Below are 57671 nucleotides of genomic sequence, written 5' to 3'. Positions count from 1 at the left end.
GACGACCGCAGCAGTGTTGGACTGACGCAAGCCATCGCTTCGATCGCGGATTATATCGAGAAAGAAAATCTGCGGGACATACGCCTTGTCGGACACAGCTATGGCGGCATGGTGATTTCGGGCGTCGCGGACCGTATGGCAGAACGCATCAAGCGGCTGGTCTATGTCAACGCCTTCGTTCCGCTGGACGGACAGTCGCTCAACGACATGGTGCCGCCGCATTACCTTGGCCTGTTCGATTCCATCGCTGCCGCCAACAACAACGCGGTGATGCTGCCGTTCGAAATCTGGCGCGACGCTTTCATCAACGATGCCGATTTCGGACTGGCGAAGTCAGCCTATGAGCAACTCAATCCGCATCCCTACAAGACATTCACCGACAAGATTTCGCTGAGCAAGCCTCTCGCCGAACTTGCGGTCGGGAAATCCTACGTGAATTGTCAGCAGGACATTGCGCTGCCACACAGCCTGCCATGGCATCCCCGACTATCCGAACGTCTTGGTCTGTTTCGGCTGGTCGAATGTCCGGGTAGCCATGAAATGTTCTTCAGCAATCCTGCACGCCTCGCAGAGGCGATCATTCAGGCAGGACGGGACTGAAGCAGATTTCGGTGCGGTCATCGGCGCCAAAACTGGCGAAGGACCCGGCGTTTTGCGCCGGGCCCTTCGTTGTTCAGAAAGTTATCAGCCGGCCTGTAAGCCGGGTTCTGTAGGGCATCGCCGATTTGCACCGGCGATACGTGACGGCCATTCCTCTGGGACCATAGTTGCCTATGGCCTCAAGCAACCTACCCGGACAGCGAGCAAGACATCGCCCCGCAGTGTTATCGCTCAAGGTGAGCGAACTGACTGCTTTGCCGTCCCTATTCGGTTTTGCTCCCGGTGTGGTTTGCCATGCCGTTTCCGTTGCCGGATACGCGGTGCGCTCTTACCGCACCTTTTCACCCTTACCCGCCTTCGCAGCTTGCACTGCTACGGCGTGGCGAGCCCGAAGGCCTGTCGCGCCGAAGTCCCGAAGGGACGTAGGAGGGCGGTTCGTTCTCTGTGGCACTTTCCCTGGGGTCACCCCCGCCGGACGTTATCCGGCACCGTATGTCGATGGAGCCCGGACTTTCCTCTCCCGCAGCCTTTCGACCGTAGCGGGAGCGGCCGTCCAGCCGACTGACGGCACAGGCATGGAGGCTCAGGGCCGTGGCGTCAAGCCAGGAACGCGCGCAGTCTTTGCCAAAATAAATTATCCTGAAGATGTCGTTCTGCTGCCGGTTCGTTCGACTGACCGCATGATCCCGGAAAGTGGCAACCAGTTTTCGGACCCGATCATGCCCATGTCACGGCGAATGCGCCGCTCAAGAGGAGAGAACGCAATGCAGTATCTGCTGATGATCTACCAGAACGAAGCCGAATACGCGAAAATGGACGCCGCCACAGGCAAGAAGATGCTTGAGGAATATGGCGCGTTCACCCAGTCCATCGTCCAGAGCGGCAATTTCAAGGCCGGTGACCGGCTGCAACCGACAACCACAGCGACCACGGTGCAGGTGCGTGACGGCAAGATGCTCACCACCGATGGTCCGTTCGCCGAGACGCGCGAACAGCTCGCTGGTTACTATCTGGTCGACGCCAAGGATCTCGATGCCGCACTGGCGATTGCGGCGCGGATTCCCAGTGCGCGGGTCGGTTCAATCGAGGTGCGGCCGATCTGGGTCTATAACTGACACCATGACGCTGGCCGAAATCGACAGGATCTTTCGCAACGAGGCGGGTCGCGCGCTGGCGACGCTGATCCGCCTCGTCGGCGATTTCGATTTGGCTGAAGATGCGCTGCAGGATGCCTTCGCGGTTGCGCTTGAAAAATGGCCCGCCGCCGAGCCGCCGGAAAATCCGCGTGCGTGGCTTGTCAATGTCGGGCGCAACAAGGCGATCGACCGTGTCAGGCGTCAGGTCTCGTTTCGCGGCAAGCAGGAACAGGTGACGCACGAGCTGTTGCTGAATGCGTGCGCAAATGACGATCGCTGTGATGACGCCGTTCTCGACGACGACATGTTGCGGCTGATTTTCATCTGCTGCCATCCGGCTTTCGCCGTGGAGGTGCAGGTGATGCTGACGCTGCGGACCGTCTGTGGATTGAGCACCGCTCAGGTGGCACGGGCGTTTCTGATCGGCGAAGACGCCATGGCGCAGCGTTTGGTGCGTGCCAAACAGAAGATCCGCATCGCCGGAATTCCCTATGAAGTGCCTGTGCTGGATGCGCTCGAACAGCGCCTGCGCGGCGTGTTGGCCGTGATCTATCTGGTTTTCACCGAAGGCTACGTTGCCACGTCAGGTGACGATCTGATGCGGCCGGACCTGGCGCGGGAAGCAATCCGGCTGGCTCGTTTGCTTGATGCGCTAATGCCGCAGCGACGCGAGATCAAAGGCCTGCTGGCGCTGATGCTGCTGCACGACGCGCGCCGCTCCGGTCGTGCTACGGCGGATGGCGATATCGTGCTGCTGGAAGCGCAGGATCGGTCGCTGTGGGATCACCAACAGATTGCCGAGGGATTGCGGCTGGTCGAGGACGCGTTGCACGCTCCGGGCCGACCCGATGACTATGTGGTGCAGGCCGCGATCGCGGCGCTGCATGCGCAGGCGCCAAGCTATCAAGCCACCGACTGGCCGCAGATCGCCGGGCTCTACGAAGTCCTGCTGCGGATCAGGCCATCGCCGGTGATCGAGCTCAACCATGCCGCCGCGGTGGCCATGGTCGATGGTCCGCTGCGTGCCTTGAATCTGGTCGACGCATTGCAGGCGAGGGGCGGACTCGACGGCTACGATCTGCTGCCGGCCGTGCGCGCCGACCTGTTGCGCCGTCTTGGCCGGCGCGATGCCGCCCGCGATGCGTATCATCGGGCCAGTGCGGCCACACAACTTGAGCCATTGCGTCGGCTTTACGCGCGGCGATTGGCTGAGCTGGACGAGATGACCGATCCGGAGATCTAGGCTGTCGCTTCGCTGGGCAGGCTGGCGAGCAGGGCCTGCAGCGTGGTCAGCGTCGAGTGATCCACGAGACCGTCGACGCGCTCGGGACGGAAATGGCGCTGGAAGGCGGTGACCACTTCCATGGTCGGAGCATTGTACTGGCCATCGGTCTCGATGCCGTAGCCATAGCGCGCCAATGCATGCTGCAGCGCCAGTACGTCGTCGCCTGCAGTGCCGAGTTTCATAGTTTCGCCGCGCACGATCGGCGCCGGCATCACCCAGTGTCCGACGCCCGAATTGGCCAGCGAGTGCCACGGGAATTTTTCGCCGGGATCCTTCTTGCGCGAAGGCGAGACGTCGGAATGACCGAGCACGCGATGCGGCTGCAGGTCATGACGCAGCATGATGCCGCGGCATAGCGCGGTGACGGCGGCGATCTGCCGGCTCGGAAAATCCGGATAGCCCCAGTCATGACCGCGATTGATGATCTCGATGCCGATCGAGCAGGAATTGATGTCCTCTTCGCCGGCCCAGAAACCGACGCCGGCGTGCCAGGCCCGCTTGGCTTCCGGCACCGTCTGCACGATGCGGCCGTCCTCGAGCACGATGTAATGCGCAGAGACATCGGTGCCCGCGCTGCACAGGCGCGCGATCGCGCCTTCCGGATCGGGCATGCCGGTATAGTGCAGCACGATCATATCGGGCACGAGGCCCTTGTTACGCTCACCGAAATTCGGCGACGGGATCACGTCGGAAACGACGGATGAATCCGGGGTAAAGGTCGGCATGTCCGCGGCGCCCTTGGGAATCGGGAGGGCGCGTTGACGCTTGGAGTCGGATCCAGCGGGTGCGGACGTAGGTGAAGCCATCAGAAAACTCAAATCAGTCACGAGAACAGCGACACATATCGGTTGTGCCGCAGGCGCGTACTATCCTCGACCGGCACCTTGCTATGCAACGACTGCATGACAGTTTTGCCCCATTTTTATCCACTGTGGGCTTAAAGCATCAGCACTACGATGAAACCGGCACTTGCAATTGATCGACTGCTCTCCAACCCATCAACGCTTTCTTAACGCTAAGTGCCGTTACTGAGTGGTGAAGAGCCAACCTGAAAAGGGCGGCCAAAGTTCCATTTTGACGTTCAAATCCCATGGCAATCCCGACAAATCCATGCGGACGTCCGGCCTTTCCCGCGCCAAACGCGGGTGGCGCGTCGAATGGAACCCGCAATCGCGCGGCGACCGGGCTTTTCAGGAGGAAAAGCCAGGCGGCGCGCCGACAGTTGAGGCGACATGGGCCTGTTCGTGTCCAGTTTGATTTTGCGCCTCGATGCGAAGGAACGGAACGCGCTGTCTGCACGCCTCCGGCCGGCGCGCGCATGAGCACGCCCGATACAAGACATATCTCCGTTCTCGGCGTTGAAGCCGTCGACATGCTGAGCCCGCGCGCCGGTGGAATTTATGTCGATGCCACATTCGGCGCAGGCGGCTATTCCCGCGCCATTCTCGCGACCGAGGGAACCCGCGTCATCGCCATCGATCGCGACCGGACGGCCATCGCCGGTGGTTTCGATCTGGTCGACGCGTCTGACGGTCGTCTCACGTTGGTCGAGGATCGCTTCTCCAATCTCACCGATGTGTGTGCCGCCCAGGGCGAGCCGCTCGTCGATGGCGTCGTGATGGATGTCGGCGTCTCGTCGATGCAGATCGATCAGGCCGAACGCGGCTTCTCGTTTCGTTTCGACGGCCCGCTCGACATGCGCATGAGCCAGCACGGGCCGACCGCGGCCGATGTGGTGGCGAAGGCCTCCGAGGCCGATCTCGCCAATATCATCTATATCTTCGGCGAGGAACGGCATTCCCGCTCTGTTGCGCGCGCGATCGTCGCGGCGCGCAAGGAAGCTGACATCGAAACGACGAAACAGCTCGTCGATATCGTGCAGAAGGTCGTGTGGGCCAAGCCCGGCGAAATCCATCCGGCGACGCGCACGTTCCAGGCGCTGCGCATCTTCGTCAATGCAGAGCTCGACGAACTCCACACTGCGCTCGCCGCTGCCGAGCGCGTGCTGAAGCCGGGTGGCCGGCTGTCGGTGGTCTCGTTCCATTCGCTGGAAGACCGCATCGTCAAGAATTTCATGACCGAACGCAGCAAGACCGGCGGCGGATCGCGGCATCTGCCGGAGGTCGCGCAATCCCGTCCGCGCTTCTCGCTCGTCAACAAGCGCCCGATCACTGCTGGCGATGAAGAACTCAAGGCCAATCCGCGCGCGCGCTCTGCGAAGCTGCGCGGCGCCGAGCGCACCGATGCGCCGGCACAGGATGCCGGCCCGTTGCCGGGCTGGCCGACGCTTGCCTCTGTGATGAGGGGAGGCTGACCATGCGGATCATCCACCTTCTCGTCATCGCCGTTCTCGTCTTCGCCGCCGCCTATGTCTATCGCATCAAGATGGAATCCACGGTGCGCACCGAGAAGGTGCTGCGCCTGCATGCCGATATTCGCGAACAGCGCGATGCGATCGCGTCGTTGCGTGCCGAATGGGCCAAGCTGGATGCGCCGATGCGGCTGCAGGGTCTGGCCGAACGTCATCTCAAGCTGCAGCCGGTGACGGCGCAGCAATTCGACACGATGAAGAATCTGCCGGATCGGCCGCCGAACTTTGCCAAGCCCGGTGAGCCAGATCCGATCGGCGCGATGATCCATACCATCGATCCGGATATCGTGACCGGCTCGCTGCCGGCGCCGGAGGATCCGCAGTGACAGGTCCGCAACTCGACCCGAACAAACCGATTACCCGGCCGCCGGAGCCCTGGCGCCAGCGTCTGATCCGCAGCCTGCTCTACGGGCGCAACGTCGATCGTGCGGCGAAGGCACGCGCGCGCGTCGGTCTTGCGATGATCGCGTTCGGCGGCGTGTACGGCATCATTGCCGTGCGCCTGATCATGTTCGCCGTCAACGGCGACACCCATGCGGAGCGCCGCTCCACGCGTGACGCTATCGCCACTGCACGTCCCGATATCGTCGACCGCAACGGCGCGATCCTGGCGACCGACGTCAAGTCACCATCGCTGTTCTCGGAACCTCGCCGCATCATCGACAAGGACGAAGCGGTCGAATTGCTCACTGGCGCATTGCCCGATCTCGACGGCGCCGAAGTGCGCGAGCGGATCATGAGCAAGAAGGGCTTTGCCTGGCTGAAGCGCGAGATCACGCCGCAGCAGCAGCGCGACATTCATCGCCTCGGCATTCCCGGCATCGGCTTCCTGCGCGAGAACAAGCGCGTCTATCCGAGCGGCGCGGCGGTCTCGCATCTGATTGGCCTCACCAATATCGACAACCAGGGCATTGCCGGCATCGAGAAATGGCTCGACAGCAATGGCCTCGCGGATCTGCATCGCGCGGGCTTCGCCTCCGATCGTCTGCAGAAGCCGGTCGAACTCGCCGTCGACCTGCGCGTTGAACATGCGCTGCGTGACGAACTGCTCAAGGCGAAGGCGAAGTACAGCGCCAAGGCGGCGTCGGGTCTGGTGTCGAACGTGAAGACCGGCGAGATCGTCGCGATGGTCTCGCTGCCTGACTTCGATCCGAACAATCCGAAGGAAGCGCACGATCCCGATCGCATCAATCGCCTGACCACCGGCGTCTATGAAATGGGCTCGACCTTCAAGACGCTGACGCTGGCGATGGCGCTGGACAGCGGCAAGGCCAATCTCAATACGATGTATGACGCGCGCTATCCGCTCAGCTACGGCAAGTTCAAGATCCACGACACCCATCCGGTGCCGCGTCCGATCTCGCTCACCGAAGTCTTCACTTTTTCGTCAAACGTCGGTGCTGCGAAGATCGCGCTCGGGCAGGGTGTCGAAGCGCACAAGGCGTTCCTGAAGAAAGTCGGCCAGCTCGATCGCTTGCGGACGGAATTGCCTGAGAGCGCGATGCCGATCGTGCCGAAACGCTGGGGTGAACTGAACACCATCACCATCGCATTCGGTCACGGCATGGCCGTGGCGCCGCTGCAGGCGGTGATGGGCGTCAATGCGATGATCAATGGCGGGTTGCTGATCCCGCCGACCTTCCTGAAGCGCACCGAAGAGGAAGCGCGGGAGATCGGCAAGCGCGTCATCAAGAAAGAGACCAGCGACAAGGTGCGTTACATGATGCGCCTGAATGCCGAGACCGGTTCGGCGCGGCAGGCCGAAGCCAGGGCCAAGGGTTACTATCTCGGCGGCAAGACCGGCACGGCCGAGAAGGTCGTCAACGGCCGCTATTCCAAGAAGCAGGTGCTGAATTCCTTTACCGCCGTGCTGCCGATGGACAATCCGCAATTCCAGGTTCTGGTGATGCTGGACGAGCCGAAGGCGCTGCCGGAAACCCATGGTTTCATCACCTCGGGCTGGAATGCGGTGCCGACGGGGGGCAATGTGATCGCCCGTATCGCGCCGCTTTTGGGGCTAGAGCCGCGCTTCGATCTGGCGCCGTCCGACCGCCTTATTCTTGCGACATCCAAGGTGACTCAGTAACGCCGCATCTGCGCTTTACAGCCGGTGCAAAATGCGGTTTGCGTGGCGTTGCGGAACCCGATGTGTCCCTCGATCTGGCCTGCCCGGAGCAGCATGAAACTACGCGATTTGTTCAACCCTGATGCCGTGATGGAGCAGTCCGTAAGGGACGTCACCGTCACCGGACTGGCTGTGGACAGCCGCGCAGTGAAACAGGGCGATCTGTTCTTTGCACTCGCCGGTGCCAAGACCGACGGTTCGCGTTTCATCGCACAGGCACTGGCGTCAGGTGCCGTCGCCGTCGCCGGTGCCCACAAGCCCGACGATCTGTCCGTACCCTTCGTGCGCACGCCCAATCCGCGCCTTGCGCTGGCTCTGGCCGCCGCCAAATTCTATCCGCGCCAGCCTGCGGTCATCGCCGCCGTCACGGGGACATCAGGCAAGACGTCGGTTGCGTCCTTTGCGCGCGAGATCTGGGGGCGCCTCGGATATGCCTCCGCAAGCATCGGCACCATCGGTCTCGTGTCGCCGAAGCGCACCGTCTATGGCTCGCTGACCACGCCGGATCCGATCTCGCTGCACCAGCAGATCGACGAGATCACCGGTGAGGGCGTGACCCATCTCGCGCTCGAAGCGTCGTCCCATGGCCTCGATCAGTTCAGACTTGACGGCGTGCGGGTCTCTGCCGCCGGCTTCACCAATCTGTCGCGCGATCACATGGACTACCATCCGGACGTCGCGCATTATCTCAGTGCCAAGCTGCGGTTGTTTCTGAATCTCGTCATTGAGGGCGGCGTCGCCGTGATCGCCGCCGATCACGAGCACTCGCCGCAAGTGATCCATGCCGCGCAATCGCGCCACCTGCGCCTGATGAAAGTCGGTCGCAAGGGCGATGGCACAGGCGAGGGTATTCGCCTTGTGGACGCCACGGTCGAAGGCTTCGCGCAGAAACTCACACTTGAGCATCGCGGCAAGAGCCATCAGATCAAGCTGCCACTGGTCGGTGAATTCCAGATCGAGAACGCGCTTGTTGCGGCCGGTCTCGTGATCGGTACCGGCGGTGATGTCGATCAAACCTTCGCCGCGCTCGAACATCTCCAAGGCGCGAAGGGGCGTCTCGAGCAGGTCGGTGCGCACAACGGCGCGCCGGTCTTCGTCGATTACGCGCACAAGCCTGATGCGCTCGCGAAAGCACTGCAGGCGCTGCGTCCCTATGCCAAGCGCAAGCTCGTCGTGGTGTTCGGCGCTGGCGGCGACCGCGATGCCGGCAAGCGGCCGCTGATGGGCGAGATCGCCGCCGAAAATGCCGACAGTGTGATTGTCACCGACGACAATCCGCGCAGCGAAGATCCAGCAACGATCCGCGCGGCAATCATGGCGGCTGCGAAGGGCGCCATTGAAATCAGTGATCGCGCCGAAGCCATTCGCGTGGCTGTCGAAGGTCTGCAGCCCGGCGATGCCCTGCTGATCGCCGGCAAGGGCCACGAGACCGGACAGATCGTTGGTACCCGCACGCTACCTTTCAGCGATCACGAGGCCGCCGCAGCGGCGCTTGCCAAGAGGACTGCATGAGCGAGTTTCTTTGGACATCGGCCGCGATGGTCGAGGCAATGCGCACCACGACACAAGGCGCGCTGCCGGAAGGCATCACCGGCATCTCCATCGATACCCGCACCATCAAGCGGGGCGAGGCATATTTCGCGATCAAGGGCGATGTGCATGACGGCCACGCCTTCGTCGAGGCCGCGCTGAAAGCCGGCGCAGGATTGGCCGTCGTCGAAACCGCGCAGCGCGACAAGTTTCCCGCCGATGCGCGCCTGCTGGTGGTCGACGACGTGCTCGCAGCGCTCGTCGAACTCGGCATCGCGTCGCGCGCACGTCTGAAAGCGCCGATCATCGCAATCACCGGTTCGGTCGGCAAGACCTCGACCAAGGAAGCGCTGCGCCGCGTGCTGGAAGCGCAGGGCAAGACGCATGCCTCGGTCGCGTCGTTCAACAATCACTGGGGCGTGCCGCTGACGCTGGCGCGCTGTCCGGCCGATGTACGTTTCGCGATCTTCGAGATCGGCATGAACCATGCCGGCGAAATCGAGACGCTGGTGAAGATGGTCCGACCGCATTACGCCGTCATCACCACCGTCGAGCCGGTGCATCTGGAATTCTTCGCCGGTGTCGAAGCGATCGCGGATGCGAAAGCCGAAATCTTTTTGGGGCTTGAGCCCGATGGCGTCGCGATCCTCAATCGCGACAATGCGCAATTCGCGCGGTTGCAGAAGAGCGCCAAGAAGGCAGGCGTCTCGCGCATCGTCTCGTTCGGTGCCGACCAGAAGGCTGAGGCGCGGTTGCTCGACGTCTCATTGCACCCAACCTGCTCGGCGGTGCACGCCAATATCCTCGGCCATGATGTCACCTACAAGCTCGGTATGCCCGGCCGCCACATGGCAATGAATTCGCTGGCGGTGCTGGCGGCAGCCGAATTGATGGGCGCCGATCTCGTTCATGCCGCGCTGACGCTGTCGCAGGTCGTGCCCGCTGTGGGCCGCGGCGCTCGCCATGTGCTCGAAGTGCCAAGCGGCGAGGCGACGCTGATTGATGAGAGCTACAATGCCAATCCGGCTTCGATGGCGGCCGCCATCAACGTGCTGGGTGCTGCAGCAGTCGGGCCAAAGGGCCGCCGTATCGCTGTGCTCGGCGACATGCTCGAACTCGGCGCCGATGGCGCGAAACTTCATGCCGGGCTGCTGGAGGCGGTGCAGTCCAACGGTATCGATCTGGTATTTTGCTGTGGTCCCCTGATGCGCAACCTTTGGGATGCCCTTTCCACGGGCAAGCGGGGCGGCTATGCCGGAGATGCGGCGGCGCTCGAATCGCAGGTGCTGGCCGCGATCCGCGCCGGTGACGCCATCATGGTCAAGGGCTCGCTCGGCTCGAAGATGAAACCGATTGTCTCCGCGCTCGAAAAGCGCTTTCCCGGCAACGCCGCGCTCGACGACGCCGCGGTATAGGGCGGACTGAATGTTCTACTGGCTGATCGACTTCGCGGGCACCGTGCCGGTGTTCAACGTGTTCCGCTACATCACCTTCCGCACCGGCGGCGCAGTGGTCACCGGCGCACTGTTCGTGTTCCTGTTCGGACCTTGGATCATCGACAATCTGCGTCTGCGCCAGGGCAAGGGCCAGCCGATCCGCACTGACGGCCCGCAGTCGCATCTGGTCAAGGTGGGCACGCCGACCATGGGCGGGCTGATGATCCTGTCCGGCCTCGTGGTCTCCACGCTGCTCTGGGCCAATCCGCGCAATCCCTATGTTTGGATCGTGCTGGCGGTTACCCTCGGCTTCGGCTTCGTCGGTTTCTATGACGACTATCTCAAAGTGACCAAGCAGAGCCACAAGGGCTTTGCCGGCCGCACACGCCTTATGATCGAATTCATCATCGCGGGTGCCGCCTGTTTCGCCTTCGTCAAGCTCGGCCGCGATCCGCTGTCCTCCTCGCTGGTGATCCCGTTCCTCAAGGACGTGATCGTGAATTTCGGCTGGTTCTTCGTGCTGTTCGGCGCCTTCATCGTCGTCGGCGCCGGCAATGCCGTGAACCTCACTGACGGTCTCGACGGCCTCGCCATCGTGCCGGTGATGATCGCGTCTGCCTCGTTCGGCATGATCGCCTATCTCGCCGGCAATGCGGTGTTCTCCGATTACCTGCAGATCAACTATGTCGCGGGCACCGGCGAACTCGCTGTGCTCTGCGGCGCGGTACTCGGGGCAGGGCTCGGCTTTCTCTGGTTCAACGCGCCGCCCGCGTCGATCTTCATGGGCGATACCGGCTCGCTGGCATTGGGCGGCATGCTCGGCTCTATCGCGGTGGCCGTGAAGCATGAGATCGTGCTCGCGGTGATCGGCGGCCTGTTCGTGCTCGAAGCCGTATCGGTGATCGTGCAGGTCACCTCGTTCAAGCTCACCGGCAAGCGCGTGTTCCGGATGGCGCCGATCCATCACCACTTCGAGCAGAAGGGCTGGACCGAACCGCAGATCGTCATTCGCTTCTGGATCATCTCGGTGATGCTGGCGCTGGTCGGCCTCTCCACGCTGAAGCTGCGGTGATCTCGTGATCCCCGTCACCTCATTCGCCGGCAAGACCGTCGCCGTCTTCGGCCTCGGTGGCTCCGGCCTCGCATCCTGCCACGCGCTGCAGGCGGGCGGCGCCGAAATCATCGCCTGTGACGACTCGATCGACAGAATGGTCCAGGCCACGCAGGCCGGTTTCATCACCGCCGATCTGCGCACGGTGGCATGGGGCAGTTTTGCGGCTCTGATCCTGACGCCCGGTGTGCCGCTGACGCATCCGGCGCCGCACTGGACGGTGGTTGCGGCGAAGGCAGCAGGCGTCGAGGTCATCGGCGACATCGAACTGTTCTGCCGCGAACGCAAGCTACACGCACCCGATGCGCCTTTCGTTGCCATCACCGGCACCAATGGCAAATCGACGACGACGGCGCTCGTTGCGCATCTGATGCGCGAGGCCGGTTTCGATACGCAGATGGGCGGCAATATCGGCACCGCGATCCTGTCGCTGGAGCCGCCGCGCGCCGGCCGCGTCCATGTGATCGAGATGTCGTCCTATCAGATCGATCTCACGCCCTCGCTCGATCCCTCGGTCGGCATCCTGCTGAACGTCACGCCCGATCATATCGATCGTCACGGCACATTGGCGCACTACGCTGCGGTGAAGGAGCGTCTCGTCGCCGGCGTGCAGGCGGGCGGCACCGCCATCATCGGGGTCGACGACGACTGGTGCAGCAAGGCCGCGGATCGCATCGAACAATCCGGCAAGCGCGTGGTGCGCGTCTCCGTCGAACATCCGCTGGCCGATGGCCTCACCATCCGTGGCAGCACCATCGTGCGCAATGCCGGCGGCGCGCAGAGCGATGTCGTCGATATCGCTGGTATCGGCTCGCTGCGCGGATTGCATAATGCGCAGAACGCCGCCTGTGCCTCGGCCGCAGCGCTGGCGCTCGGCGTCAGCCCGGCCGTGCTGCAGAAGGGCCTGCGCAGCTTTCCCGGTCTTGCCCATCGCATGGAGCAGGTCGGGCGTCAGGGCACGACGTTGTTTGTCAACGACTCCAAGGGCACCAATGCGGACGCTGCAGCGAAGGCGCTGTCGTCGTTCAACGACATCTTCTGGATCGCCGGTGGCAAGCAGAAGGAGGGCGGCATCACTTCGCTCGCCGAATTCTTCCCGCGCATCCGCGGCGCCTATTTGATCGGCGAGGCGGCGAGCGACTTCGCGCGTACGCTGGACGGCAAGGTGCCGTATGAGATCAGCGTCAGTCTCGACGTCGCGGTCGCCAATGCCGCGCGCGATGCCGCGGAAGCCGGGCTCGCGGAACCCGTCGTGCTGCTGTCGCCGGCTTGTGCGTCATTCGACCAGTTCCGCAATTTCGAAATCCGTGGCGACCGGTTCCGGGAACTGGTGCTGGCGCTGGATGGGGTGAGGGCGGTTTAAGGCGCGATCTTCACGAACCAGTATCAGCCGACGTGTTCTGGCTCAGTCGAGGGAATATCACGCGGCTGTTAGGAGCCAACAGTCGAGGTCATTTGATCGCACCGTGCAGGGGGCGTTGATGATTGAGCCGTCGGATGATCGCAAGGACACGTCGCCGCTGATCGCAGAGATCGCCGAATTTATTCGGCATCATGCGACGGGCTCGATCCTCCGCGTCGGGATCGATGGCGTGGATGGTGTAGGAAAGACGGTGTTCGCGGACACGCTCGCGCGTGTAATCGGCACGCTCGGACGGCCCGTTATCCGCGCCTCCGTGGACAGCTTTCATAACACGCGCGAGATCCGATACCGGCAGGGGAAAACCTCTCCACGTGGCTTTTACGCGAACTCCTACAATTATGTTGAGTTGCGGAAAGTACTGCTCGATCCTCTCGGACCCGGCGGCTCACGCGTCTATTGCCCTGCCATCTTCGATCACACCGTGAACGCCCCGGTCGCCGCTTGCTGGTCGATTGCCGATCTCGATGCTGTCCTCGTCTTCGATGGCATTTTTCTGCACCGCCCGGAACTCAGGGACGTCTGGGACCTGTCGATTTTTCTGGATGCGGCATTCGCCATCACCATCCCGCGCGGCGCCGGTCGCGGCCCCGGATACGGATCGGCTGATGTGGATGCCGCGTCCAACCGGCGTTATATCGAAGGCCAGCGCCTGTATCTGCAAGAGAACGACCCGCAAAACCGCGCGAATCTCGTCATCGACTATTCCGATTTCACGCACCCTGCAGTCACAGCCCGCCGCTGGCCGCCCTGAATGGGGCCAAATTTTCACAATCCATTAACCGTCTGGCAACCACGATGGCCCATCGATAGGAGTTCATCGACCCGCAGGACGCGCTTATGATCTCTCGCGAACAACGCACACCGCTCAGCGAATGGTGGTGGACCGTGGACCGCTTGCTGCTGGCGGCGATCATCGCGCTGATGCTGGCCGGGGTGATCCTGTCGCTGGCGGCCTCGCCGCCGGTGGCGACCCGCATCGGGCTCGATCCGTTCCACTTCTTCAATCGCCACATCCTGTTCCTGGTGCCGTCGATTATCGTGCTGATCGGCGTGTCCTTCATGACGCCGCGGCAGATCCGCCGCTCGGCTCTGGTCGTGTTCGCGATTTCCATCGTGCTGATCCTGGCGACGCTGCTGATCGGGCCGGAAGTGAAAGGCGCCAAGCGCTGGATCACCATTCTCGGCATTAACATCCAGGCGTCGGAATCCGCCAAACCGGCTTTCGTCGTCATCGCCGCCTGGCTGTTCTCGGAGTCCGCGCGCAAGCCGGAGATGCCGGCGACCTCCATGGCCATTGTCCTGCTGATGATGCTGGTGTCGCTGCTGGTGATGCAGCCTGACTTCGGCCAGACCATGCTGATCCTGATGGCCTGGGGTTCGCTGTTCTTCATCGCCGGCATGCGCATGGTCTGGGTGTTCGGCCTCGGCGCCACCGCGGCAGGTGGACTCTTGATGGCTTACTTCCTGGTGCCGCACGTGGCCGGCCGTATCAAACGCTTCATGGACCCCGCCTCGGGCGACACGTTCCAGGTCGATACCGCGATGGAAGCGTTTTCGAATGGCGGCTGGTTCGGCCTCGGGCCGGGCGAGGGCATCGCCAAGCGCAGCCTGCCGGACAGCCACACCGACTTCGTCTTCGCAGTCGGCGCCGAGGAGTTCGGCATCCTGTTGTGTCTCGCCGTGCTCTGCCTGTTCGCCTTCATCGTGATCCGTGCGATGTCGCGCGCCTATGCCACCGAAGATCTGTTCTCGCGCTTTGCGGCCTCGGGCCTCGCGATCCTGTTCGGCGTGCAGGCGGCGATCAACATGGCGGTCAATCTGCATCTGATCCCCGCCAAGGGCATGACGCTGCCCTTCATCTCCTATGGCGGCTCGTCGATGATCTCGCTGGCTTACAGCGTCGGCATGCTGCTCGCTTTGACGCGGATGCGCCCGCGCACCGAAGTCGAGGCGATCGACGCCCACGTCGCGCGCACTTACGCGTGATGAGTACCGCGCCCCTCATATTGCTGGCGGCGGGCGGCACCGGCGGACATCTGTTTCCGGCGGAAGCGCTCGGCGTCGCGCTGATGAAGCGCGGGCTGCGCGTCCGGCTCGTCACCGATGCGCGGGCGCTGAAATATAGCGGGCTGTTTTCGCGCGAGATGATCGATGTGGTGCCGAGCGAGACGGTGCGCTCCCGCAATCCCATCTCGCTGGCACGCACCGCGATCATGCTCGCTGCTGGCACCGCGATGGCGCTGAACCTGATGCGCAGCCTGAAGCCCGCAGCGGTAATCGGCTTCGGTGGCTATCCGACTGTGCCGCCACTGTTTGCCGCGCGTCTGTTCGGCATTCCCACCCTCATTCACGATTCTAACGCCGTCATGGGCCGCGCCAACCGCATGCTGTCCGGCAAGGTCAGCGCGATCGCGACGTCGTTGCCCGGTGTGCTCGACCGCGATCCCGAATTGTCGAAGAAGACCACCACCACGGGCACGCCGATGCGCCCGGCGATCCTCGCCGCTGCTGCCGTCCCCTATGCCGCGCCGGATCTCACCGGGCCATTCCGCTTGCTTGTCGTCGGCGGCAGCCAGGGCGCGCGCATCATGGCCGATATCGTGCCGCCGGCGATCGAGCGTCTCGAACCGGCGCTGTGGAATCGCCTCGTGCTGACGCAGCAGGTGCGCGACGAAGACATGAGCCGCGTGCGTGCGGTCTATGACAAGCTCAAGATCAAGGCCGAACTCGCGCCGTTCTTCAGCGATCTCCCCGCGCGTCTCGCGTCAGCCCAACTCGTCATCTCGCGTTCCGGTGCGGGCACCGTCGCCGAACTCGGGGCCATCGGTCGGCCGTCCATTCTGGTGCCGCTGCCCGGCGCGCTCGATCAGGATCAGTTCGCCAATGCTGGCGTGCTTGCGGACGCCGGCGGTGCGCTTCGTATTGCGCAGGCCGATTTCACGCCGGATCGCCTGGCGGCGGAAATCTCCGCGCTGGCTGGCGAGCCAGCGCGGCTAACTGCAATGGCATCTGGTGCGCGCAAGGTCGGCAAGCTCGATGCCGCAGAGCGGCTGGCGGATCTGGTTGCCAAGGTCGCGAAGATTTAGGTCATCGGTTCTGCTACACGTCGTCCCCACGCGGTTCGCCGGGGGGACAATGAGCGGAGAGCATCTTTCTGATATTCCGATGACGCACCGCGAGATCGCGCAGGCTGCGCTCAGGGCGACCGTCGGTTCTGCAACCATCGATTCCATCCGGCCGATTCCGGGTGGCGTCTCGGGCGCGCTCGTCTATCGAGTAGCCGCCGGCGATCGCCGCTACGTATTGCGCATGGAGGGGGCCGCAAGTCCGCTGCGTAATCCGCACCAATATACGTCGATGCGCATCGCCGCACAGGCAGGGATCGCGCCGCGGCTGCACTATGTGGATGAGACCGCACGTGTCGCGGTGATGGACTTCATCGTCGAACAGCCTCTGCAGTCCTATCCCGGCGGTCCCCACGCTTTGGCGCAGGCGCTGGGAGGAATGCTGCGGCGCCTGCAGGGCACGCCAAGGTTCGGGCGCTTCGTCGATTATCCGGATATTACCGCCCGGCTGTGGGCCCATGTCTGCCGCACAAACCTGTTTGCGCCCGGCGTGCTCGATGCCCACACGCAGCGTCTGGCAGACCTCCGTAGCGCCTATACGTGGAATAGCGACGAGGCGGTTTCCAGCCACAATGATATCCTGCCGCGCAACCTTCTGTTCGATGGCGAGCGTCTGTGGCTGGTCGATTGGGAGTCGGCCTATTGCAACGATCCCGTCGTCGACATGGCGACCATGCTCGATAATTTTGCGCCGTCACTTGAACTCGAAGAGGTGCTTTTGCAGGCATGGCTCGGTCACCCGCCCGATCGCGGCCTGCGCGATCGTCTCGAATTGACGCGCGCGCTCACCCGTCTGTTTTATGCGGGCGTCCAGTTCAGCGCCGTAGCGACCGCGTCCCGCTTGGTGCCGGACACGGATCTCTCGGCTCCTACACTTGCGGAATTCCAGCAGGCCTTGCGCGATGGGCGGCTGGCGCCCGACGCGTTGGAGACCAGGCATCTGCTTGGAAAGATGTATCTCGCTGCATTTTTCACGGGCGAGAAACCGCCGGGGCTGCCTCCGCCGATCAGTGCCTTTCAAGTGACGGGCACAGCGGAGGCATGACGACGAGATGCTGAAACGCTACAGCCTCACGGTCTCCACCAGATAATCCAGAAACGCCCGCACGCGCGCCGGCAACTGGCCGCCATGGCCGACGAACACCGCGTGGATCGGTTCGATGTCACCGGGGTTGAACGCTTCAAGCACCGGCACCAGCCGCCCGGCTTTGATATCGGCCTCGACGTGAAAGCGTGCCAGTCGCGCGAGCCCCATGCCGGCGACGGCGAGGTGCTGCATCGCTTCGCCGTCGCTGACGAGGGCATTGCCTGACGGCATCACGGCGATTGTCTCGCCGCCGATCTTGAACGGCCAGCCGTTTTCCCACTTGGCGAAGCCGAAGCGCAGCAGATTATGGTCAGCGAGATTATCCGGCGTCTTGGGTGTGCCGCGCTCTTTGAGATAGTCCGGCGCGGCAACCACCACCATCCGGCTCTCGCCGAGTTTGCGCGCCAACAGTCGTGACTCGCGCATCAAACCAACGCGAATGGCGACATCGGCGCGCTCTTCCAGGAGATCCACCACGAGATCCGTCAGAACGACCTCGACCTTGATGTCCGGATAGCGCTTAGCGAAATCCGGCAGCAGCGGCAGCAGGAGACGCAGGCCGAAGGGCACGCTGGTATTGACGCGCAGCAGGCCGCTCGGTGTGGCGCCGATGGCGGCCTCGCGTTCGGCCGCGCTGATCTCGTCGAGAATGCGTAGTGCGCGCTCGTAGAAAGCACTGCCTTCGGGGGTCAGTTGCAGCTTGCGCGTCGAGCGGTTGATCAGCCGCACGCCGAGCCGTGCTTCCAGCCGCGCCACCAGTTTGCTGACGGCAGAGGGGGTCATCCGGAAGGCCCGCGCCGCGGTCGAAAAACCGCCGAGCTCGACCACGCGGGTGAACACTTCCATCTCGCCGGAGCGGTTGACGTCCAGTCGTGACATCTGGCTTCAATCTATTGAGTGAATTCAATTCACAAATATTGTGCCTATGCCACGTCTATCTCATCAATGTCAGGAGGTCCACATCTCCCGTCATCGGGCAATTGGCCCGCTTCACCCACGGGACACGGTCATGCCTCTCGCACTCTACGCGCTCACCGCCGGCGCCTTCGGAATCGGCGTCACAGAATTCGTCATCATGGGTCTCCTGATCGAGGTCGGCGGCGACCTCGGCGTGTCGATCCCGGCTGCGGGGCTGCTGATCTCCGGCTACGCGCTGGGTGTCGTGCTCGGCGCCCCGATCATGACCATCGCCACCAGTCGCTGGCCGCGCAAGACCGTGCTGCTGGTGCTGATGGGCATCTTTACGCTCGGCAATCTCGCTTGCGCCCTGGCGCCGGATTACTGGAGCCTGATGGCGGCACGCGTGCTCACGGCTTTCGCGCATGGCACCTTCTTCGGTGTCGGCTCGGTGGTGGCGACCACGCTGGTGGCGCCGGACAAAAAGGCCTCGGCCATCGCCATCATGTTCACCGGTCTGACTGTGGCGAATATTCTCGGCGTGCCATTCGGTACCTGGCTGGGGCAGGGGTTTGGCTGGCGCGCGACCTTCTTCTCTGTGACTGCCGTTGGCGTCGCCGCCTTCGCGATCATCGCGCTGTTCGTGCCGCAAGATAAGGAAAAGCCCGCGCCGTCGAATCTGAAACAGGATCTCGCGGTGCTCGGGCGTCCGCAGGTGCTGCTTGGCCTGCTCACTACGGTGCTGAGCTGGATTGGTGTGTTCGCGCTGTTCACCTACATCGCGCCAATCCTGACCCGGCTGGCCGGCTTTTCGGAGACCGCGGTGTCGCCGATCCTGCTGGTGTTCGGTGGCGGGCTGGTGGTTGGCAATCTGGTCGGCGGACGGCTCGCCGACCGCTGGCTGCTGCCGACGGTGCTGGGCAGCCTCGCTGCGCTGGCGGTGGTGCTATTCCTGATGACCTTCGCCGTTCACAGCCAGATCGCCGTGGTGGCATTCGTGGCGCTGCTCGGCGCCGTGGGCTTCGCCACCGTGCCGCCGTTGCAGATGTGGGTGCTGGAAAAGGCCCATGGCGCTGGCCAGAGCCTCGCCTCGAGCTTCAACATCGCGGCGTTCAATCTCGGCAACGCCATCGGCGCCTGGCTCGGCGGTGCGGTGATCGATCATGGCGGGCTCGGCTCGGTGCCGTGGGTCGCTGCATTGGCGCCGCTGGCGGCGCTCGGTGTGGCGCTTTGCGCAATCCGTCTCGACAGAGCGCGGGTGCCGGTTCCCGCGCCGGCGGAGTAGGAGCGCGGGCGGGATTCGCCTGATCCGCAAGCCAAATTTCCGTCTTTTTCGTCATGGCCGGGCTTGTCCCGGCCATCCACGTCTGTTTGAAGGAGTCATCTGCTCGAACGAGCTTGGATGCCCGGACGTCCAGCGAAGCTCGCTTCGCGCTGCCCGGACATGATGGAACATAGAGACGCCCCATGAGACTGCCGCGCGAAATCGGACCCATTCACTTTGTCGGTATCGGCGGCATCGGCATGAGCGGCATCGCCGAGGTGCTGTGCAATCTCGGCTACACCGTGCAGGGCTCGGACGCTTCCGAAAGTGCCAATGTCAATCGTCTGCGCGAAAAAGGCATCACCATCCATGTCGGCCACAAGGCCGATAACGTGTCGGGCGCCGACGTGCTCGTCGTCTCCACGGCGATCAAGCGCGACAATCCGGAACTGATGGCCGCGCGCGCGCAGCGCATTCCGGTGGTGCGCCGCGCCGAGATGCTCGCCGAGCTGATGCGCTTGAAGAGCTGCGTGGCCATCGCCGGCACCCATGGCAAGACCACGACGACCTCGATGGTAGCCGCATTGCTCGATGCCGGCGAACTCGATCCCACCGTCATCAATGGTGGCATCATCAATGCCTATGGCACCAATGCGCGGCTCGGCGCCGGTGAATGGATGGTGGTGGAGGCCGACGAGAGCGACGGCACCTTTCTGAAGCTGCCGGCCGATGTCGCCATCGTCACCAATGTGGATCCCGAACATCTCGATCACTTCAAGACCTTCGATGCCGTGCAGGATGCGTTCCGCCACTTTGTCGAGAACGTGCCGTTCTACGGCTTCGCTGTCATGTGCATCGATCACCCCGTGGTGCAGAGCATCGTCGGCAAGATCGAGGATCGCCGCATCATCACTTACGGGCAGAACCCGCAGGCCGATGCGCGGCTCGTTGACCTCAAGCCCGCCAATGGCGGCTCGTCCTTCAAGGTAGCGTTCCGCGATCGCAAGGCCGGCACTGCGCATGAGATCGATAATCTGCTGCTGCCGATGCCGGGTCGTCACAACGCACTGAATGCCACGGCGGCGATTGCCGTCGCGCATGAACTCGGCATGTCCGATGAGGCGATCCGCAAGGCCATCGCCGGCTTCGGCGGTGTCAAGCGCCGCTTCACCAAGACCGGCGAGTGGAACGGCGTCACCATCATCGACGACTACGGCCATCATCCCGTGGAGATTTCCGCCGTGCTGCGTGCCGCGCGTGAAAGCACCGCGGGCAAGGTCATCGCCGTGGTGCAGCCGCATCGCTACACGCGCCTGCAGTCGCTGTTTGAGGAATTCTGTACCTGCTTCAACGACGCCGACACCGTGATCGTCGCCGACGTCTATCCCGCCGGCGAAGCACCGATCGAGGGCATCGACCGCGACAACTTCGTGCTTGGCCTGCGCGCCCACGGCCATCGCGAGGTGATTCCGCTGCAGGAGTCCGCGGCGCTTGCAGGTCTCGTGGCTGGCGTTGCAAAGAGCGGCGATACGGTGGTGTGTCTCGGCGCCGGCAACATCACGCAATGGGCTTACGCATTGCCGGGCGAATTGAAGGCGCTGGGGTAGGGATTGTTGATGTTTGATATCGGCATCGCAACACACACCGCTGCGCTCCCTCCCCCCTTGCGGGGGAGGGTCGGGGAGGGGGGTAACCCCGAGCGACGGCGCCTGCGGCTTACCCCCCTCCCGGCGCTACGCGCCACCCTCCCCCGCAAGGGGGGAGGGGGCACACTTCGCACCGTGCAAAACACGCTATGACCTTCCCCGACATCACCCCCTCACTAAAATCTGCGATGCCCGATCTGCGCGGGCGCCTGCTCGCGAACGAGTCCCTGGCGCCACTGACATGGTTTCGTGTCGGCGGTCCGGCGCAGGTGTTGTTCACGCCAGCCGATGAAGACGATCTCGCTTACTTCCTGTCGAAGCTGCCCAGCGACATTCCCGTCACCGTCGTCGGCGTCGGCTCCAATCTCATCGTGCGCGATGGCGGGCTCAACGGCGTCGTCATTCGCCTGAGCCCGCGCGGCTTCGGCGCAACATCCGCCGATGGCGACATTGTCAGCGCCGGCACGGCTGCGCTCGACAAGCGCGTGGCGGAGACGGCGGCGGCGGCGAATGTCGGCGGGCTGGAATTCTACTTCGGCATTCCCGGCTCGATCGGCGGCGCGCTGCGCATGAACGCGGGCGCCAATGGCGACGAGACCAAGGATGTACTGATCGAGGCCACCGCCATCGGCCGCGATGGCACGAAACATGTTTTCGACAATGCCGGCATGGCGTTCGTCTATCGCAATTCCGGTGTCTCACCGTCGATCATTTTCACGTCAGCGAAATTCCGCGGAGCTGTGACGGAGCCCTCAGCCATTCGCGCGCGGATGGACGAGGTGCAGGCGCATCGCGAGACCGCGCAGCCGATCCGCGAAAAGACCGGCGGGTCCACGTTCAAGAACCCGCCAGGGCACAGCGCGTGGAAGCTGGTCGATGCCGCCGGCTGCCGCGGTTTGCGTGTCGGCGGGGCGCAGGTGTCGGAAATGCACTGCAATTTCCTGATCAACACCGGCGATGCCACGGCCACCGATATCGAAACGCTCGGCGAGACCGTGCGCGCGCGCGTGCTGGCGCAGTCGGGCATCGACCTGCATTGGGAAATCAAGCGGATCGGCGTCGCGCCGTAACACGATATGTCTGACGCGTTTCCTTAACGCGAACCGGCACCACTTCGCTCGGAAACGCTTGGGCTGCTATTTCGGCGGTGGCGGTAGTGCCGACGCCGGTCCGGCCTCGCTGATGCTCAGCAGATTTTCCAGTGGCGCAGGGGCGACGCGGAAGGCGCCGTCGAACGGATGCTCCTGAAGCGCGATAATGCCGAGAGCGACGATGGCACCGCTGGCGAACACCGTGAGCGCCGCGAGCATGGCCCGCGGACGTTCCAGATGAACCAGCGCCAGCGCCAGTTGTGTGATCAGCCCGAGCAGCAGGACCGATGTCCATTTCAGATCGTTGGTGTGGTCGGTCGACAGGCTGAGCCGGTCATTGCGCGCGGTCCCGGCGCGGATCGAGGCGCCCATCAGCGCCCCATGCACCGTGTTGCTGGCATCGCGCGTGATGGCGGGATCGCTGATTTCGCGCAGCAGGCTGTCATAGGCCACATCGGTGCGCGGCGACTTCAGGCCGAGGAGCATTGCCGGCCATTCCTCCGTCACTTCCGATGTCACATAGGCCTTCAGCGCAGCGCGTATGTTGGACATGTCGGTGACCGATGCCACGCTCAGCGTATGGATGTTGCGCAACTCCCCGGCCTCGATCTGAACGGCGCGGACGGCCTGGCGGTTGCGGTCGCCGACGTCGCTGGCAAGGAAGCCCGTGAGCAGGCCGAACAGGATGGCCACCGAGGAAAAGAAAGGCGCGACGATGCCGTGGATGGACCGCAGCCGCATCGACAGCAGCCGGCTGGAGGTCAGCCCCACGAGGATCAGTGCGACGCCGTAATAGATGGTGCCCAGCGTCGCGAAGATGCCGAAGGTAGAGAGTTCGAGCCAGGCTCTGATCATCAGGTTACTTCCATGTCACCGCGGGGCGGGCTCGCAAAACCGCCTCCAACAAGGCATTATATGACTCGGCTAGCGTGATGCTATTGCCTTGCGGCAAAGGCGCGATTCGCGGATGGGTTCGGAGACGACATAATGACGGAGCAGGCGAGACCTCAGCGGATCACCATCATGTTTGGTGGCCTGAACAAGGAGCGTCTGGTGTCGGTGGCCTCCGCACAGGCCCTGCACAGCGCGTTGCCCGATGCGGATCTGTGGTTCTGGGATGCCGACGACCGCGTCTACGAGACGTCGGGCACGGCGCTGCTCTCCCATGATCGTCCGTTCGAGGATTCGTTCAAGCCCGGTGGCAGCAGCATCGGCGTGCTGACGCAGGCGCTCGACAAGGCCCAAGCCGAGAACCGTGTGCTGGTGCTCGGCATGCATGGCGGCGCCGCGGAGAATGGTGAGCTGCAGGTGATGTGCGAAATGCGCGGCATCCCGTTCACCGGTTCCGGCTCAGCATCATCCAATCTGTCTTTCGACAAGGTCGGCGCCAAGCGCTTCGCGGCCATCGCAGGCGTGCCCATCGCGGCGGGTGTCGCATTGAACGACATGGAAGCCGCGCTCGCCGAATACGGCAAGCTGATCGCCAAGCCCGCACGTGACGGATCGAGCTACGGCCTGATGTTCGTCAATGCGAAGCAGGATCTCGTTGCTGTGCGCAATGCGGCCAGGACCGAGGACTATGTGATTGAGCCGTTCGTCGCCGGCGTCGAGGCGACCTGCGCCGTGCTCGAGGAGGCCGATGGCTCGCTGATCGCATTGCCGCCGATCGAGATCATTCCGGCCGATGGCGGTTTCGATTACGAGGCGAAGTATCTCGCCAAATCGACGCAGGAGATCTGCCCCGGGCGTTTCACGCCGGAGGTTTCAGCGGCGATCATGGATTTCGCGGTGAAGGCGCACCGCGCGATGTCGTGCCGCGGCTATTCGCGGTCGGACTTCATCGTGTCGGCCAAAGGCCCAGTCTATCTGGAGACCAACACGCTCCCGGGTCTGACCAAAGCTTCGCTCTATCCCAAAGCGCTGAACGCGCAGGGGATCAGTTTCGTGGATTTTTTGAACGGCCAGATCGAGCTCGCGGTGAAACGGGCAGGCGGCTAACCAGCCAGTTATCTCACTCCGTCATGGCCGGGCTTGTCCCGGCCATCCACGCCTTACTTCGCTGCGAAGACGTGGATGCCCGGCACAAGGCCGGGCATGACGGAGTTTCAACCGCGAGCGTTGCCGCAACCCGATCCCCCGCGTTAATTCCGGCAACCCCGCGATGCCGGCCATGAAGCTGCCGCAGTTCCCTCGGGCGCGTCGGCCACACCTCGGCTAAAGTCTTCCACAGCCGCATCAAATCGCGCTCTGCGCCCATCCCCTTTACACTTTGTTTACCAGGAAGGCCGAAGGTTAACGCTGGCGGCGCGTGTGCGCTTGGCTGCCGAGGCGTGAGCTTTGCGGGGATTCCGTGACGACGCGTATCGATGGAAAACCGGCCTTTTTCAAAGGCTTGAATCCATCCCGGCAGGACCGAGACGTCACTCGCGCCTCAAGTCCCGCGCCAATGCGGACGTAACCTGTGACGAGCTCGTGGTATGGATGGTGGAGGACGCCTCTCTCGGTCGGTGCGACCCTTGAGGCCCCAAGCTGATCTTAAAATGGCTGCCCTTGGGGCAGGCATTCTGCTGCGTGAGCAGCTGAGCCCGCTCGCCCGCTTCTGGGCCCGTTTTCGTGCCGCCAAGCCTGCCGTCCGCGAACAGAGCTCCAATCGCTTCATCGCAATGCTCGAGCGTTACGCGCCGCGCCGCGTCGGTATTGCGGCCACCGTGTTGATGCTGACGGGCAGCCTCGCGCTTGGCGTGGTCAAGGGCAATCACGTCGACGAAATGGTCGAGGCCTTCAGCGATGCGCGCAATGCTGCCGCCAATGCCGCCGGCTTCCGCATTGCCTCCGTCATTCTCAACGGCCGCAAGCAGCTGACCCAGGACGAGATCCTGGCCATCGGCGGCGTCAATGGTCGCTCCTCGCTGTTCTTCCTCGATGCCGCGGCTGTTCGCGACAAGCTCAAGGCCAATCCGTGGATTGCCGACGCCAATGTGCTGAAGCTCTATCCGAACCGTCTGCAGATCGATGTCACCGAGCGCACGGCCTTTGCGCTGTGGCAGGAGGACGGTCGTCTCTCGGTGATCGCCGATGACGGTGCCGTTCTCGAAAACTACGTGTCGCGCCGCTTCATGTCGCTGCCGCTGGTGGTGGGCAAGGGCGCCGACAGCAACGCCAGGGATTTCCTCGCGCTGCTCGATCGTTATCCGCAGGTCCGCTCGGTCACCAAGGCCGCGATCTTCGTCGGCGAGCGCCGCTGGAATCTCCGCCTGAAGGATGGCCTCGACATTCGCCTCCCGGAAATCGACGTCGGCAACGCGCTGGCCATGCTCAGCAAGCTCGACAAGGAAGATCGCCTGTTCTCGCGCGACATCGTCGCCATCGATATGCGGCTGTCGGATCGGCTGACCGTGCGGCTGTCGGAAGACGCCGCGAAGGCGCGCGAAGATCTGTTCAAGGCACAAGACAAGTCAAAGAAGAAGGCTGGCGCGGCATGACCGGTCTCGATCGCAACCAGGCGCCGAAAACGCGTCAGATGGCGGCCAACCGCACCGCGCTGGTGGCGTCGCTGGACGTCGGCACCAGCAAGATCGCGTGCATGATCGCGCGTCTGCGGCCATCCGCGCCGAACGAAGCCCTGCGCGGCCGCAGCCATGCGGTTGAACTGATCGGCTACAGCCAGATCCAGTCGCGCGGCGTCAAGTCCGGTGCGATCGTCGATATGGGCGAGGCCGAGCAGGCCGTCCGTCAGGCGGTGGCGCTGGCCGAACGTATGGCCAAGGTTCGCGTCGAATCCGTTTTGCTGTCGGTGTCGGCCGGTCGCCTGCAGGGCCAACTGATTGAAGCGTCAGCCGATATCAAGGGCGGCGCCGTCACGGCGTCCGATATCGCACGTGTCACCTCGACCGGCATGCGCCACGCGACGCCGCCGGGCCGCACGGTGCTGCATGCATTGCCGGTCGGCTATTCACTCGATGGCGTGAAGGGCATTCGCGATCCCAAGGGCATGGTCGCCTCGCAGTTCGGCGTCGATATGAATGTCGTCACTGCGGACGCGACGGTCGCGCGTAACCTGATGCTGGTCGTCGAGCGCTGCCATCTCAACGTCGAAGCCATGGCTGCGGCGCCTTATGTCGCAGGTCTCTCTGTTCTCACCGACGACGAGACCGATCTCGGTGCTGCGGTCGTCGAGATGGGCGCAGGTACGACAACGATCGCGACCTATTCCGGCGGACGCTTCGTGCACGCGTCGGGATTTGCGGTCGGCGGGCAACACATCACCATGGATCTCGCGCGCGGACTCGGTGCTTGCATCGCGGATGCCGAGCGAATCAAGACGTTATATGGCACGGTGCTGACGGGTGGCTCCGATGCGCGCGAACTGATGAACGTGCCGACGGCTGGTGATAACGATCGCGATTTTCCGCAGGTCGTATCCCGCGCCACGATCGCGAACATCGTGCGTCAGCGTGCCGAGGAGATTTTTGAAATGGTCAGGGACCGGTTGGCGGATTCGCCCTTCGCTGCAGAACCGCGCGCACGCGTGGTGCTGTCAGGCGGCGCGTCGCAGCTCACGGGCCTTGCCGAACTCGGCAGCCAGATTCTCGGACGGTCCGTTCGCATTGCACGACCACTCGGCTTCGGCCGGCTGCCCAATGAAGCCAAGAGCGCTTCGTTCGCGGTGCCGTCGGGCCTCTTGGTCTATCCGCAATTCGCTCATCTTGAACATGTCGAACCGCGGCATACGCGGCAGCTCAAGACAGGGACCAGTGACGGTTATTTCGGAAAGGTCGGACGATGGCTTCGAGAGGGCTTCTGATGAAATTTTTCCGGCCAGTGTTTTTTCCATCTCCGACGCCATCGGCCACCGGCCAATGGCATGACCACACAACGCGCGCGTAATCGAGAGGCAACCTCATGACCATCAATCTCAACGTTCCTGATATCAGCGAGCTGAAGCCCCGCATTACCGTGTTCGGTGTCGGTGGCGCTGGCGGCAACGCCGTCAACAACATGATCACCGCCGGTCTGCAGGGCGTCGATTTCGTCGTCGCCAACACCGATGCGCAGGCGCTGACCATGTCGAAGGCCCAGCGCATCGTGCAGATGGGCACGCAGGTCACCCAGGGCCTCGGCGCCGGTTCGCAGCCGGATGTCGGTGCGGCCGCAGCGCAGGAAGTCATCGACGAAATCCGTGATCACCTGACCGGCGCCAATATGGTGTTCGTCACCGCCGGCATGGGCGGCGGCACCGGCACCGGCGCTGCTCCGGTCATCGCCAAGACCGCGCGCGACATGGGCATCCTCACCGTCGGCGTGATCACCAAGCCGTTCCACTTCGAAGGCCAGCGCCGCATGCGCACCGCCGAAGCCGGCATTGCCGAGCTGCACAAGGTGGTCGACACGCTGTTGATCATCCCGAACCAGAACCTGTTCCGGGTCGCCAACGAGAAGACCACTTTCGCCGACGCTTTCGCGATGGCCGACCAGGTGCTCTATTCGGGCGTTGCCTGCATCACCGACCTGATGGTCAAGGAAGGCCTCATCAACCTCGACTTCGCCGACGTGCGCGCAGTCATGAAGGAGATGGGCAAGGCGATGATGGGCACCGGCGAAGCCACCGGTGAGAAGCGCGCGCTGACCGCAGCGGAAGCTGCGATCGCCAACCCGCTGATCGACGATAGCTCGATGAAGGGTGCCCGCGGCCTGCTGATCTCGATCACCGGCGGCAAGGACCTGACCCTGTTCGAAGTCGACGAAGCCGCGACCCGCATTCGCGAAGAAGTCGATGCCGACGCCAACATCATTGTCGGCGCCACCTTCGACGAGAGCCTCGACGGCGTGATCCGCGTGTCGGTCGTCGCCACCGGCATCGAACAGGCCATGCTGGCCCGCAATTCCTCGGCTCCGGTCACCACCGCGACCTCGGCCGTTGCGGCTCCTGCTGGCAACGGCGCTCCGGATGCCCGCCTGGCCGATCTGACCGCGCGTCTCCGCGCGGACAACCAGCGTCTCGCTGCCGCAGCGGCTGCCAAGTCTGCTGGCGCTCCGGCGCCCGCTGCCGCGCCCCGCGCCCCGGCGACCAGCCATGAGCGTGCCGCGCTCGCCGCCATCGCCGCTGCTGTGGCTCCGGAAGCCGCTGCGCCGCAGCAGTATGGCGACGTGATGGTGCGTCCGATCGCGCAGAAGCCCTCGCTGTTCCCGGAAGCGCCGCGTCAGGAAGCCCCTGTCGAAGCGCCGATCCCCGAACAGTTCATTCCGCCATCGGCCGAACGTGCTCCGCTGCGCGCTCCGCGGATGCCGAAATTCGAAGAACTGCCGATGCCGGCCCAGAACGAGATCCGTCAGGCACGCGGCGAATCGGAAGAGGAACCGCAGAAGGCTCGCCTGTCGCTGCTGCAGCGTCTGGCCAATGTCGGTCTCGGCCGCCGCGACGAGGAAACGGAAGCGCCGGTCTCCGGTCGTCCGTCGGCCCCGCCGATGGCTCCGATGCCGCCGCTGCCCGAGCGTAAGCCACAGCGCAGCGTCGCCCAGCAGATGGGCAACGAGCCGCCGGTGTCCGAATACGCCCGCCGTCCGGCCCCGCAGGGTCTTGATTCTCATGGCCGTCCGGCACCTGTTGCGCCGGCGCCACAGGGCGATGATCATTTGGATATCCCGGCCTTCCTGCGCCGCCAGACCAGCTGACCTTTGTTACAATCGTGACGACGACAGAAGCCCCGGCTGGATCAGCCGGGGCTTTCGTTTGTGACAGCCACCAAAAGGCGTAGGATTTCTTAACCTATTGATAGTAAGTCATTAATCTTTACCGTCGCGCTCTGCCAAGGCTCGAAACGGCCGTGGAACCGGCAGAAATTTTGGTTAACCCCTGGCCTGATTGCGGCAAAGGTGGGGTAACAATCGGTAAAAAAGCGTGAGTTGGCGCACTTTGTGGCAGGGGTTAATGTGACTGCGACTCGGGGACTCAGGAGGCCGCAAGGTTCGACTGAGAGAGTCCCTCTCATGACGAGAGGCTACTTGGGTGGGTACCTTATGACTTTCAGCCGACAGACAACGCTTGGATCGCAAGCCACCGTTACCGGTGTCGGCGTCCATTCTGGAAAGCCTGTCAGTCTCACGCTTGGACCTGCGCCCGTCGATGCAGGTTATATTTTTGTTCGCACCGGTCTTGAAGGTGCTGATCGCGAAATCCAGGCCGACGCCAAATCCGTTATCGCCACCGAGTTTGCCACCGTGCTCGGCGATCGTGAAGGCCCAATCGTTTCCACCGCCGAACATGTTCTCGCTGCGCTGCGCGGCATGGGCATCGACAACGCCACCATCGAAGTCGATGGACCGGAAGTGCCGATCATGGACGGCTCCGCAGCCGCCTTCGTCGCCGCCATCGATCAGGCCGGCGTTGTGGAGCAGGGCGCCCGTCGCCGCTTCATTCAGGTTCTCAAACCGGTGCAGGTTGCCATCGGTGACTCGTTCGGCGAAATCCGCCCCCACGCTGCGGGTTTCCGCGCCGAAGTCGAAATCAGCTTCGCCAATCCGGTGATTGGCCGCCAGAGCTACGTGCTCGATCTCAATCCCGAATCCTTCCGCCGCGATATCGCCCGTGCCCGCACCTTCGGTTGCATGAACGACGTGGCCCGCCTCTGGAGCGCCGGTTTTGCGCTCGGCGCGTCCTTCGAGAATTCCGTCGTGTTCGACGATGACAAGCTGCTCAACACCGAAGGCCTGCGCTACAGCGATGAATGCGCCCGCCACAAGGTGCTGGACGCTGTCGGCGATCTCGCGCTGGCAGGTCTGCCGATCCTCGGCGCTTACCGCTCGGTGCGCGGCGGCCACAAGCTCAACAACGCCGTGCTCTGCGCCCTGATGGCCGATCGTTCGGCCTGGAAGATCGTCGAAGCCGATGCCGTCCCTGTCCGCCGCGGCCGCGCCAGCGCCGATGTCACCTCGGGCATGCTTGGCGGCATGATCGCCCCGGCTTTCGGCCCGGACGTTTCCTAAGATCGGGCTTTCTGGCCTTCTTCTACCCGCTGCCGGTATTTTGCGTTGCGCTTTTGCGGGCGCGTAGACCTTTGCGGGCACCGAGACATCCCCGGTAACCATAACCGCCTGTATCTCCACATTCTTCGCCTTAATCCGGGCGAAATGGCTCCGTATCCGGTTGGTTAACGGATGTCATTCGGGTAGATAGAGCACGCGGTCAAGCGAAGCTGCGGGCGCGTATCCGGTTGGTCCGTGATTGTGCGCGTACCGCGCAGACACCGCATGAAGGCGTCAGGTCTCAGATATATGTCGGCACAGCGCATTACGCTCGAATCCCGTGATTCCCTGCTCACCCGCTTCGGCCGCCATGTGCGGTTGGCGTCGGGCCTCATCGTGCTGGCCGTGCCGCTGAGTGGCTGCGGCACCGGCGCACTGTGGGACAAGTTCGGCACCAAGGACGACACTTTCGTCGAGGAGCCCGCCGACAAGCTCTACAATGAGGGCTTGTACCTCATGAACAACAACAAGGATCCCAAGGCCGCCGCGAAGAAATTCGAGGAAGTCGATCGTCAGCATCCGTATTCGGAATGGGCGCGCAAGTCGCTGCTGATGTCGGCCTATGCGGCCTACGAATCCGCCGACTACGACACCTGCATCGGCTCGGCCACGCGCTATGTGACGCTGCATCCCGGTAGCCCGGATGCGGCCTATGCGCAGTATCTGATCGCCGCCTCGCATTACGACCAGATCCCGGACATCTCGCGCGACCAAGGCCGCACCGAAAAGGCAATGGCTGCGCTCGAGGAAGTGGTCCGCAAATATCCGACCTCGGAATATGCGACCTCGGCCAAGAAGAAGCTGGAAGGCGCACGCGACCAGATTGCCGGCAAGGAAATGGAAATCGGCCGCTACAATCTCGACAAGCGCAACTACACCGGCGCCATCAACCGCTTCAAGACCGTCGTGACACAGTACCAGACCACGCGTCACGTCGAGGAGGCGCTGATGCGCCTGACCGAGGCCTATATGGCGATCGGCGTGGTCAACGAGGCGCAGACCGCTGCCGCCGTGCTTGGCCACAACTTTCCTGACAGCAAGTGGTACAAAGACGCCTACAATCTTGTAAAGTCCGGCGGTCTCGAGCCGAGCGAGAACAAGGGGTCTTACCTGAGCAAGGCCTTCAAGAGATTTGGCCTCGGTTAGGAACTGACCTCCCATGCTGGCCCGTCTGTCGATCCGTGACATCGTCCTGATCGAACGGCTCGATATCGAGTTTTCCCGCGGTCTTGCAGTGCTGACCGGTGAAACCGGCGCCGGCAAATCCATTCTTCTCGATGCCTTCGCGTTGGCCCTCGGCGGCCGCGGCGATGCCGGTCTGGTGCGCCACGGCGTCGAGCAGGGCCAGGTCACGGCCGTGTTCGACCTGGCCAAGGGCCACCCGGCGCTGACGATTCTCAAGGACAACGGTTTCGACGACGATTCCGGCGAGATGATTCTGCGCCGCGTGCAGCTCGCCGATGGTCGCACCCGTGCCTTCATCAACGATCAGGCGATCTCTGTGCAGACCATGAAGGCGGTCGGCGCCGCTTTGGTCGAGATCCACGGCCAGCACGACGAGCGCGCCCTGGTGGACGCCGCCACCCATCGCCGGCTGCTCGACGCCTTCGCCGGGCTGGAGAAGGACGTCACTGCGCTGGAGACACTCTGGGACGCCCGCAAGACCGCTTATGCGGCGCTGGAGACCCATCGCGCCAATATGGAGCGCGCTGCCCGCGATGCCGATTATCTGCGCCACGCCGCCGACGAGCTGAAGAAGCTCAATCCGAAGGACGGCGAGGAGAGCAAGCTTGCGGAGCGCCGCACCGGCATGATGCAGGGCGAGAAGATCGCGGCCGATTTACGCGAGGCCCAGGAGGCTGTGTCTGGCCATCATTCGCCGATCTCGTCGCTGGCTGCCGCCGTGCGCCGGCTGGAGCGCCGAGCCGGTTCATCGCCGTCGCTGGTCGAGCCCGCGGTGAAGGCGATCGACGTCGCCATCAACGCGCTGGAAGAAGCCGACCAGCATCTTGCCGCCGCGCTCATCGCCGCCGATTTCGATCCTGCGGAACTCGAGCGTATCGAGGAACGGCTGTTCGCGCTGCGCGGCGCCGCGCGAAAATATTCGACGCCAGTCGACGGGCTCGCCGCGCTGGCCGCGAAATACTTTGCCGATGTCGCCACCATTGATGCCGGCGCCGGCCAGCTCAAGGGGCTGGAGAGCGCGGCGTCGGAGGCCGACAAGAAGTATAGCGCTGCGGCGACCAAGCTTTCGGCCGCGCGCATCAAGTCCGCCGAGAAGCTCAACAAAGCCGTGATCGCCGAACTCGGCCCGCTCAAGCTCGAACGTGCGAAATTCATCACCCAGGTCGACAGCGATGCGGCGACGCCGGGTCCACACGGCATCGACCGTGTCGAATTCTGGGTTCAGACCAATCCCGGCACCCGCCCGGGCCCGATGATGAAGGTCGCCTCCGGCGGCGAACTCTCGCGCTTCCTGCTGGCGCTCAAAGTTGTGCTCTCCGACAAGGGCTCCGCACCGACTCTGGTGTTCGACGAAATCGACACGGGGGTCGGCGGCGCGGTGGCCGACGCCATCGGCGCCCGCCTGGCGCGACTCGCCGGCAAGGTCCAGGTGATGGCCGTCACCCACGCCCCGCAGGTGGCGGCGAGGGCCGACCAGCATCTGCTGATCTCCAAGGATGCCCTCGACAAGGGCAAGCGCGTGGCGACGCGCGTCAACACGCTGGCCGAGGATCATCGCCGCGAGGAAATTGCGCGGATGCTCGCCGGCGCGGAGATTACCGCCGAGGCGCGGGCCGCAGCGGAGCGGTTGCTCAAGGGCGCAGCCTGATTTGAACGTCATTCCGGGGCGCTCGCCTCTTGGTGAGCGAACCGGAACCGCGACGTGCACCTTGTTTCACCATTGTACTCCGTCATGCCCGGCCTTGTGCCGGGCATCCACGTCTTTACAACAGCGCTTCAAGGCGTGGATGGCCGGGACAAGCCCGGCCATGACGAACATCGGTGACCGCGTATGGCAAAACCCGCAAAAACTTCCCCCGACATCTCCACGCTCACGAAGCCCAAAGCGAAGATCGAGCTGATGCGGCTGTCGCTGGAGATGGAAGCGCACAACAAGCGCTACTATCAGGACGACGCGCCGACGGTGTCGGATGCGGACTACGACGCGCTGCGTCGCCGGGTCGAGGCGATCGAAGCCAAATTCCCCGATCTCGTCACCGGCGCGTCGCCGACACAGACGGTCGGCGCAGCGCCCGCGCGTGGCTTTGCAAAGATCCAGCATGTGGTGCCGATGCTGTCGCTGGGCAATGCGTTCAGCGATGAGGAAGTGACCGAATTCGTGGAGCGCATCCAGCGCTTCCTCAAGCTCGATGAAATCCCGGCCATCGTCGCCGAGCCGAAGATCGACGGTCTGTCGCTGTCGCTGCGCTACGAGAACGGTGAGTTGATCCGCGCCGCCACGCGGGGTGACGGTTTCACCGGCGAGGACGTCACCGCCAATGTTCGCACCATCAAGGACATTCCCACGACGCTGAAAGGCAAGCACATCCCCGCCGCCTGCGAGCTGCGCGGCGAGGTCTATATGCTCAAGAGCGACTTCCTCGCGCTCAACAAGAAGCAGGAAGAGGCCGGCGACACCGTCTTCGCCAATCCCAGAAATTCCGCGGCCGGCTCGCTGCGCCAGAAGGACGTGGCGATCACTGCGTCACGTCCGCTGAAATTCTTTGCCTATGCCTGGGGCGAGATGTCGGACTATCCGATGGCGGAGCCGACCCAGCAAGCGATGATCGCGTGGCTGGACAAAGTCGGCTTCACCGTCAATCCTGAGATCACCTCGTGCAAGAGCGTCGATGACGCGCTTGCCTTCTATCGCCGCATCGGCGAGATCAGGGCCAAGCTCGGTTATGACATCGACGGTGTCGTCTACAAGGTCGACCGCATCGACTGGCAGGCGCGCCTCGGTTTCGCCGGCCGCGCGCCGCGCTGGGCCATCGCACATAAATTCGCCGCCGAGCAGGCGACCACGGTGCTGGAAAAGATCGACATTCAGGTCGGCCGCACCGGCGCGCTGACGCCGGTGGCGCGGCTGACGCCGATCACGGTGGGCGGCGTCGTGGTGTCGAACGCCACACTGCACAATGCCGATTACATCAAAGGCATCGGCAATGACGGCCAGCCGCTGCGCGACGGCGTCGATATTCGCGAAGGCGACACGGTGATCGTGCAACGCGCCGGCGACGTCATCCCGCAGGTCGTCAATGTCGTCCTCGACAAGCGCCCGAAGAGCGCAAAGCCGTACGAATTTCCCACCAAGTGTCCGGTCTGCGGCAGCCATGCGATCCGCGAGAATGACGAAGTCGTCACGCGCTGCACCGGCGCGCTGGTCTGCCCGGCGCAGGCAGTCGAGAAGCTCAAGCATTTCGTCTCGCGGCTGGCCTTCGACATCGATGGCCTCGGCGACAAGCAGATCCAGGAATTCTACGATGAGGGGATCATCATGCATCCCGTCGATATCTTCACGCTGGCCAAACGCGACGAGCGCAACACCAAGAAACTGCGTGACCGCGAAGGCTATGGCGAGACCTCGGTGCGCAACCTGTTTGCCGCCATCGATGACCGCCGCAAGATCGAGCTCAATCGGCTGATCTTCGCGCTCGGTATCCGCCACATCGGCGAAGGCAATGCCAAGCTGTTGGCACGGCACTATGGATCATTCACCGCGTTTCGCGATGCGATGCTGGCCGCGGCTGCGGGGCAGGGCGCCGACGAGAATACGTCCGAAGCCTATGCCGATCTCAACGCCATCGACGGCGTCGGTGAAATCGTCGCGGACGCGGTCGTCGAGTTCTTCGCCGAGAAACGTAACGTCAAGGCGCTCGACGAATTGCTTGGCGAGATCGAGGTGCTCGATGTCGCACAGGCCAAGACCGATACGCCGGTGGCCGGCAAGACGGTGGTGTTCACGGGCTCGCTGACCAAGTTCACGCGCGACGAGGCGAAGGCGGGTGCCGAGCGTCTCGGTGCCAAGGTGGCGGGCTCGGTGTCGAAGAAGACGGACTATGTCGTCGCGGGTGAGGACGCCGGTTCGAAGCTGACCAAGGCACGTGACCTCGGGGTGGCGGTGCTCACGGAAGACGAGTGGCTGGCGCTGATTGGGGGGTGACGGCGGTCGCACTCTGGCACGGCGCGCCTCGCTCCACACTCGTCATTCCGTGCGTCGTCTTGGCTCGTCATTCCGGGGCGCATGAAAGCGGCAACGCCGCTGAAATGCGAACCCGGAATCCCGGTGTGTTTTGCGCTGAACAGGACGGGATTCCGGGTTCGCGTTACGCCGCCTTCGGCGCCTCCTCGCGCCCCGGAATGACAGTTTGGGGCGACAAGACAGCACCCAAACATTTTTTCCTATTTCCGTTGACAATATCCCTGTCATTGATTATATTCCCCTTCGTCCTGCCCCACCGAGAGGGGCGATCGCGATCGTCACGTTCGCGGGGTGGGATGCGGTGGACGCCGGAGATGCGGCGTCACGCGGTTTATGGGGGCACGTCTGTCTTCGGGCAGGACGGATCTGCGCCAGCACTGCCACTGGCAAGGAGACGGCCGGCCTTCGGATGGACAGACCCTGGACAGTGTGACGGACGACCAAATCGAAACGCGTTCGGCCAAGAGCTTGAGGCTACCCTGTCCCTCCGCCCTGGGACACTAATTTTGGTGATGGGGCCGTTCGCCAAGGCAGATGTGCAGGCAACCGAAAAAACACCGCAGGCGGAACGTCGGGCACTTGCTCGGCGCCTCCGAAAGTCCTGATGCACTCTAAATTGCGGAAGACCGCATCGCATCAGGCCCAAGGGTGCAACGGGCACCCGGCGTTCCGCACGCCCTCTCACAAGGGGGCGGGAATGCAAAAGACGACGGCGCCCCCGCGCCGCAAACAATGGGGGCGATGACGCATGTCTGACGAGCAGTGGCTGTTTGACAGTTGAATCTGAAATAACGTGACGCGCGCACGCTCAAACCAAACGCCGTCATGCCCGGCGAATGCCGGATATCCACGCCTTGGGCCGCGGAGAAAGGCGTGGATGGCCGGAACAAGTCCGGCCATGACGAACGAGAGAGTGATGCGTAGGATGGGTAGAGCACAGGCGCGTTTGCGCCGAAGCGAAACCCATCAAATGCAAGCCAGGAAAGCAACGGGTTTCGCGAAGACGCTCTACCCATCCTACGCGATCACAACAATCCCGTCTCTTCGCCCTCGGCCTTCTCGATCATCTCCTCCGTCACCACCACCTTGCGGCGGGGGACCAGAAAGATCATCGCGGCGGCGCAGCCGCAGGACAGCACGACGAGTGCAATGTTGAGCGGCACCGGCGTTGCGAAATGGCCGCCGAGCCAGGCGCCGAATTGCGAACACAGCGAGCCCAATCCCATCTGCAGGAAGCCCATCATGCCCGATGCCGTGCCCGCGGCCTGCGGCCGAATGCTGAGCGCGCCGGCTGCGCCGTTCGACATCACGAAGGCATTGCCGAACATCACGATCATATGGGTGAGGAACAGCCAGGCAGGATTCTGGTTCAGCCCGGTGAGGCCCCAGACCACGTTGAGCATGGCGCCGCCGAATTGCAGCGCGAGGCCGAACCAGATCAGTTGTTCGATGGTCCGGCGCGGCGCGAAGCGCACGCAACACAGATTGCCGACGAGGTAAGCGAGGCCGGAGGTCGCGAACCATGCGCCATATTCGGCCGATGTCCGGCCCATCTGCGTGACCACCACATAGGGACCGCCGCCGGCAAAGGTGAAGATGATCCAGGAGGCCACGACGTAACACAGCAAATAGCCGATGAAGGTGCGGCTGCGCAGCAGGACCCGGGAGTCGGCGATGAAGCCGCCGCCGCTCACGTCACTGGCTGCGCGCCGTCTCGTTTCGGGCAGGAAGAATGCGATGGCCAGTGTGACGACCAGCGACGAAGCGGTGACCACATAGAAGATCGCGCGCCAGCCGAAGCCGGTTTCCAGGAGACCGCCGGCCAGCGGGCTCAGCATCTGCGCGATCATCATCACGGCGATGACGAGGCTGATCATCGCGCCGACGCGTTCGCGCGGATAGAGATCCCTGATGATGGCGCGGCTCATCACCATGCCCGTGGCGCCGCCGAGCGCCTGAAAGAACCGTGCGGCGATCAGTTGCGGCAGCGAGATGGCGAAGCTTGAGCCGATGCCGGCGATCACCATCAGGCCGAGACCGGCAAGCAGCACCGGGCGTCGGCCGAATTTATCGGACAATGGCCCCATGATGAGCTGCGAGAAAGCGAGGCCGACCATGTAGAGCGACACCGTCATCTGCGCGATGGAGATGTCGGCGCCGAAGGTGCGGGCGAGTTCGGGCAGCGCCGGCACCAGCATATAGAGCGAGATCGGCGCAATGCCGGTCATCACCACCAGCAACAGCAGCATCACCCGCGATTTGGAGAGGTCGACGGCGTCGACTTTTGGAAAAGGCGGGCTGTAATTCACGTGGTGGCTGTTCTCTCGCTATTGTGGCTGCGTCAGCGGCTCTGTCGCTGCTTCGAGCCAGACGCGCGTCGCTTCATCGTCGAGCAGCGGCATCACCTCGCGGCGAACGCGGGCGTGATAGTCGTTGATCCATTTCAGTTCGCGCTTGCTGATGCGATGCGCATTGATCAGCCGGCGGTCGATCGGCGCCAGCGTCAGCGTTTCGAATTCATTCATCGGCTGCTCGGCGCCCTCGATATGGGCTTCGACCACCAGTTCGAGATTCTCGATGCGAATGCCGAAAGCGTCGGTCTTGTAGTAGCCGGGCTCATTGGAGAGGATCATGCCGCGCTTGAGCGGCGTGGTGCCGAGCTTGGAGATCCGCGCCGGGCCTTCATGCACCGACAGATAGCTGCCGACGCCGTGGCCGGTGCCGTGGGCGAAGTCGAGGCCGGCATGCCAGAGGAACTGGCGCGCCAGCGTATCGAGCTGCGCGCCCGTCGTGCCATCGGGAAACGCCGCGCGGGCAATGGCGATATGGCCGCGCAGCACGCGCGTAAAACGATCGCGCATTTCGTCGGTGGGTTCGCCGATGGCGATGGTGCGGGTGACGTCGGTGGTGCCGTCTTCATATTGCGCGCCGGAATCGATCAGTAGGAGATCGCCCAGCGCGATACGGCGATTGGTCTTGCGGGTGACGCGGTAATGCACGATGGCGCCGTTCGGCCCGGTGCCGGCGATGGTCGGAAACGACACGTCCTTCAGCGCGCCGGTCTGGCGGCGGAAGGTCTCCAGCGCCTCGACGGTATCGATTTCAGTGAGCTTGCCCTTCGGCGCCTCGCGGTCGATCCAGGCGAGAAAGCGCGCCAGTGCCACAGCATCGCGGCGATGCGCGGTCTGTGTGCCCTTGATCTCGACGGGATTCTTCACCGCCTTGAGCAGTGCGACGGGATCGGCACCGCGCACGGGCTTGCCGCCGGCAGCCGTGATCAAGCGGCTCAGCGCATCGGCGGCGGTGGCATTGTCGAGCACAATCGAAGCACCCGAGGCGGCGAGGTTTGCGAGCGCCGATGTCAGCGCATCCGGCTCCTGCACATCGGCCGAGACTTCCAGATGGTTGCGCGTGCTGTTGGAGAGCTTGCGGTGATCGATGAACACCTGCGGCCGGCCGGTCTTTGGGACCAGCGCATAGGACAGCGGCAGCGGCGTATGGGAGACATCGGCGCCGCGGATGTTGAAGGTCCAGGCCACCGCGTGGGAATCCGACAGCACCAGCGCATCGACACGCAAGCGCTCCATCTCGGTGCGGATCTGGGCGAGCTTGTCGGCTTCGGAAACGCCGGCATAGCTGAGCGGGTGAATCGATACCGCGCCGAGCGGCGGCGCCGGGCGCTCGGCCCACACCGAATCGAGCGGATTGCTGTCGACCGCCACCAGTTCGGCGCCGGCCTTGGCGCAGGCCGCTGCCAGCCTCTCGGCTGCCGCAGAAGTGTGCAGCCACGGATCAAATCCGAGGCGATCTTCGGGCTTCAGGTGATCCGTAAGCCAGCTCTCCGGCGGCGGCTCGACCAGCGACTGGATGCTCCACGCATTCACATCGACTTGTTTGGCCGCCTGCAGCGTATAGCGGCCATCCACGAACACGGCGGCGTCCTGCAGCAGCACGATCGCCATGCCGGCCGATCCGGTGAAGCCGGTGAGCCAGGCCAGCCGCTCGTCGGAGGGCGGCACATATTCGTTCTGCTGCTGATCGGCGCGGGGAATCACGAAGCCTGTCAGTTTCCGGCGCAGCAATTCCTCGCGAAATGCGGCCAGCCGCGCAGTCAGCGCCACGCCGCTTTCGGGCTCTTCGAACGTCTGGAAATGGGCTTCGAACATCGCGGGATCATCCTATGGGTGCGCTGTCAGGCCTGCAATCGAGGGGCAGGGTTGCGCAGATTTGGCACAAGTTATGCTTGAACTCTGGTGGTTGTGTTCAACCGGATGGAACAACGTCCCCCGGCTCGTGTTGTCGGTGCGATGCTTGGCCATTCAGAGTGTCTCAACTCAACGAAGAGGGGATACACAATGCCTGCTTTTACGTTCGAGAAAATTTCGCCACCCGCCACGCTTGGCCATTCCCAGCCTACCCAGGTGCAGTCCACCCAAACTCCGCCCAGTCAGCCAAATCAACGCAGCGGTATCATCCAGATTCTGGGCCGTTTCGTCGAAGCCCGCGTGACGCGCGTCGAGCGGCTGGAAAATGCAGTGCTTCGTCGCCGCGACGTGCCGCCACCGAAGTAGCAAAATCATCCGTCAGCTTTAGCCAGATCGCCCGTCATTATTCCGGAGTTCGGAAAATGGCGAAAGGCGTGTCAGCCTGCGCGCTGCATCAACAGGCTGCTCCAGCCCTCAACGATCTGATGCTTGCGGAGCACCAGCCCGCGGGCGCGATAGGCGGCGATCACGCTCATCGCCTGATGCGGCAACAGGCCGGACAGGATCACCATGCCATTGCGCGTGAGGTGCCGGCTCATATCGGTCGACATCGCCCGCAGAGGATTGGCGAGGATGTTCGCGAGGATCAGATCGAACGGCGCGCGATCGCCAAACGCCGGCGAGGAGAAGCCCGTTGCGCAAACGGTATCGACGAGATTGCCGACGCCGTTGAGCCGCATGTTCTCGCGCGCCACCTTCACAGACATTGGGTCGATATCGGTCGCGAGCACGCGGCGTTTCGTGGCCTTCGCAGCAGCGATGGCCAGCACGCCTGTGCCGGTACCCAGATCGAGCATCCGTTTCGGCGCTTTCGCACGCAGCACATAATCGAGATAGATGAGGCAGCCGCGCGTGGTGCCGTGATGGCCGGTGCCGAAAGCGAGTGCGGCTTCGATCTCGATCCCGAGTTGATTGGGCCGTACTTGGTCCCGGTCATGCTGGCCATGGACGATGAAGCGGCCGGCGCGCACTGGCACCAGACCCTTGAGGCTCTCCTTGACCCAGTCCTTGGCCTCGATGCTGTCGAACACGATGCTCGCCGCCACGGTGTCATCCGATGCAAGGCTGACGAGGTCGCGGATCGAGGCTTCGTCCGGCGGATCGGCGAAATGGACGGTGACGTCCCAGCGGCCCTCGGGGCTCTCGAATGCAGCAATCGCGGCCTGTCCTTCCTCGAAACTCTCGGTGAGGAGATCGACGATGCGCTTGGCGCTGAATTCGTCGCCGACGGCGAAGGTGGCGCGGCTGGTTCCTTGAGGCGTGGTCATCGCGGGTCCGGATAGCGTCGTGAACAGGATCTGCACAGCTTAGGCGCGCTTGGTACAGGGTTTATCCATGCGGCGATACCCGGTCTGTGCCCCGACAGCGCACAGGGTTATACGGCGATAATACCGCCGCTATCCCGCGATTTTCGACAGGCTTGTTCAGGACCCATCCACCGCCTGTCCACAGGCTTATCCACAGGATCTCCTCAGCCGAACAGCGCCCGGTGGTCCCTGAGGATCGCCTTGGCCGCATTGTGGCCAGGCGCGCCCGTCACGCCGCCGCCGGGATGCGCGCCGGAGCCGCAGTGATAGAGCCCCTTCAGCGGCCCGCGATAATCCGCATGGCCGAGCATCGGCCGCGCCGAGAACAGCTGGTTCAGCGAGAGCGCGCCATGGAAGATGTCGCCGCCGAGCAGGCCGAAGTCGCGCTCCAGATCGAGCGGCGACAATGCCTGCCGGCCGATCACGCTGGCGGCAAAGCCCGGTGCATAGTCATCGACGGTCTTGATCATCAGGTCCGCGACTTCGTTCCGATGGTCATCCCACGATGCGCCGTTCGGGAGTGTCGGCGCAACATGCTGGCAAAAGAGACTGGCGACGTGCTGGCCCGGCGGGCTCAGGCTGTCGTCAAGAGTGGAGGGGATCAGCACTTCGACTATCGGCTGGCGGCTCCAGCCGTGCTGCTTCGCATCGAGCCAGGCGCGATCCATGTAGGCGAGACTTGGCGCGATGATAATGCCCGCCGAGAGATGGTCGCCGTTGCCGGGCAATGCGGTGAATGAGGGCAGGGCGTTCAGCGCGACATTCATGCGGAACGTGCCGGAGCCGTTGCGCCAGTTGCGGATGCGATCGAGGAACGGCTTGGGCAGCGCATCCGCCGGCATCAGCCGTGTATAGAGCAGCTTCGGATTGACGTTGGAGGCAACATATTTCGCGCGGATACTCTCCCCATTGTCGAGGATGACGCCGACGACCCTGTCGTTCTCCACGAGGACTTCGCGTACGCCGTTGTCGAGTTCGATCTGCACGCCGTGCGAGCGTGCCGCGGCGGCCATGGCCTGCGTGATCGCGCCCATGCCGCCGATGGCGTGGCCCCAGACGCCTTTCTTGCCGTTCACCTCGCCAAAGGCGTGATGCAGCATCACATAGGCCGAACCGGCGGCATAGGGGCTCGCATAGTTGCCGACCACGGCATCGAAGCCGAACAATGCCTTGACCAGATCGTGTTCGAACACATCGTCGAGCATCTCGCCGGCGGAGCAGGTGAACAGATCGAGCAATACGCGCTGCTGTTCGATGGTCAGTGCGTTGAGAATCTTCGCGGTGCCGAGCGCATTGATGGCTTCGCTGATCGCGCCGAGACCGAAACCTTGCACGACGTTCGGCGGTGAACGCAGCACTAAATCCCTGAGCACATCGGCGATGACTTCGAGCTCATGCGAGAACGCACCAATCCGCTCGGCATCGCGCGCGTTGAGCTTGGCAACCGACTGTTGCGTGCGGCCTTCACCTGTCAGGAGATAGCTGCCGTCCGGGGCGGGAATGAAATTCTGCGCCTTGCGCTCGACGATCCGCAGGCCGTGTTCGGCGAGCTTCAGATCAGAGGCGATCTGCGGGTTGAGCAGGCTGACAGTGTAGGCCGCGACCGAATTGCGGAAGCCGGGGTGAAACTCCTGCGTCACCGCGGCGCCGCCAACCACGGAACGTCGTTCGACCACCTTCACGCGCAACCCGCTCATGGCGAGATAGGCCGCGCAAGTGAGGCCGTTATGGCCGGCGCCGATGATCAAAACGTCGGTGTCTGACATGTCCGCTTCAACAAAGCCTGCTAGGGGCCCTCTTTATCGAAGAGGCGCGCGCGCGGCACAAGGCCGCCCGTCACGATTGTGGTTCCATAGTTAGCGCACATTGCCCGAAACGGTGCCATATGCTCCATTCCCGCCCACCGGTCCCCTGCCGGATTCTCGCTTTTCTGCCGCGCAATATGCTGGAGCCTTCATGAGTTCGTCGCAGCCCGTCGCCGCCCCAAACTCGGCCTCCCGCAATCGGCTTCTTCTGGTGGTTTACACCGCGGCGATCTTCACCAGCGCGCTGTTGTTGTTCTCGGTGCAGCCCCTGTTCACCAAGATGGTGCTGCCGCGGCTCGGCGGGTCGCCGGCGGTGTGGTCGGTGGCGATGGTGTTCTTCCAGTCGCTGCTGCTCGGCGGCTACGCCTATGCCCACTATCTGATGCAATTGCGAAGCCGGCTGGTGCCGATCGTTGTTCATCTCCTGTTGCTGGTTGTTGCGCTGCTGACGCTGCCGCTGTCCATCGCATCGGGCTGGGGCACGCCGCCGGAGAGTGGCTATGCGTTCTGGCTGCTCGGCCTGTTCGGGGTGTCCATCGGTCTGCCGTTCTTCGCACTCGCTGCGAACAATCCGCTGCTGCAGGCTTGGTTCGTGCGCACCGGTCATCCCAATGGCCACGATCCGTATTTCCTCTATGCGTCGTCGAATATCGGAAGTTTTCTCGCGCTGCTGACCTATCCCGTGCTGCTGGAGCCGATGTTTTCGCTGCGAACGCAGAACCTGATCTGGACATCGGGTTATGGCCTGCTGATCCTTCTGATCGCCGGCTGCGGCATGTTGCTGCTGAAGTCGCCGCCGGTTGCCGTCGCTACACCGGGGGCTGATGCCATCGACGCGCCGGCGCCGAGCTGGGCGCTGCGTGCACGCTGGATCTTCCTCGCGGCTGTCCCATCCGGCCTGCTGATCGCGGTCACCGCGCATATCTCGACGGACGTCGCTGCGGCACCGCTGCTCTGGGTGCTGCCGCTGTCGCTTTATCTGCTGACCTGGGTGCTGGTGTTCCAGTCGCGTCCGCTGCTGCCGCACTCATGGGTCCTGATGTTGCAGCCTCTCGCGATTGCCGGCGTGGTTGTCCTGCTCGCAGTTGGCGGCGAACAGAATCTGCTGCTGACCCTCGGTGGTCATCTGTTGTGCTTCTTCATTATTGCCATGGCGTGCCATGGTGAATTGGCCCGGCAGCGTCCGGCTGCTCGGTATCTCACGGGCTACTACGTCGCACTCTCATTCGGCGGCATGGTGGGTGGTCTGTTTGCTGGCCTGATCGCGCCATTCACATTTTCATGGATCGCGGAATACCCGATCCTGATCGCATTTGCCGTGCTGTGCAGGCCGTCTTTGCCGGAGCGGTATTCCGGCTGGGCGCGCTGGTACTGGATCGCACTGGTCATCGCCGCCGTGGTGCTGATTGCACCGAGCTATACGACTGGCAAGCTGTTTACATGGATCGAAGCCCAGCGCGTCTATGTCGTCAGCACCGTCGCTGTCGTCGGCATGATCGTTGCGATCCTGCTAAGGGCCGATCGGCTCAAGCTCGTGGCGATCACCGTTCTTGCGCTGGCGCTGATCCGTTTCTACCCGGCAGACGACGGCCGGGTTGAAACCGTGCGCAGTTTCTTCGGTGTGCACAAGATCGTGGTGACGCCGAACAACCAGTATCACGTGCTGATGCATGGCACGACGATCCATGGCGCCGAGAAGTATCTCAACGACGATGGCACGCCGGTGACCGGCCGGCCGGAGCCGATCTCCTACTATTACAAGGACGGCGGCATCGGGCAGGCGATCACTGCGGTGCGTGCGCGCAAGGGTGCGCCACTGCGCGTTGCGGTGATCGGGCTAGGTTCGGGGTCGCTGACCTGCGCGTCGGCGCCCGGCGAGGACTGGAAGTTTTTCGAGATCGATCAGTCGATGGTCGATACCGCAAGGGATCCGAAATATTTCAGCTACATCCAGAAGTGTGAGCCGGACGTCAAACCGGTGATCGGCGATGCAAGGCTGACTTTTGCGAAAGAGCCTGACGGCGTCTACGACCTCATCATCGTCGATGCCTATTCGTCGGACGCGATCCCGATCCATCTGGCGACCGAGGAAGCGATGGAGATCTACAAGGAAAAGCTCGCCCCGCAGGGCGCCGTCGTCATGCATGTGTCGAACCGGCATCTCGAACTCGCTAGCGTCGTCGTCGGCATCGCCGACGCCAATGACATGAAGAGCTGGGTGTATTCTGAGGATTCCGGCCGCGACAACGAATATATCTTCTCGACCAATGTGGTCATCTCGGCCCATGACGCCGCCGATGTCGGCTCGATCGCGACGTCATCGCAATGGGCCCTGACCGAGGCGAACGACGATCAGCGGGTCTGGACCGACGATTATTCCAACGTGCTCGGCGCCGTGTGGCGCCGGCTACGGGACGGGGACAACTAACCCCTCAGTAGTCGCCGAAGAAGCCACGCGGCTGATACGGCCGCGGCGCGGAGGCCTGCGGCGGGTATTGCCGGCTGTAATAGCCGCGATTGGCGTAATACTGCTGGGTCTCGGCTTCCGTCATGCGGCGATAGCCGGGAGGGGCCGGATAGCGCTGACCGTCATTGCCATCGGCCGGATAGATGTAACGATCGTCATCCGCCGGCTGTACCTGACGCGCGACGCGGCGGTTCGGTGCCACGGCCTGCGGAGTGAGATCCATGGGATTGCCGGCGGCGTCATAGGACGGTGTGGCGGGTGCGATGTCGCGGCGGGCGACGGCAGATGGCTTCGCCGGGCGCGGATTGCGGGCGAGGGCGACCTGCGAGGAGCCTGTCAGTGTGACGGTGGTGTTGAGCACCCCGTCAGCCTTCACCATGGCAAACAGGGTCGCAGCATTCTCACGCGACAGCCGGACACAGCCGTGGGAGGCCGGCGAGCCCAGGCGGCTCACGGAATCGGTGCCGTGGATGGCATGGCCCTTTTTGGTGAAGAAGATGGCATGGGGCATTGGCGCGTCGTCGAATTCCTTGGAGAAGTGATCCTCCTCCATGCGGAATGTCTGGAAGCTGCCATTCGGGGTCTCGTAGGACGGAATGCCTGACGACACCGGCCAGCGATATTTCTCGACGCCGTCCTGAACGACGGTCAGCTGCTGGGCATCCTTGTCGACGGTAATGGCGATCTTGGCCTGCGCAGTGCTGGTAGCGGCGAAAACGGCGAGACCCGCAAGGGTCATATAAAACGAACGCATCTTACCTTGGCCTCCGGGCCGTAACCTGTTGTACCGCCTACCGTCCCGCCTCCAATATGCATATGGGGCGACCCGGGTGCCAGTGACAGTTTCGTGCATCCTTAATGTTGGGCTAGGCGGCACCAAGGCGGCGACCGGGCCGAAAGAGGGCTCAGCCCGACCCGAGGATGCGCGATAGGAAGCTTCTCAGGAAGGCAGATGGAACCGGTTCCTAGGTCGCGCGTTGCCCTCCCACAATCGCAAGCGGCGAATTCTCGTCGCTCAGAGGGAAGCTCCAGATGACCGTTAAGACCGCTGTGTTGCCGATCAGTTCATCGATGAAGACCCGCCTGGCGTTCGCCGCGGGCGTGCTGGCTCTGGTCGCCATGCCGCATTTTGCGCAGGCGCAGGGCGTATTCCGGGGTGGTGAGCAGGGGGCCAACCAAGGTTACCGTGACGGCAATCGCGCCGCGGGACCGGTCGGCGGTGTGGTCGGTGGCGCAGTTGGCCTTGGCGTCGGCGCGGCCGTGGGCGGCGTCAAGGGCGTGCTCGGTATTCCCGAGGGTCGACGGACACAGTGCCGCGGCTATTACAACCGCCATGGCAAATTCCGCTGCTATCGCTAAGCGGATATTGATTTGAAATGAAAATGGCCCGGTTCAAACCGGGCCATTTTTGTTATCAGCGATTTCAGTTTTTCAGTTTGTAGCCGGTCTTGAAAATCCACCAGACGACGAACATGCAGATCACCAGGAACATGCAGGTGACGCCGATGCTCCAGCCGACACTGACGTCGGAGATCTCGTAGAAGCTCCAGCGGAAGCCGCTGATCAGATACACGACCGGATTGAGCAGCGTGACGGTCCGCCAACCCGACGGCAGCATGCTGACGGAGTAGAAGCTACCGCCCAGGAAGGTTAGCGGCGTCACCACCAGCAGCGGGATCGCCTGCAGTTTCTCGAAGCCGTCGGCCCAGATTCCGATGATGAAGCCAAACAGGCTGAACGTTACCGCCGTCAGCACCAGGAAGGTCAGCATCCACCACGGATGCAGGATGTGCAGCGGCACGAACAGTCCGGCGGTGGCCAGAATGATCAGGCCCAGCAGAATCGACTTGGTCGCGGCGGCGCCGACATAGCCGAGCACAACTTCCACATAAGACACCGGCGCCGACAGCAATTCATAGATCGTACCGGTGAATTTGGGGAAATAGATGCCGAACGAGGCGTTGGAAATGCTCTGCGTGAGTACCGACAGCATCACCAGACCGGGTACGATGAAGGTGCCGTAGCTGACGCCCTCAATGGAGGTGATGCGCGAGCCGATCGCAGCGCCGAACACCACGAAATACAGCGAGGTGGAGATCACCGGCGATACGATGCTCTGCAGCACGGTGCGCCAGGTGCGCGCCATTTCGAACAGATAGATGGCGCGGACAGCTCTGAAGTTCATGTTACTTCCTCACTAGGCTGACGAAGATGTCTTCGAGCGAGCTCTGCGTGGTGTCGAGATCGGAGAAGCGGATGCCGGATTCGCGGAGATCGCCAAGCAGGCTGGTGATCCCGGTGCGCTCGCTCTTGGTGTCGTAGCTGTAGATCAACTGATGGCCGTCCGCTGCCAGTTCGAGGTTGTAGTGAGCCAGGCTGGCTGGAATCTCCGTAACCTTGCCTTGCAGATACAGCTTGAGCTGCTTCTTGCCGAGCTGCTCCATCAGCTTGGTCTTTTCCTCGATCAGGATGATCTCGCCTTTGTTGATGACGCCGATGCGGTCGGCCATCTCCTCGGCTTCTTCAATGTAATGCGTGGTGAGGATGACCGTGACGCCGGCAGCGCGCAGCGTGCGCACCACTTCCCACATGCCCTTGCGCAATTCGACGTCGACGCCGGCAGTGGGCTCATCGAGAAACAGGATCTGCGGTTCGTGCGACAGCGCCTTGGCGATCATCACGCGGCGCTTCATGCCGCCGGACAGCGTGATGATCTTGTTGTCCTTCTTGTCCCACAGCGAGAGGTCTTTCAGGATTTTCTCGATCAGCGCCGGGTTCTTCGGTTTGCCGAACAGGCCGCGGCTGAAACTGACCGTGGCCCAAACCGATTCGAAGGCGTCGGTGTGCAGTTCCTGCGGCACCAGCCCGATCAGCGACCGCGCGGCGCGATAGTCCCGGGCGATGTCGTGACCATCGACCATGACCTTGCCGGAGGTGGCATTGGCGATGCCACAGATGATGCTGATCATCGTCGTCTTGCCAGCGCCGTTCGGCCCTAGCAGCGCGAAGATCTCGCCGCGGTTGATGTCGAGGTCGATACCCTTCAGGGCCGTAAAGCCCGAGGCATAGCTCTTGGTCAGATTGGAAACGGAAATGATGGGAGACATCGGCGATATGATCGTTCGAAAAGGGGAAGGCAGAGGACCGGGCGGTCATACCGGGACGCACGAACGGCGCAGCCGAAACGGCTTTGTCGGGCGCGGGGTTGCGTACATAGGAATGAAGATGCGCCGGCGCAATCGCGGAACAGGCAATTTTAGGGCTATTCTGCGGCTTCGTAGTCGATCTCGACAATCGTGCCACCGTCGGCGGCATCGGCAAATGCAGGGTCGCTGGTTAATTGCTCGATGGTGCGCGGCGTCGGAAGGCCGCTCGAGCCGTCCGGATTGCGCCAGTCTCCGGCCGCGTATTCGAGCGTTTCCTCGGCTTCCTCGATGGCTTCATCGAGGGTGTCACCGGCGGTCACGATGCCGGGCAGGTCGGGAAAGGAAACGTTGAAGGTGCCGCTGGCGTCCTTCTGAATGAGCGCAATATAGACCGGCATTGTCAGACACGTTCCACGAAACTGTCGACGACCTTCTTCTCCCCCGCCTTCTCGAAGACGATGGTGAGCTTGTTGCCGTCGATCTTGGTCACATTGCCGTAGCCGAACTTCTGGTGGAAGACGCGATCCTGCAGCGTGAAGTCGGACTCCGTGCCGGTGGACTTCGCGATCAACTCGCCCTCGATAGTCATCGGCCGCTTGTTTCGCGATGAAGAAGAGCCGCCGAAAGGCGACTGGCCTTCGCTGAAGCCGCTGCCGCCCTGTCCGCCGCCGCGCGAGCGGTTAGCCTGCGCGCGCTGCCAGCCCGGTGTCGAATAGCTCGATCCGAACGATTCCACGTTGTCGAAGCGCGATGCGCCGTAGCCGCCGGCGCCGCCCCAGCCCGAACCGCCCTTTGATTCCGTGATCTCGACATTGGCTGCCGGCAACTCATCGAGGAAACGCGACGGCATCGTCGTGTTCCAGGTGCCATGAATGCGCCGGTTGGTCGCGAAATAGAGCTTGGCGCGGCGGCGTGCGCGGGTGATGCCGACATGGGCGAGGCGGCGTTCTTCCTCGAGCCCGGCGCGGCCCTGATCGTCGAGCGCCCGCTGATGCGGGAACAGGCCTTCTTCCCAGCCCGGTAGAAAGACGTTGTCGAATTCGAGGCCTTTGGCGGAATGCAGCGTCATCACCGACACGGCATCCTCGTCTGCACCGCCCTCGCGGTCCATCACCAGCGAGATGTGTTCGAGGAATCCCTGCAGGTTCTCGAATTCTTCCATCGAGCGCACCAGTTCCTTGAGGTTTTCAAGGCGGCCGGCAGCATCGGCGGAGCGGTCCTTCTGCCACATGTCGGTGTAACCGCTTTCGTCGAGCACGATCTCGGCGAGCTCGGTATGCGGCATGACTTCGCTTTGCTTGCGCCAGCGCTCGAAGCTCATCATCAGGTCGCGCAGGCTGCCGCGCGCTTTCGGCTTCATCTCATCAGTCTCGACGACCTGACGGGCAGCCTCAGAGAGCGGAATGCGGCGACGACGTGCGTGATCGTGCAGCATCTGCACGGTGGCATCGCCGAGGCCGCGCTTGGGCACATTGACGATGCGCTCGAAGGCGAGGTCGTCGGCCGGCGAATTGATCACGCGCAGATAGGCCAGCGCATCGCGGATTTCGGCTCGCTCATAGAAGCGCGGGCCGCCAATGACCCGATAGGGCAGGCTGAGCGTAACGAAGCGATCTTCAAACTCGCGCATCTGGAACGAGGCGCGCACCAGGATCGCGATGTCGTTGAGCTTGTTGCCCTCGCGCTGCAACTGCTCGATCTCCTCGCCGATCGCGCGGGCTTCTTCCTCGGAATCCCAGGAGCCGGTGACGGTGACCTTCTCGCCATCGACATCTTCGGTACGCAGCGTCTTGCCGAGACGTCCCTCGTTGTGCGCGATCAGATGCGAGGCCGCGGCAAGGATATGGCCGGTCGAGCGGTAGTTGCGCTCCAGCCGCACGACCTTGGCACCGGGAAAATCATGTTCGAAGCGCAGGATGTTGTCGACCTCGGCGCCGCGCCAGCCATAGATCGACTGGTCGTCGTCGCCGACGCAACAGATGTTTTTGAGCGGCACGGCCGGTTTGCTGTCTGCCGATGGCGCGTCCGCTTCCGGCAGCAAGCGCTGACCGGGCGCCTGCGACAGCAGCCGCAGCCACAGATACTGCGCGACGTTGGTGTCCTGATATTCGTCGACGAGAATATATTTGAAGCGCTGCTGATACTGCTTCAGCACGTCCGGATGTTCGCGGAACAGCCTGATACATTCCAGCAGGAGATCGCCGAAATCCGCGGCGTTGAGTGTCTTCAACCGATCCTGATAGGCGGCGTAGAGCTTGCCGCCCTTGCCATTGCCGAACACGGCGGCTTCGCCTGACGGCACCTGCGATGGCGTCAGTCCGCGGTTCTTCCAGCCGTCGATCAGGTTGGCCAGCATCCGCGCCGGCCAGCGCTTGTCGTCGATATTGTCAGCCTGCAGGAGCTGCTTGAGCAGTCTGATCTGGTCATCGGTGTCGAGCACCGTGAAGTTGGATTTCAGCTGCACCAGTTCGGCATGGGTGCGCAGGATACGGCCACCGATCGAGTGGAAGGTACCGAGCCACGGCATGCCTTCAACCGCTTGGCCGAGCATGATGCCGAGCCGGTGCTTCATCTCGCGCGCGGCCTTGTTGGTGAAGGTCACCGACAGGATTTCGGCGGGCCGTGCACGGCCCATGCTGAGGATATGGGCGATCCGCGAGGTCAAAACCTTGGTCTTGCCGGTGCCGGCACCCGCGAGCACGAGGACAGGGCCGTCGAGCGTCTCGACGGCGTCGCGCTGCTCCGGATTGAGTCCGCTCAGATACTGTGCCGCTGGCGCCGCAGCAGCGCGCGCACGCGCGCCAATGCCGCCCGCCGCCGGCTGGTAGGCAGGGAGATCGTTGGCGGGCATTTTGCGTGCGTCACTCATGCGAATCGTATTCCGCCCACGTTGGCACCGTGGGGCCTTAAAGGGGAGCCTTCTTAGCAGGATAGGAGGGCATATAGGAGCGAGAGGCTTCTGGCGACAGACTTATCCCCGCATGCGGCTCATCTGACGCCCGTTGGCACGCAGGAGCGCTCTCGTTTCAGTGATGTTGGCTGGTACGTGGGTCGGGAACTTTCGTTTTCGCTCCGGCTTGTTTCAGCATCAAGCGCGACGGCGAATGCCGCGTCAAAAGCCAAAAACTGAGGTTTGTGCCATGTTCAGCTGGGTTGTTACCTTCCTCGTTATCGCTCTTATTGCCGGCGTTCTCGGCTTCGGCGGTATCGCCGGCGCCTCCATCGAAATCGCCAAGGCGATCTTCTTCATCGCCATCGTCCTGTTCCTGATTTCGGCCGTTGTGGGCCTCGTCCGCGGCCGCACGCGCGTCTGACGGTTATTTCTTCGAGGGCATCCCGATCGATCGGCCGATGCCCTCGGGGCGATCTACGGATCGGTGCGCATTGGCCAGCGCCTGCACGCGGGCGCTGATATCAGGCGGAAACGGCGCAACCTTCCGGGCCGTCATGTCCATGTGGAGCGTCATGTTTTCCGACGTCGCCGACAGCCATCCCTCGGTGGCGTGGCGCAACTCCTTGAAGGTGTGAATGCGCTTGTCGTCCGCAGCGACAACCAGGATCGACACCTGCGCGGGATCACCGAGATGGATTTCCCTGACATAGCGAACATGGCATTCGGCCGTGAAGGTCGAGTTGTTGCGCGCCCTCATATATTCGGGACCGATCCCGATCTTGAGCCAAAGGTCGTCGATCGCCCGGTCGAACAGCACGTTGTAATAGGCCATGTTGAGATGGCCATTATAGTCGATCCATTGCGGTTCGATCTGCATGACATGCGCCCGGAAAGGGACGGGTTGCAGCAGATCGTCGGTTGGCTCAATCATCGGTAATTCCTGTCCCGCTCTCACGTCTCTTGACCCGTTATACAACCTTTGCCACGGTCCGCCGCGTCGGAGGGACTGCTGTGGCTAGCATCGCGAACAATTTGAAACGACCGGAGCCGAAGGCCTTGGCCACGGCGCTTGAAGCGCTGACGGCGCGTTTTGGCAATCGGCTGGTGACGTCGCAGGCGGTTCGCGAGCAGCATGGCCATACCACGACATGGCTTGCCAACCAGCCGCCGGATGGCGTCGTGTTTGCGCAGGAAACCGCGGATATCCAGGACGTAGTCCGGATTTGTGCAGCGAACAAAGTTCCGGTGATCGCATTCGGCACCGGCACGTCGCTGGAAGGTCAGGTCAATGCGCCGGCAGGCGGCATTTGCATCGACATGCGCGACATGAACCAGATTCTGGAAGTGCACAGCGAAGACCTCGACTGCGTGATCCAGCCGGGCGTCACGCGCAAGGCGCTCAACGAAAATCTGCGCGATCAAGGCCTGTTCTTCCCGATCGATCCCGGTGCCGATGCGTCGCTTGGCGGCATGGCGTCGACGCGCGCCTCCGGCACTAACGCGGTGCGTTACGGGACGATGCGCGACAACGTGCTCGCGCTCAAAGTCGTGCGCGCCGATGGTGAGATCATCAAGACGGGCACCCGCGCGAAGAAATCTTCTGCCGGCTATGACCTGACGCATCTGTTCGTTGGCGCCGAAGGCACGCTGGGCATCATCAGCGAGCTGACCGTCAAGCTGCGTGGCATTCCTGAAACCATGGCTGCCGCGTCATGTTCGTTCGCCACGGTGGCAGGTGCCTGTCAGGCGACGATTCTCGCGATTCAGACCGGCATTCCCGTTGCAAGGATCGAGCTGCTGAATGAGGCGCAGGTTCGTGCCTGTAATTCCTATTCCAAGCTGACGCTGCCGGAAACGCCGCTGCTGCTGCTGGAATTCCATGGCAGCGAGGCCGAAGTGGCCGAGCAGTCGCGAAATTTTCACGAGATCGCACTGGAATGTGGCGGTGGCGATTTCTCATGGACGACGAAGCCGGAGGATCGCACCAAGCTCTGGCAGGCCCGTCACGATGCCTATTGGTCGGTGAAGAGCATGCGACCGGGCTCCGATGTCGCGGCCACCGACGTTTGCGTACCGATTTCCAAACTCGCGGAATGTGTCGCTGCGACCGAAGAGGATCTCGCACGCCTCGGCCTGTTGGCGCCCATCGTCGGCCACGTCGGCGATGGCAACTTTCATTGCTCGATGGTCTGCGATCGCAACGATGCCAACGAGGTCGCCCGCGCTGAGGACTTCATGCATCGCCTCGCTCAACGGGCGCAGGCGATGGGGGGCACCTGCACGGGTGAACATGGCATCGGGCAAGGCAAGCAAAAGTATATGCAGGCCGAACTGGGCAGTGAGGCGCTCGACGCGATGCGGGCGCTCAAGAAGGCACTCGATCCCGACAATATCTTCAATCCCGGGAAAATCCTGCCGCAGGCGTGACGCCAGATTGCCGCGTCCGGTCAGGCCGAATGCGGACGGGAAAATTCGGCAGTGGCGGCGATGCTTAACTATTCTTAAAAAGTTTAAAGTTGTAGATATAATTATATACCAGCATGGATTGCGCATTTCGGTTACGGAAGGTGCAATCAAAAAGCTTTGACGCAGAATGCGTCCAATAAAAAAGGCATCATCCGATGCGGCTACCGTTTTTCTATGGTTGGGTCATCGTCGCCGTCACGTTCGTTTCCATGGCCATCGGGGTCAATGCGCGGACATCGTTCTCGCTGTTCTTCCCGCCAATTCTCCAGGAATTCGGCTGGGACCGTGGCGTCACGGCCGGTGCCTTTTCATTCGGCTTCCTGATTTCTGCGATCATGAGCCCGCTGATGGGCAGGCTGATGGATCGTGGCGGCCCTCGCGCGGTGATGGAGCTTGGCACCGTGCTGATGGCAGCCGGGTTGTTGCTGGCGCCGCTGACGACGCAGCCGTGGCATCTCTACCTGACCATCGGCGTTCTGGTCGGCGCAGGCAGCGTCTGCCTCGGCTATTCCGGACAATCGCTGTTTCTGCCGAACTGGTTCAGCCGCAAGCGCGGCCTCGCGGTCGGCCTCGCATTCGCCGGCGTCGGCATCGGTTCCGTAACGGTGCTGCCCTGGGTGCAGGTGATGATCGAGCAGACGGGTTGGCGCACCGCCTGCACAGCGGTCGGGCTCGTGGTGCTGGTCGTCCTCGTGCCGATCAATCTGCTGTTGCGCAAACGCCCGCAGGACATGGGGCTCTTGCCGGATGGCGATCAGGCGCCGACCTCGTCGGCGAAGCATGTATCCAACGTAGTTGACCCGGTTTGGGCCAGTATCGACTGGACGCTGGCACGCGCCATACGAACGGCGCGGTTCTGGTGGCTGGCGCTCGGCCTGTTCGGTGGGCTGTATGCCTGGTATGCTGTCCAGGTCCATCAGACCAAGTATCTGCTCGACATCGGCTTTACGCCGGGTGTCGCCGCCTGGGCGCTCGGTATGGTCAGTCTGTTCGGTGTGCCCGGCCAGATATTTCTCGGTCATCTGTCCGATCGCATCGGCCGCGAATGGATCTGGACCGTCAGCGGTGTCGGTTTCGCAATCTGCTTTGCGTCCCTGATTGCACTGGAATCGGTGCCGAGCTTGATGCTGGTTTATGTCATGGTGATCTCGCAGGGCCTGCTGGGCTATGGCGTGACGTCCATCATGGGCGCCGTGGTTTCCGAGATTTTCCAGGGCGAGCATTTCGGCAGCATTTTCGGCACGCTCATGCTGGCCGCGTTGGCCGGCGGCGCCGCCGGTCCCTTGGTGACGGGTGTCCTGCACGACCACTTTGGCACCTATACTCCAGCATTTGCCCTTGGAATCGCAGTCAGCTTCCTCGCGACCTTTGCGGTCTGGATGGCGTCGCCGGGCAAGGTGAGGGCGGTGGCCGGACGTTTGCACCGCGCCCATGGCGCCGCAAAACCGCTGGAGCAGGGTGCTTCGACTTGATCGAAGCCGGGCGATTTGCCGCAAGCGGATGGCGAGGGATGGCTGATCTGGCCATGTATTGCGTGCTGTGACTTCGCCACAGTTGGTTCTATAAATAGATGCGTTCCCGCGTATTTCTGCGTGGCCCTGCAACGTCTGTAAGGCGTATTGCCCAGTGACGTGCTGCAATGCACTTTGCTTGGCAGGCAGGCGGACATTCTGCCGGAGCGCTTGAGGGGAGATTCGGTGCAGACGACACTGCTCGGCCTGGCAATTGCATTTATCCTGGCGCTGGTTGCTGCTCTGGTCGGGCCCTATTTTGTCGACTGGAATCAGTTCCGCCCGCAATTCGAGGCTGAAGCCACGCGCGTGGTCGGTGCGCCCGTTCGCGTCAGCGGCGGGCTGGAGGCGCGGCTGCTGCCGGCGCCGTCGTTGCGGCTGCAGTCAATCACGGTGGGCAGTCCCAACGATCTCGGCAGGATCCGTGCAGACAATCTCGATGTGGAATTCAGCCTGAGTTCGTTGATGCGCGGCGAATGGCGCGCGACAGAACTCACCATCGGCGGCGCTGCGGTCGATCTCGGCCTCAACGCGCAGGGGCGTATCGAACTTCCGGCTTCCACCGGGCCATTCAATCTTGGCGCGCTGGCGATTGATCGGCTGAATATCACCGGTCGCGTCGCGCTCCATGATGCGGCGAGCAAGAGCACGCTCGAACTCTACGACGTCGCCTTCAGCGGCGATGTTCGCTCATTGGCGGCCGGCGCCATGCGCGGTGATGGCAATTTCCTGTTGTCGGGCGCGCGCTATCCGTTCCGTTTGTCCTCCGGGCCGACCGGCGACGGCAACGGCACGCGCGTTCGTTTCACTGTCGACCCCGGCGAGAAGCCCTTGTCCGTCGATCTCGATGGCGTGCTCAACTTCGACAATCGCACGCCACGCTTCGACGGCGCACTAACTCTCGCAAGCCCGGCCGGCCTGAAGGCGAATGGCGCTGGCGATCGACTGTCAACGCCGTGGCGCGTCTTGGCCAAGGTCAAGGCCGATCCGGCCGTTGCGCATATGGAAGCGCTTGAAGCTAGCTATGGTGCGGAAGAGACCGCTTTGAGGTTCGCTGGTCTTGCTGACATGCGCTTTGGCACATCGCCACTGCTGCATGCGGTGCTGTCGGCCAAGCAACTGGATGCCGATCGCCTGCTCTCCAGGGATCAAGCGACCAACGATGCGGTGACGCCATTGCCGGCGTTGCGCAGACTGTTGTCGAGCATGCCGATGGCGCCCTTCGCGACACAGATCGAGATTGGCGTGGAGCAGATCATGCTCGGCGGAAAGCCTGTGCAGAATATCGGCGCTGACCTGCGTAGCGATGCAGCAACATGGACGGTCGATCGTCTCGAGTTTCGCGCGCCAGGCGCGACCCGCGTCACGTTGAGCGGCGGCGCAGCACAGCCAGGTGCATCGAGCGGCTTCAAGGGGGCGATCGCGGTCGAGTCGTCCGATCCGGATACGCTTGCTGCGTGGCTCAAGGGCCGAACAGACATCGGCTTGCGCAATCAGAAGCCGCTACGCATTCGCGGCAATATCACTTCGGCGTCCAATCGCTTGGCCATCGAGGCACTCAAGGCGGAGATCGACGGCGGTACGGTCGAAGGTCGTGCTGCATATTCGTATCCGTCTGCCGCTGGCGGCTCCCGCTTCGATGCCGACCTGAAGGCCGACCGGCTCGATCTCGACGCAGCGGTGGTTTTGATCCGGTCGCTTGGCGAGCCGCAGGCCGAGTGGCCAGATGCAGGGCAGGTGTCACTCGATATCGGCCGTGCTGTGTCAGCCGGGCAGGAGATGCGCCCGTTCGTGGCGCAACTGGCCTACAGCCCAAAGACGATCTCGGTCGATCGCTTCAAAGTCGGTGAAGCCACCGGCCTGATGCTCGACGGCCGCGCGTCGTTCGATCGCATGGAAGCCACGGGCGGACTGACACTCAACGCCACGTCCGCATCGATGAGTCAGATCAGCAACTTGCTCACGCCGCTAGCGCCGTCTGTTGCGGCGAGGCTCAGCGCCATGACCGCGACGCCCGGCGCGGTTCGAGTCAAACTGTCGCTCGATCTGGCAAAGGATCAACAACGCGCCGATCGCACAAATGCGCGCGCCGTATTCGATATCGATGCGGCGCAGGTGAAGGGGACGACGACGTTGACCGCATCTGCTCCCCTAGCGGCGATGCGTGGCGTCGACCTCAATGAGCTGTCGCGCAGCGATGTGACACTCGAGTCTAAATTGGTCGGGCAGGGCGGGCAACTTCTCGCATTGTTGGGCCTGAGTAACGTGATCGCCGCAAGCGACGCCGTTGTGAATTTCGAAGGATCGGCAAAAGGACAATGGCGCGCGCCGCTGCGCGTCACGGCAAAACTGTCCGGCGCGGATGTCGATGCCGATGTTCAGGGTAGTGCAGAACCTTGGGCGGGATCACCGAAAGCATCGCTCGCGGTTGCGATACGTCGCGCCAATCTGGCGCC

Annotated in this window: 45 protein-coding genes and 1 other RNA gene (2 of these 46 cut by a window edge); 32 read left to right on the top strand and 14 right to left on the bottom strand. The window is 63.1% G+C overall.

Features of this window, described 5'->3' with window-relative positions:
* Window positions 1-600 carry the 3' portion of an alpha/beta hydrolase gene (locus HP556_RS12395; protein WP_175367189.1) on the top strand. 129 nt of this gene lie to the left of the window's left edge, so only the last 600 of its 729 coding nucleotides appear in the window; the start codon falls outside the window, past its left edge; it ends in the stop codon at window positions 598-600.
* A gap of 80 nt (window positions 601-680) precedes the next feature.
* Here HP556_RS12395 and rnpB read toward each other — a convergent pair.
* Window positions 681-1165: RNase P RNA component class A (gene rnpB, locus HP556_RS12390), an RNA gene on the bottom strand.
* 199 nt (window positions 1166-1364) lie between these two features.
* Here rnpB and HP556_RS12385 point away from each other — a divergent pair.
* The gene (locus tag HP556_RS12385) at window positions 1365-1715 is read left to right on the top strand and encodes a YciI family protein (protein WP_068732310.1); all 351 of its coding nucleotides are present in this window, start codon (window positions 1365-1367) and stop codon (window positions 1713-1715) included.
* Between the two features lie 4 nt (window positions 1716-1719).
* A complete protein-coding gene (locus HP556_RS12380) occupies window positions 1720-2979 on the top strand; it encodes an RNA polymerase sigma factor (RefSeq protein ID WP_175367188.1) in 1260 nt (419 codons plus the stop codon).
* On the opposite strand, the gene HP556_RS12375 is transcribed toward HP556_RS12380, so the two are convergent.
* Window positions 2976-3827, bottom strand: a complete 852-nt coding sequence (locus tag HP556_RS12375) for an N-acetylmuramoyl-L-alanine amidase (RefSeq protein ID WP_175367187.1) — start codon at window positions 3825-3827, stop codon at window positions 2976-2978. The two genes, HP556_RS12380 and HP556_RS12375, sit on opposite strands and share 4 nt — an antisense overlap.
* A gap of 512 nt (window positions 3828-4339) precedes the next feature.
* Between HP556_RS12375 and rsmH the strand changes: the two genes are divergently transcribed.
* The 11 genes from rsmH to HP556_RS12320 all read left to right on the top strand — a co-directional run bounded on the left by rsmH (window position 4340) and on the right by HP556_RS12320 (window position 17187).
* On the top strand, window positions 4340-5335 hold the full coding sequence (gene rsmH / locus HP556_RS12370) for a 16S rRNA (cytosine(1402)-N(4))-methyltransferase RsmH (protein ID WP_175367186.1): 996 nt from the start codon (window positions 4340-4342) through the stop codon (window positions 5333-5335).
* A gap of 2 nt (window positions 5336-5337) precedes the next feature.
* Window positions 5338-5718 carry a cell division protein FtsL gene (gene ftsL, locus HP556_RS12365; protein ID WP_089267351.1) on the top strand — a complete coding sequence of 127 codons (381 nt, stop codon included), beginning with the start codon at window positions 5338-5340 and terminating at the stop codon, window positions 5716-5718.
* Complete coding sequence (locus HP556_RS12360; RefSeq protein WP_231077580.1) at window positions 5715-7478, top strand: peptidoglycan D,D-transpeptidase FtsI family protein; 1764 nt, start codon at window positions 5715-5717, stop codon at window positions 7476-7478. The genes ftsL and HP556_RS12360 overlap by 4 nt, the downstream gene beginning before the upstream one ends.
* Window positions 7479-7571: 93 nt before the next feature.
* The gene (locus HP556_RS12355) at window positions 7572-9029 is read left to right on the top strand and encodes a UDP-N-acetylmuramoyl-L-alanyl-D-glutamate--2,6-diaminopimelate ligase (protein WP_175367185.1); all 1458 of its coding nucleotides are present in this window, start codon (window positions 7572-7574) and stop codon (window positions 9027-9029) included.
* On the top strand, window positions 9026-10462 hold the full coding sequence (locus tag HP556_RS12350) for a UDP-N-acetylmuramoylalanyl-D-glutamyl-2,6-diaminopimelate--D-alanyl-D-alanine ligase (RefSeq protein ID WP_175367184.1): 1437 nt from the start codon (window positions 9026-9028) through the stop codon (window positions 10460-10462). Before HP556_RS12355 ends, HP556_RS12350 begins: the two co-directional genes overlap by 4 nt.
* 10 nt (window positions 10463-10472) lie before the next feature.
* On the top strand, window positions 10473-11555 hold the full coding sequence (mraY, locus tag HP556_RS12345; RefSeq protein ID WP_093760528.1) for a phospho-N-acetylmuramoyl-pentapeptide-transferase: 1083 nt from the start codon (window positions 10473-10475) through the stop codon (window positions 11553-11555).
* 4 nt (window positions 11556-11559) lie between these two features.
* Complete coding sequence (murD, locus tag HP556_RS12340; protein WP_175367183.1) at window positions 11560-12957, top strand: UDP-N-acetylmuramoyl-L-alanine--D-glutamate ligase; 1398 nt, start codon at window positions 11560-11562, stop codon at window positions 12955-12957.
* Window positions 12958-13075: 118 nt separating this feature from the next.
* A complete protein-coding gene (locus tag HP556_RS12335) occupies window positions 13076-13768 on the top strand; it encodes a nucleoside/nucleotide kinase family protein (RefSeq protein ID WP_210269165.1) in 693 nt (230 codons plus the stop codon).
* Between the two features lie 86 nt (window positions 13769-13854).
* Entirely contained in the window at window positions 13855-15003 is a 1149-nt protein-coding gene (gene ftsW, locus HP556_RS12330) for a putative lipid II flippase FtsW (protein ID WP_175367182.1), read from the top strand.
* The gene (gene murG, locus HP556_RS12325) at window positions 15000-16103 is read left to right on the top strand and encodes an undecaprenyldiphospho-muramoylpentapeptide beta-N-acetylglucosaminyltransferase (RefSeq protein ID WP_175367181.1); all 1104 of its coding nucleotides are present in this window, start codon (window positions 15000-15002) and stop codon (window positions 16101-16103) included. Before ftsW ends, murG begins: the two co-directional genes overlap by 4 nt.
* Before the next feature lie 79 nt (window positions 16104-16182).
* Window positions 16183-17187: a phosphotransferase gene (locus HP556_RS12320; protein ID WP_175367180.1), complete on the top strand. Its 1005-nt coding sequence runs from the start codon at window positions 16183-16185 to the stop codon at window positions 17185-17187.
* Between the two features lie 18 nt (window positions 17188-17205).
* Here the strand turns inward: HP556_RS12320 and HP556_RS12315 are convergent, their stop codons facing one another.
* Window positions 17206-18108, bottom strand: a complete 903-nt coding sequence (locus tag HP556_RS12315; RefSeq protein WP_175367179.1) for a LysR family transcriptional regulator — start codon at window positions 18106-18108, stop codon at window positions 17206-17208.
* 130 nt (window positions 18109-18238) lie between these two features.
* Here HP556_RS12315 and HP556_RS12310 point away from each other — a divergent pair, with 130 nt between their 5' ends.
* From HP556_RS12310 to murB, 3 genes are all read left to right on the top strand, one after another.
* Window positions 18239-19411 carry an MFS transporter gene (locus HP556_RS12310; protein WP_175367178.1) on the top strand — a complete coding sequence of 391 codons (1173 nt, stop codon included), beginning with the start codon at window positions 18239-18241 and terminating at the stop codon, window positions 19409-19411.
* A 182-nt stretch (window positions 19412-19593) separates the two neighbouring features.
* Window positions 19594-20997, top strand: coding sequence for a UDP-N-acetylmuramate--L-alanine ligase (gene murC, locus HP556_RS12305; RefSeq protein WP_068734093.1), 1404 nt, complete (start codon window positions 19594-19596; stop codon window positions 20995-20997).
* Window positions 20998-21185: 188 nt separating this feature from the next.
* On the top strand, window positions 21186-22106 hold the full coding sequence (murB, locus tag HP556_RS12300; RefSeq protein WP_175367177.1) for a UDP-N-acetylmuramate dehydrogenase: 921 nt from the start codon (window positions 21186-21188) through the stop codon (window positions 22104-22106).
* Between the two features lie 66 nt (window positions 22107-22172).
* On the opposite strand, the gene HP556_RS12295 is transcribed toward murB, so the two are convergent.
* Window positions 22173-22982, bottom strand: a complete 810-nt coding sequence (locus HP556_RS12295; RefSeq protein ID WP_175367176.1) for a bestrophin-like domain — start codon at window positions 22980-22982, stop codon at window positions 22173-22175.
* Window positions 22983-23114: 132 nt separating this feature from the next.
* On the opposite strand from HP556_RS12295, the gene HP556_RS12290 reads away from it, so the two are divergent.
* From HP556_RS12290 to ligA, 8 genes are all read left to right on the top strand, one after another.
* Entirely contained in the window at window positions 23115-24125 is a 1011-nt protein-coding gene (locus HP556_RS12290; RefSeq protein WP_175367175.1) for a D-alanine--D-alanine ligase family protein, read from the top strand.
* Between the two features lie 479 nt (window positions 24126-24604).
* Window positions 24605-25609, top strand: coding sequence for a cell division protein FtsQ/DivIB (locus tag HP556_RS12285; RefSeq protein WP_175367174.1), 1005 nt, complete (start codon window positions 24605-24607; stop codon window positions 25607-25609).
* On the top strand, window positions 25606-26931 hold the full coding sequence (gene ftsA, locus HP556_RS12280; RefSeq protein ID WP_068734085.1) for a cell division protein FtsA: 1326 nt from the start codon (window positions 25606-25608) through the stop codon (window positions 26929-26931). The genes HP556_RS12285 and ftsA overlap by 4 nt, the downstream gene beginning before the upstream one ends.
* A gap of 98 nt (window positions 26932-27029) precedes the next feature.
* Window positions 27030-28799 (top strand): cell division protein FtsZ, encoded by a 1770-nt coding sequence (gene ftsZ, locus HP556_RS12275; protein WP_120289048.1) that lies wholly within the window; start codon window positions 27030-27032, stop codon window positions 28797-28799.
* A gap of 345 nt (window positions 28800-29144) precedes the next feature.
* Window positions 29145-30110 (top strand): UDP-3-O-acyl-N-acetylglucosamine deacetylase, encoded by a 966-nt coding sequence (lpxC, locus tag HP556_RS12270; RefSeq protein WP_089267338.1) that lies wholly within the window; start codon window positions 29145-29147, stop codon window positions 30108-30110.
* 288 nt (window positions 30111-30398) lie between these two features.
* Complete coding sequence (locus HP556_RS12265; RefSeq protein ID WP_120289304.1) at window positions 30399-31295, top strand: outer membrane protein assembly factor BamD; 897 nt, start codon at window positions 30399-30401, stop codon at window positions 31293-31295.
* Window positions 31296-31308: 13 nt separating this feature from the next.
* A complete protein-coding gene (recN, locus tag HP556_RS12260; protein ID WP_175367173.1) occupies window positions 31309-32982 on the top strand; it encodes a DNA repair protein RecN in 1674 nt (557 codons plus the stop codon).
* A gap of 183 nt (window positions 32983-33165) precedes the next feature.
* Window positions 33166-35316, top strand: coding sequence for an NAD-dependent DNA ligase LigA (ligA, locus tag HP556_RS12255; protein WP_175367172.1), 2151 nt, complete (start codon window positions 33166-33168; stop codon window positions 35314-35316).
* A 1064-nt stretch (window positions 35317-36380) separates the two neighbouring features.
* On the opposite strand, the gene HP556_RS12250 is transcribed toward ligA, so the two are convergent.
* Together HP556_RS12250 and HP556_RS12245 are read right to left on the bottom strand one after the other, a co-directional pair.
* Window positions 36381-37604, bottom strand: coding sequence for a multidrug effflux MFS transporter (locus tag HP556_RS12250; protein ID WP_175367297.1), 1224 nt, complete (start codon window positions 37602-37604; stop codon window positions 36381-36383).
* A gap of 78 nt (window positions 37605-37682) precedes the next feature.
* Window positions 37683-39521 carry an aminopeptidase P family protein gene (locus HP556_RS12245; RefSeq protein WP_175367171.1) on the bottom strand — a complete coding sequence of 613 codons (1839 nt, stop codon included), beginning with the start codon at window positions 39519-39521 and terminating at the stop codon, window positions 37683-37685.
* A 189-nt stretch (window positions 39522-39710) separates the two neighbouring features.
* Here HP556_RS12245 and HP556_RS12240 point away from each other — a divergent pair, with 189 nt between their 5' ends.
* Complete coding sequence (locus HP556_RS12240; protein ID WP_141137217.1) at window positions 39711-39926, top strand: hypothetical protein; 216 nt, start codon at window positions 39711-39713, stop codon at window positions 39924-39926.
* Window positions 39927-39997: 71 nt separating this feature from the next.
* Here HP556_RS12240 and HP556_RS12235 read toward each other — a convergent pair whose 3' ends face one another.
* A complete protein-coding gene (locus HP556_RS12235) occupies window positions 39998-40888 on the bottom strand; it encodes a 50S ribosomal protein L11 methyltransferase (protein ID WP_175367170.1) in 891 nt (296 codons plus the stop codon).
* Window positions 40889-41091: 203 nt separating this feature from the next.
* Complete coding sequence (locus HP556_RS12230) at window positions 41092-42693, bottom strand: phytoene desaturase family protein (protein WP_175367169.1); 1602 nt, start codon at window positions 42691-42693, stop codon at window positions 41092-41094.
* A gap of 190 nt (window positions 42694-42883) precedes the next feature.
* Between HP556_RS12230 and HP556_RS12225 the strand changes: the two genes are divergently transcribed.
* Window positions 42884-45160 (top strand): spermidine synthase, encoded by a 2277-nt coding sequence (locus HP556_RS12225; protein WP_175367168.1) that lies wholly within the window; start codon window positions 42884-42886, stop codon window positions 45158-45160.
* Between the two features lie 4 nt (window positions 45161-45164).
* Here the strand turns inward: HP556_RS12225 and HP556_RS12220 are convergent, their stop codons facing one another.
* A complete protein-coding gene (locus tag HP556_RS12220; RefSeq protein ID WP_175367167.1) occupies window positions 45165-45953 on the bottom strand; it encodes a L,D-transpeptidase in 789 nt (262 codons plus the stop codon).
* A gap of 278 nt (window positions 45954-46231) precedes the next feature.
* On the opposite strand from HP556_RS12220, the gene HP556_RS12215 reads away from it, so the two are divergent.
* Window positions 46232-46558 carry a hypothetical protein gene (locus HP556_RS12215; RefSeq protein ID WP_089268246.1) on the top strand — a complete coding sequence of 109 codons (327 nt, stop codon included), beginning with the start codon at window positions 46232-46234 and terminating at the stop codon, window positions 46556-46558.
* 64 nt (window positions 46559-46622) lie between these two features.
* Here HP556_RS12215 and HP556_RS12210 read toward each other — a convergent pair whose 3' ends face one another.
* From HP556_RS12210 to HP556_RS12195, 4 genes are all read right to left on the bottom strand, one after another.
* On the bottom strand, window positions 46623-47384 hold the full coding sequence (locus tag HP556_RS12210; RefSeq protein ID WP_068734061.1) for an ABC transporter permease: 762 nt from the start codon (window positions 47382-47384) through the stop codon (window positions 46623-46625).
* A 1-nt stretch (window position 47385) separates the two neighbouring features.
* Window positions 47386-48306 carry an ABC transporter ATP-binding protein gene (locus tag HP556_RS12205; protein WP_089268247.1) on the bottom strand — a complete coding sequence of 307 codons (921 nt, stop codon included), beginning with the start codon at window positions 48304-48306 and terminating at the stop codon, window positions 47386-47388.
* Window positions 48307-48461: 155 nt separating this feature from the next.
* The gene (locus tag HP556_RS12200) at window positions 48462-48743 is read right to left on the bottom strand and encodes a type II toxin-antitoxin system HicB family antitoxin (RefSeq protein ID WP_089268248.1); all 282 of its coding nucleotides are present in this window, start codon (window positions 48741-48743) and stop codon (window positions 48462-48464) included.
* 2 nt (window positions 48744-48745) lie between these two features.
* On the bottom strand, window positions 48746-51214 hold the full coding sequence (locus HP556_RS12195; protein WP_175367166.1) for an ATP-dependent helicase: 2469 nt from the start codon (window positions 51212-51214) through the stop codon (window positions 48746-48748).
* Between the two features lie 271 nt (window positions 51215-51485).
* Here HP556_RS12195 and HP556_RS12190 point away from each other — a divergent pair, with 271 nt between their 5' ends.
* Window positions 51486-51659, top strand: coding sequence for a DUF1328 domain-containing protein (locus HP556_RS12190; protein WP_115033412.1), 174 nt, complete (start codon window positions 51486-51488; stop codon window positions 51657-51659).
* A 3-nt stretch (window positions 51660-51662) separates the two neighbouring features.
* On the opposite strand, the gene HP556_RS12185 is transcribed toward HP556_RS12190, so the two are convergent.
* Entirely contained in the window at window positions 51663-52169 is a 507-nt protein-coding gene (locus HP556_RS12185; RefSeq protein ID WP_068734053.1) for a thioesterase family protein, read from the bottom strand.
* A gap of 80 nt (window positions 52170-52249) precedes the next feature.
* Between HP556_RS12185 and HP556_RS12180 the strand changes: the two genes are divergently transcribed.
* The 3 genes from HP556_RS12180 to HP556_RS12170 all read left to right on the top strand — a co-directional run.
* On the top strand, window positions 52250-53665 hold the full coding sequence (locus HP556_RS12180; protein WP_338117567.1) for an FAD-binding oxidoreductase: 1416 nt from the start codon (window positions 52250-52252) through the stop codon (window positions 53663-53665).
* A 194-nt stretch (window positions 53666-53859) separates the two neighbouring features.
* Window positions 53860-55176 (top strand): MFS transporter, encoded by a 1317-nt coding sequence (locus HP556_RS12175; protein WP_120289064.1) that lies wholly within the window; start codon window positions 53860-53862, stop codon window positions 55174-55176.
* A 225-nt stretch (window positions 55177-55401) separates the two neighbouring features.
* A protein-coding gene (locus HP556_RS12170; protein WP_175367165.1) for an AsmA family protein crosses the window boundary here: on the top strand, window positions 55402-57671 show its 5' portion. 1402 nt of this gene lie beyond the right edge of the window; 2270 of the gene's 3672 nt are visible here — the first part of the coding sequence; it begins with the start codon at window positions 55402-55404; the stop codon falls past the right edge of the window.

The organism is Tardiphaga robiniae (genome assembly GCF_013359755.1).
Lineage (GTDB): Bacteria > Pseudomonadota > Alphaproteobacteria > Rhizobiales > Xanthobacteraceae > Tardiphaga > Tardiphaga robiniae.
The sequence above is the reverse complement of the archived record's forward strand: the minus strand, read 5'-3'. Positions and strand labels throughout refer to the sequence as shown.

What these genes read in the sequence shown, in the direction of transcription:
- HP556_RS12265 (WP_120289304.1), top strand. Translation starts at nt 30,399, where the DNA reads ATGTCGGCACAGCGCATTACGCTCGAATCCCGTGATTCCCTGCTCACC.
- ligA (WP_175367172.1), top strand. Translation starts at nt 33,166, where the DNA reads ATGGCAAAACCCGCAAAAACTTCCCCCGACATCTCCACGCTCACGAAG.
- lpxC (WP_089267338.1), top strand. Translation starts at nt 29,145, where the DNA reads ATGACTTTCAGCCGACAGACAACGCTTGGATCGCAAGCCACCGTTACC.
- HP556_RS12240 (WP_141137217.1), top strand. Translation starts at nt 39,711, where the DNA reads ATGCCTGCTTTTACGTTCGAGAAAATTTCGCCACCCGCCACGCTTGGC.
- HP556_RS12245 (WP_175367171.1), bottom strand. Translation starts at nt 39,521, where the DNA reads ATGTTCGAAGCCCATTTCCAGACGTTCGAAGAGCCCGAAAGCGGCGTG.
- HP556_RS12295 (WP_175367176.1), bottom strand. Translation starts at nt 22,982, where the DNA reads ATGATCAGAGCCTGGCTCGAACTCTCTACCTTCGGCATCTTCGCGACG.
- HP556_RS12320 (WP_175367180.1), top strand. Translation starts at nt 16,183, where the DNA reads ATGACGCACCGCGAGATCGCGCAGGCTGCGCTCAGGGCGACCGTCGGT.
- HP556_RS12315 (WP_175367179.1), bottom strand. Translation starts at nt 18,108, where the DNA reads ATGTCACGACTGGACGTCAACCGCTCCGGCGAGATGGAAGTGTTCACC.
- HP556_RS12285 (WP_175367174.1), top strand. Translation starts at nt 24,605, where the DNA reads ATGGATGGTGGAGGACGCCTCTCTCGGTCGGTGCGACCCTTGAGGCCC.
- HP556_RS12380 (WP_175367188.1), top strand. Translation starts at nt 1,720, where the DNA reads ATGACGCTGGCCGAAATCGACAGGATCTTTCGCAACGAGGCGGGTCGC.
- HP556_RS12220 (WP_175367167.1), bottom strand. Translation starts at nt 45,953, where the DNA reads ATGCGTTCGTTTTATATGACCCTTGCGGGTCTCGCCGTTTTCGCCGCT.
- HP556_RS12225 (WP_175367168.1), top strand. Translation starts at nt 42,884, where the DNA reads ATGAGTTCGTCGCAGCCCGTCGCCGCCCCAAACTCGGCCTCCCGCAAT.
- ftsL (WP_089267351.1), top strand. Translation starts at nt 5,338, where the DNA reads ATGCGGATCATCCACCTTCTCGTCATCGCCGTTCTCGTCTTCGCCGCC.
- ftsZ (WP_120289048.1), top strand. Translation starts at nt 27,030, where the DNA reads ATGACCATCAATCTCAACGTTCCTGATATCAGCGAGCTGAAGCCCCGC.
- HP556_RS12185 (WP_068734053.1), bottom strand. Translation starts at nt 52,169, where the DNA reads ATGATTGAGCCAACCGACGATCTGCTGCAACCCGTCCCTTTCCGGGCG.
- mraY (WP_093760528.1), top strand. Translation starts at nt 10,473, where the DNA reads ATGTTCTACTGGCTGATCGACTTCGCGGGCACCGTGCCGGTGTTCAAC.
- HP556_RS12230 (WP_175367169.1), bottom strand. Translation starts at nt 42,693, where the DNA reads ATGTCAGACACCGACGTTTTGATCATCGGCGCCGGCCATAACGGCCTC.
- HP556_RS12190 (WP_115033412.1), top strand. Translation starts at nt 51,486, where the DNA reads ATGTTCAGCTGGGTTGTTACCTTCCTCGTTATCGCTCTTATTGCCGGC.
- HP556_RS12290 (WP_175367175.1), top strand. Translation starts at nt 23,115, where the DNA reads ATGACGGAGCAGGCGAGACCTCAGCGGATCACCATCATGTTTGGTGGC.
- murB (WP_175367177.1), top strand. Translation starts at nt 21,186, where the DNA reads ATGACCTTCCCCGACATCACCCCCTCACTAAAATCTGCGATGCCCGAT.
- HP556_RS12175 (WP_120289064.1), top strand. Translation starts at nt 53,860, where the DNA reads ATGCGGCTACCGTTTTTCTATGGTTGGGTCATCGTCGCCGTCACGTTC.
- ftsA (WP_068734085.1), top strand. Translation starts at nt 25,606, where the DNA reads ATGACCGGTCTCGATCGCAACCAGGCGCCGAAAACGCGTCAGATGGCG.
- HP556_RS12235 (WP_175367170.1), bottom strand. Translation starts at nt 40,888, where the DNA reads ATGACCACGCCTCAAGGAACCAGCCGCGCCACCTTCGCCGTCGGCGAC.
- ftsW (WP_175367182.1), top strand. Translation starts at nt 13,855, where the DNA reads ATGATCTCTCGCGAACAACGCACACCGCTCAGCGAATGGTGGTGGACC.
- HP556_RS12195 (WP_175367166.1), bottom strand. Translation starts at nt 51,214, where the DNA reads ATGAGTGACGCACGCAAAATGCCCGCCAACGATCTCCCTGCCTACCAG.
- recN (WP_175367173.1), top strand. Translation starts at nt 31,309, where the DNA reads ATGCTGGCCCGTCTGTCGATCCGTGACATCGTCCTGATCGAACGGCTC.
- HP556_RS12385 (WP_068732310.1), top strand. Translation starts at nt 1,365, where the DNA reads ATGCAGTATCTGCTGATGATCTACCAGAACGAAGCCGAATACGCGAAA.
- rsmH (WP_175367186.1), top strand. Translation starts at nt 4,340, where the DNA reads ATGAGCACGCCCGATACAAGACATATCTCCGTTCTCGGCGTTGAAGCC.
- HP556_RS12210 (WP_068734061.1), bottom strand. Translation starts at nt 47,384, where the DNA reads ATGAACTTCAGAGCTGTCCGCGCCATCTATCTGTTCGAAATGGCGCGC.
- HP556_RS12250 (WP_175367297.1), bottom strand. Translation starts at nt 37,604, where the DNA reads ATGCTGCTGTTGCTGGTGGTGATGACCGGCATTGCGCCGATCTCGCTC.
- HP556_RS12310 (WP_175367178.1), top strand. Translation starts at nt 18,239, where the DNA reads ATGCCTCTCGCACTCTACGCGCTCACCGCCGGCGCCTTCGGAATCGGC.
- HP556_RS12205 (WP_089268247.1), bottom strand. Translation starts at nt 48,306, where the DNA reads ATGTCTCCCATCATTTCCGTTTCCAATCTGACCAAGAGCTATGCCTCG.
- HP556_RS12355 (WP_175367185.1), top strand. Translation starts at nt 7,572, where the DNA reads ATGAAACTACGCGATTTGTTCAACCCTGATGCCGTGATGGAGCAGTCC.
- murC (WP_068734093.1), top strand. Translation starts at nt 19,594, where the DNA reads ATGAGACTGCCGCGCGAAATCGGACCCATTCACTTTGTCGGTATCGGC.
- HP556_RS12215 (WP_089268246.1), top strand. Translation starts at nt 46,232, where the DNA reads ATGACCGTTAAGACCGCTGTGTTGCCGATCAGTTCATCGATGAAGACC.
- HP556_RS12335 (WP_210269165.1), top strand. Translation starts at nt 13,076, where the DNA reads ATGATTGAGCCGTCGGATGATCGCAAGGACACGTCGCCGCTGATCGCA.
- HP556_RS12350 (WP_175367184.1), top strand. Translation starts at nt 9,026, where the DNA reads ATGAGCGAGTTTCTTTGGACATCGGCCGCGATGGTCGAGGCAATGCGC.
- HP556_RS12200 (WP_089268248.1), bottom strand. Translation starts at nt 48,743, where the DNA reads ATGCCGGTCTATATTGCGCTCATTCAGAAGGACGCCAGCGGCACCTTC.
- HP556_RS12375 (WP_175367187.1), bottom strand. Translation starts at nt 3,827, where the DNA reads ATGGCTTCACCTACGTCCGCACCCGCTGGATCCGACTCCAAGCGTCAA.